The following is a 54,478-nucleotide window of genomic DNA, read 5'->3' on the forward strand; positions in this document are numbered from 1 at the left end:
ATTTCGCATTGAGGACACAGGCAGCTATACCCAGGGCGCCGAGATTGGCCTGGATATTTTTAGTGCCGGACAGAAGGTTGACGTTACTGGAACCAGTAAAGGTAAAGGCTTTGCAGGTGCCATCAAACGTCATAACTTCCGCAGTAACCGCGCCAGTCACGGTAACTCACGCGCTCACAATGCACCTGGATCCATTGGCTGTCGTCAGACTCCCGGCCGCGTTTTTAAAGGTAAGAAAATGGCTGGACATCTGGGTGATGAACAGGTGACCACCCTTAATCTGGAGTTGGTGCGCATTGATGAAGCCAGACAATTGCTGATGATCAAGGGTGCGGTGCCCGGTGCGCGTGATGCTGACGTCATTGTGCGTCCGGCAGTGCGCGGTTAGGAGAGATAAACATGCAAGTCCAAAGTCTTGAAATCAGCAGCGGCAAAAATACTGCCATTGAAGTGGCTGATGGTGTGTTTGACGTGCCTTACAACGAAGCACTGCTGCATCAGGTGGTCGTGGCTCAGCATGCGGGCATGCGGGCCGCTACCGCGCACCAGAAAAATCGATCCGCAGTGCGTGGCGGTGGTCGTAAGCCTTGGAAACAAAAAGGTACGGGTCGCGCTCGTGCTGGCACGATTCGCAGTCCGATATGGCGTGGCGGTGGTCGCGTGTTTCCTGCTGGTGGTGAAAACTACCAGCAAAAGATCAACAAAAAAATGTGGGCCGGTGCGATGCGCACTGTCTTGGCGGAGTTGATGCGCCAAGGACGTCTGCAGGTCATCCAGCAGGAGGATTTTGCAGAGGCCCGGAGCAAAAATGCCCGTGAATGGATTGAACGTGCCGGTGGTACGGACTTTCTCTTGGTGATGGGCGAAGTTCCGATCAATCTGTTTCTGAGCCTGCGCAATTTTCCCAGGGTCGGCATTGCAGGTTGGCAGGATATCGGTCCTGCAGATCTGCTCCAGTATGGTCGCGTCCTGATGGATCAGGATGCGGTCATGAAATTAGGTGAGGTGTACGGATGAATGCGGAACGTAAATATCTGGTCTTGTTGGCACCCGTCATCAGTGAAAAAAGCACCATGGTTCAGCAGAAGGCTAACCAGTTTGTGTTTAAAGTAGCGCGGGATTCCACCAAACTGGAAATCAAGGCTGCCGTAGAAAAACTTTTTGAAGTTCAGGTGTTGTCTGTTCAAACCTGTAACTACATGGGCAAGGAAAAGCGCATGGGTCGTCATGTCGGTCGTCGCTCTTCCTGGAAGAAGGCTTATGTACGTCTGGCTGAAGGCAATAGCATCGACTACGGCGTGGCCTGAGGAAAGGATCTGAAAAATGGCACTGATTAAAACTAAACCCACCTCTGCCGGCCGACGTTTTGTCGTCAAAAGCGTGGATTCCCGCCTGCACAAGGGCGATCCGTATCCGGGGCTGGTGGAGTCACAATCTCATAGTGGCGGTCGGAATAACCACGGACGCATTACCCGTCGGCATCAGGGCGGGGGGCACAAATCCCACTATCGGCTGATTGATTTCAAGCGTAATAAATTTGATGTTCCTGGTAAGGTGGAACGTCTGGAGTATGATCCCAATCGTTCCGCCCACATTGCTTTGATATGTTATGTGGATGGTGAACGCCGTTACATTCTTGCCACCAAAGGCATGAATGTTGGCGATCCCATTCTTTCTGCCGATCAGACACCCATCAAGCCAGGTAACTGCATGCCCTTGCGTGGCATTCCTGTGGGCTCGGTGGTGCACAATATTGAAATGCGCCCTGGCAAGGGTGGTCAGATAGCCCGCTCCGCCGGTGCTTCTGCACAGCTCATGGCTCGTGACGGTGAATATGCGCAATTGCGTTTACGCTCTGGTGAAGTTCGGCGAATTCATGTATCCTGCCGCGCTACCATTGGCGAGGTCGGTAACGAAGAACACGGCTCTCAACAATTGGGTAAGGCAGGTGCGACCCGTTGGCGTGGTGTGCGTCCTACCGTACGTGGTGTGGTCATGAATCCAGTAGACCATCCTCACGGTGGTGGTGAAGGCCGCACCTCTGGTGGTCGTCATCCGGTTTCGCCATGGGGGCAGCCGACCAAAGGGTATCGTACCCGTAAAAACAAGCGTACAAGCAATATGATTGTACGGCGTCGTTCGCGTTAGTGGTAAAGGGGATTTGACGTGCCACGTTCCATTAAAAAAGGTCCGTTCATTGATGAGCATCTGGACCGTAAAGTACAAAGTGCTCAGGCGAGTAGTAGTCGGCGTCCGATCAAAACCTGGTCGCGCCGCTCCACGATCACGCCTGACTTCATCGGTCTGACCATCAGTGTTCATAATGGTCGTCAGCATATTCCCGTAGTGGTCAACGAGAATATGGTAGGCCATAAGCTCGGTGAATTTGCCTTGACCCGGACCTTCAAAGGTCATGTGGCTGACAAAAAAGCCAAGCGCTAAAAGGGGATAAGGATGAAATCATCAGCGGTACTCAAAGGACTTCAGATGTCTCCGCAGAAGGCGCGCTTGGTTGCTGATCTGGTGCGTGGCAAGCCCGTCGACAAGGCTCTGGAGATTTTGCAGTTCACTAACAAGAAAGCGGCATTACCGATTCGCAAGTGCCTGGAATCTGCTATTGCCAATGCTGAAAACAATGAAGGTGCCGATGTGGACGCTCTTTACGTCGAACAGATCTTGATTGACGGTGGTGCGGTACTGAAGCGCTTTGCGGCTCGGGCAAAAGGTCGGGGCTCCCGGATCCTGAAAAGGACCAGCCATATTACGATTGTGGTCGCAGAGAGTTAACTGAGGAAGCTATGGGACAAAAAACCAATCCAGTCGGACTGCGTCTGGGAATCATTAAGAATTGGAACTCCCGCTGGTACGGGAAGGGCGATTTCCAGGAAAAACTGCTGGAAGACATTAAAATCCGTCAGTTTATTCGCAATCGTCTTTCTGGTGGTGCGGTTTCTGACATCATCATTGAGCGTCCTGCGCGCAGCGCACGGATCACTGTACATACTGCCCGCCCCGGCATTGTGATCGGTAAGAAAGGCGAGGATATCGAGAAGCTCCGCCATGATGTGCAGAAACGCATGGGTGTGCCGGTACACATCAATGTGGAAGAAATACGCAAGCCGGAACTTGATGCGCAATTGGTAGCCGAAAGTGTGGCGCAGCAATTAGAGCGCCGGATCATGTTCCGCAGGGCTATGAAGCGCGCGGTGACAAATGCCATGCGCTTTGGTGCCTTGGGTATGCGCATCAATTGCGCAGGCCGTCTGGGCGGTGCCGAGATTGCCCGTACCGAATGGTATCGTGAAGGCCGGGTGCCTTTGCACACTTTGCGGGCAGATATCGACTATGGATTTGCTGAGGCCAAGACAACCTACGGCATCATTGGCGTCAAGGTATGGATTTTTAAAGGCGAGATTCTGGAATGGAGCACGGTGCAAAATGCCGCTGCTCACCAGAAGTGATAGGAGCTTCTGATGCTGCAGCCTAAACGTACGAAGTTTCGGAAACAACATAAAGGACGCAATCGCGGAATGGCGACGCGTGGCAACAAGGTCAGCTTTGGTGAGTTTGGCCTTAAGGCAGTTGGCCGTGGCCGTATTACTGCCCGTCAGCTGGAAGCGGCGCGTCGTGCTATCAGTCGTCATGTGAAACGTGGTGGACGCATTTGGATTCGTATTTTCCCGGATAAACCGATCAGTAAAAAACCGGCTGAAGTCCGTATGGGTAAGGGAAAAGGTAATCCGGAATATTGGGTCGCGCTGATCCAGCCAGGAAAAATGCTGTATGAAATGGAAGGTGTCAGTGAGGAAGTTGCACGCGAAGCATTTGCTTTGGGAGCAGCCAAACTTCCGGTGCAGACCGTATTTGTGAGTCGGCGGGTGATGGGATGAAAGCACAAGAAATACATAAGATGGATCTGGCGGGTTGCCAGGCTGAGCTGATGCTGTTGTTGGAGGAGCAATTCAAGCTTCGGATGCAGCATGCCACTGGCCAATTAGCTAAGACCACGCGTTTGCGGACTGTGCGCAGAGATATTGCCCGGGTGCGGACAGTAATAAGTGCCAAGAAGGGAGTGCAATAATGAGTGAATCAAAAAATCCCCGCAGTCTTGTCGGCACGGTAGTCAGTGATCGAATGGATAAGACCATTGTGGTGTTGGTAGAGAGACGCATACAGCACCCTCTCTATAAAAAATATATTCGTCGCTCCAAAAAATTTCATGCTCATGACGCAGATAATAGCTGTCACATTGGCGACACGGTAAAAATTGAAGAATGTCGGCCTTTATCCAAGACCAAAAGCTGGCGTCTGGTCAATGTCCTCAGTCAGGGCATTCGTGAAGGAGATAACGCATGATACAGATGCAGACCCGGTTGAGCGTTGCAGATAATAGTGGTGCGCGCGAAGTCATGTGTATCAAGGTTCTGGGTGGTTCGCATCGGCGCTATGCGGATATTGGCGACGTTATTAAAGTCAGTATCAAGGATGCGGTCCCGAGGGGAAAAGTCAAAAAGGGTGATGTCTACAATGCGTTGGTGGTTCGTACGCGGAAAGGCGTCCGTCGTGAAGATGGTTCTCTTATTCGCTTCGATACCAATGCTGCGGTACTGCTGAATAATCAGCTGCAGCCTATAGGCACCCGTATCTTTGGCCCTGTGACCCGTGAATTGCGCGGGGCAAATTTCATGAAAATTATTTCATTAGCGCCTGAAGTGCTGTAGGGGATGACCATGGTGAAGTTACGTAAGGATGACGAGGTCGTGATTCTGGCGGGAAAAGACAAAGGCAAACGTGGTAAGGTGCTTAAAGTCCTTCGCAAAGAGTCCCGTGTTTTGGTTGAGAAGGTGAACATGATCAAACGTCACGTGCGTCCTGATCGTATGGGCAAGCCGGGTGGTATTGTTGAGAAAGAAGCACCTTTGCACATTTCCAATGTAGCTGTATTCAATGCCACTGCTGGCACTGCTGACAGGATAGGATATAAAGTCCTGGAAGGTGAACGCAAGGTTCGGGTGTTCAAAAGCAACGGCGAAGTTATCAGCGGCCGTTAAGGGTAAAATATAAAATGGAAGCACGTTTGCATACTTTGTACAAAAGCGCCATCGCACCCAAGCTGATGCAGGATTTCGGTTATCAAAGCGTGATGGAAGTTCCCAAAATCCAAAAAATCACCTTGAACATGGGTGTGGGTGAAGCAGTCGGGGACAAAAAGATTCTAGAGGCTGCGGTTGGTGATATGACCAAGATCGCGGGTCAAAAACCAGTAGTTACCCGCGCACGCAAATCAGTGGCCGCTTTCAAGATTCGTGACGGCTACCCCATCGGTTGCATGGTGACTCTGCGTGGTATGGTTATGTATGAATTTCTGGATCGCCTGGTGACCGTGGCTATTCCCCGGATTCGCGATTTTCGTGGTCTCTCACCCAAGTCCTTTGATGGTCGTGGTAATTACACCCTGGGTGTGAAAGAACAGATCATATTCCCGGAAATTGAATATGATAAAATTGATCGTTTGCGCGGGTTGGACGTGGTGTTCACTACCACCGCCAAGAATGATGAAGAGGGCCTTGGGCTGTTAAAAGCCTTCAAGATGCCCTTCCGGTCTTGAAGGGAGTTTGACGCGTGGCAAAAAAATCATTGATTGCAAAGTCCGAAAGGACCCCCAAGTTTAAGGTGCGTGCGTACCACCGTTGCAAATTGTGCGGACGTTCACGTGGTTACTATCGGAAGTTTGGTCTTTGCCGTTTGTGCTTGCGTAAGCATGCTTCGGCGGGTTCGATTCCCGGTATTGTTAAAGCGAGTTGGTGAGGAAACACGATGAGCGTAACGGACCCTATTGCTGATATGCTTACGCGCATTCGTAATGCGCAACAAGTCAACAAGGCAAAAGTATTAATTCCAGCTTCAAAACTGAAACGGGCTATTGCTCGGGTTCTGGTAGAAGAAGGGTATGTAAGCGATTTCCGCGAGGAAACACTGGATGGACATCCCGTGTTGAATTTGACACTCAAATATTATGCCGGTTCGGGCGTGATTGCCGAGATCCGGCGGGTAAGTCGACCGGGTGTACGGATTTATCGGGGCGCTGAAGAACTTCCCAGAGTTCGGGATGGCTTCGGAATTGCCATTATTTCCACATCACAGGGCATCATGACTGATCGTGCGGCGCGTAGCGCCGGGATTGGTGGTGAAGTACTCTGTGTGGTTTCTTAAGAGGGGATGAGGCATGTCTCGAGTAGGGAAACAACCAGTAATACTACCCAAGGGCGTGGATGTGCGCATTGACAACCAGCATTTGCATGTTAAAGGCCCCAAAGGGCAAATGACCACGCCTTTTCATCCCAGTGTCAGCCTCCAGGTAGAAGACGGGATTGCGACCTTGGAGTGGACCGAGGGTCATAATGCGTTTGGTGGGACCATGCGTGCATTGCTAAACAATATGGTACACGGCGTTTCAGTCGGTTTCGAGCAGAAGCTCGAAATTATTGGTGTGGGTTATCGGGCTCAGGCAAAAGGCAAGACCTTGAGTTTAAGTCTCGGTTTTTCGCATCCAGTGGATTATCCTGTTCCTGAAGATATTACGATTGAAACGCCTACACAAACGGAAATCGTGATCAAGGGCATCGATAAACAGAAAATTGGTCAAATTGCCGCTGACATCCGCGCCTACCGACCCCCGGAACCCTATAAGGGCAAAGGTGTGCGTTATGCTGGTGAAAATGTCCGTCGTAAAGAAGCCAAGAAAAAATAATGGTTGAGGCAGGTTAAATCATGAATAAAAATTTATCTAGACTCCGTCGTGCTCGGAAAACTCGTGCCCGGATCGCTTCGCAGGCCAAGCCCAGACTTTGCGTTTTCCGTTCGGGAAAACATATTTACGCGCAAGTTATAGACGATTCCAAAGGGATTGTCATTGCCCAGGCATCGAGCGTTGAAGGTGAAGTTCGGGCGACCATGCCGCGTGGGGCGGATGTGGCTGCTGCTGTGACTATTGGTCAACGTGTGGCTGCCAAAGCATTGGCTGCGGGTGTTAAAGAAGTTGCTTTTGACCGAAGCGGTTATCGTTATCATGGTCGGGTGCGAGCCCTGGCTGACGCCGCCCGTGAGGGCGGATTGTCGTTCTGACGGAGATCTGAAAAATGGCAAGGGAAAATCGGGATAATCAACCCAGCGATGGTATGCAGGAGAAGTTGATCCATATCAATCGTGTGTCCAAAGTGGTCAAAGGCGGTCGACAATTCGGTTTTGCGGCGTTGATGGTGGTGGGTGATGGTGATGGTAAGGTTGGCTTTGGTCGTGGTAAGGCCAAGGAAGTGCCAGCCGGTATCCAGAAGGCCACAGATCAAGCCCGTCGTTGGATGACACAAATCCCCTTGATGCGCGGCGGTACCATTCCGTATCCCGTCGAAGGTCGTCATGGCGCTGCTCGGGTAATGTTGCGTCCCGCTCCCGAAGGTAGTGGCGTCATAGCTGGGGGCGCCATGCGTGCCGTATGTGAAGCGGTTGGTTTGCGCAACGTCGTAGCCAAGTCCTTGGGCTCTAATAATCCCATCAACGTGGTGCGTGCGACCTTTGATGCATTTAATCAACTTTCCAGCCCTCAGGCCATTGCCATGAAACGTGGCAAGAGTCTCAAGGAAATTCTTGGTGATGGAGGTCACGATGAGTAAACAATTACGCATCACGCTGGTAAAAAGTTTAATTGGCGTGACTGAAAAACATCGTCGGGTGATCACTGGTCTTGGTTTGCGTCGGACCAATCATACGGTTGAACGTCCAGATACGCCTGAAATCCGTGGCATGGTGAACAAAGTGCCTTATCTTTTGCGCTGGGAAGAGTTGTCATGAAACTAAACACGATTGCGCCAGCAGAAGGTGCTAAAAAAGATCGTCGCCGTGTTGGTCGCGGTATTGGCAGTGGTCTTGGCAAAACTGCCGGACGGGGTCATAAGGGCCAGCATGCCCGTTCTGGTGGCTACCATAAGGTGGGTTTTGAGGGCGGACAAATGCCCTTGCAGCGCCGCATTCCGAAAAGAGGATTTCGGAATACCTTGGGGGCGAGAAGTTGTGAGGTTACCTTGACCCAATTGCAAAATGCCGCCATTGACGGCGTGGTCAATATGGAAGCACTGATCCTGCGCCGTATAGTGCGCGGTAGCCCCGATGTGGTGAAGGTCATTATGACTGGAGAACTCGACCAAGCCATTACAGTTCGTGGTTTACGGGTGACTGCGGGTGCCAAGGCCGTTATTGAAAGTGCTGGTGGAAAGGTCGAAGAATAATGGCCGGGTTACGTAATATCGCAGGCGCCGCACAAGGTGCTGGTAAGATCAATGAATTACGTAACCGCATTCTTTTTTTGCTGGGTGCCTTACTGGTGTTCCGGATTGGAGCCCATATTCCGGTTCCGGGTATTGATCCTGCGGCTATGGCCTCTTTTTTCAATGCACAAAGGGGCACCATCCTGGGCATGTTCAACATGTTCTCAGGTGGTGCTTTGTCGCGTCTTACGGTTTTTGCGCTGGGAATCATGCCCTATATCAGTGCTTCAATTATTTTTCAGTTGGCTGGTTCGGTTTTCCCCAAGCTCGAAGAACTGAAAAAAGAAGGGGAATCCGGTCGCCGTAAAATTACCGAATACACGCGTTATGCCACTGTGGGCCTGGCTCTGATGCAAGGCCTTGGTATTGCTGTGGCCATTGAAAAGATGCACGCCGGCCATGTGCCCGTGGTTATTGATCCGGGTCCTTTGTTTTTGTTTACCACCACGATTTCATTGGCTTGCGGAACCGTATTCCTGATGTGGATTGGAGAGCAGATTACCGAGCGTGGAATTGGTAACGGTATCTCTTTGATCATTTTTGCCGGGATTGTAGCGGGTTTGCCTGATGCCATTGGTACAACCTTCGAATTGATGCAAACAGGACAGTTTCAACCTCTTTTTGTAGTCGCTCTCTTTGTGCTGGCACTGCTGGTAACGGCCTTCGTGGTGTTTATGGAAAGCGCACAAAGGCGATTGCCAATTCAGTATGCCAAGCGGCAGGTTGGCCGCAAGATTTATGGTGGGCAAAGTACCCATATGCCTCTCAAGGTCAATATGAGTGGTGTTATTCCGCCCATATTCGCTACCAGTATTCTGTTGCTACCAGCCACCCTTTCCGGTTGGTTTGCGCATGTGCCAGGAATGGAATGGCTGGCGCGTTTCGGTCAGGCCTTGAGTCCCGGATCTGCACTGTATGTGGTGGTCTTTACGACAGCCATTGTGTTTTTTGCCTTCTTTTATACGGCGATGGTTTTCAATCCCCGGGATACGGCTGACAATCTCAAGAAATCGGGAGCTTTTGTACCGGGTATTCGTCCTGGTGAACATACGGCCCGGTACATGGACAAGATCTTGACTCGCCTGACCCTCTGGGGGGCTATTTATCTGACCTTGGTGTGCTTGTTACCCGAGTTTCTCATCGTGGAATATAATGTACCTTTTTATTTGGGCGGTACCAGCCTCTTGATTGTGGTAGTAGTCATGATGGATCTTATGGGTCAGATTCAGAGTCACCTCTTAACCCATCAATATGAAGGCTTGATTCGCAAAAACCCACTGGGCGGACGTTAAGCTTGGCCAAACATATTATTTTTCTGGGGGCTCCTGGAGCAGGTAAAGGGACGCAGGCTCAACGTCTGTCTCAATATTTACACTTGCCTCATGTCTCTACGGGTGATATGCTCCGCGCCTCTGTTCAGTCTGGCAGTGAAATTGGTCGACGTGCAGCTGCAGTGATGGATTCAGGCGCTTTGGTCAGCGATGATATCATCATGGATATTGTCGCCGAACGCTTGACTTTAGAAGATGCTCTGGCGGGTGTGATTTTTGACGGATTTCCGCGGACTGTTCATCAGGCGAATGCGCTGGATGCCTTGTTAGAGCGCGGTGGGAGTCAGATTTCTGCGGTGCTGCATATCGCTCTTGACGATGAAGAGATTGTAGAGCGACTTTCTGGAAGGCGTGTCTGTTCCGGGTGTGGGGCCATCTATCATGTGCTGTATCACCCTGCCCAGACCAGTGGTAAGTGTGATATTTGCGGTGCTGATGTGGTTCAACGGGAAGATGATCATCCAGATGTAATCAGAAAACGGTTGGCTGTTTATGAAGCTGAAACAGCCCCCTTGGTGGCTTATTATCACGATCGTCCTGCCTATCACCGTATTGATGGTCATGGTGAGACAGATGTGGTTTTTGCCAGAATCGTGGAAGCGGTGAGGGATAAGGATTAGATGTCGAAAGAAGATACTCTGGAAATGCAGGGTGAGGTCATTGAAAACTTGCCAAGTGCCACCTTCAAGGTGCGACTCGAAAATGGTTATGTGGTCAATGCCCATATATCTGGCAAAATGCGAATGCATTATATCCGCATTTTGCCAGGTGATAAGGTGACTGTAGAAATGACGCCCTATGATTTAACCAAGGGTCGCATTATATATCGTGCCAAATAGGGGAATGTGATGAAAGTCAGGGCGTCTGTAAAAAAATTATGTCGTAATTGTAAGATTGTTCGTCGAAACGGCGTTGTAAGGGTTATTTGTGTGGAGCCCCGTCACAAACAGCGTCAAGGTTAAGGCGGCTAAATTTATCAGTCTGTGGGCTTGTCCCACTTGGTCTTTTGGAGGAGTTGCGGATGGCCCGCATTGCTGGTGTAAATATTCCAAACAACAAGCAAATTGAAATTGCCTTGACCTATATTTACGGGATTGGCAGAAACCGTTCGCAACGTATTTTGACTGCGGCGGAGATTGCTTTTGACATGCGCGTCAAGGACATCAGCGAACCGGAGCTGGAACGCATTCGTGCCGAGGTGGCCAAGTTTCTGGTTGAAGGTGATCTTCGTCGTGAGGTCACCATGAACATCAAACGCTTGATGGATCTCGGTTGCTATCGGGGCATACGGCATCGCCGTGGGCTCCCGGTTCATGGGCAACGCACCAAGACGAACGCACGGACTCGTAAAGGTCCTGCCAAATCGATCACACGTTAACTAGGAAGATTCCGGTAATGGCGAAAACACAGACAAACTCCCGCGTGCGGAAGAAAGTAAAGAAGAACGTGCTCGACGGGGTCGCGCATATTTATGCATCCTTTAATAATACCATCATTACCATCAGCGATCGTCAGGGTAATGTTTTGACTTGGGCGAGTTCTGGTGGTTCGGGTTTCCGCGGATCGCGTAAAAGTACTCCCTTTGCCGCTCAGGTGGCAGCGGAAAACGCTGGGAAAAAAGCGCAGGAATATGGTGTCAAGAATCTGGATGTAGAAGTGCGTGGCCCCGGACCAGGTCGGGAAAGTACGGTTCGGGCATTGCATTCTATCGGCTTTCGCATTGCGAGTATTCGCGACGTCACGCCGATTCCTCATAACGGCTGCCGTCCGCCTAAAAAGCGGCGTGTATAAATTTTAGGTGGAGGTTGTTAGTGGCTAAATATACGGGTCCCAGTTGTCGTTTATGTCGCCGTGAAGGTGGCAAGCTTTTTTTGAAAGGCGAAAAGTGCTTTTCGGATAAGTGTCCGGTAAGTATTCGCGCCTATGCGCCGGGTCAACATGGTCAGCGCCGGGGAAGAGTCAGTGAGTACGGCGGTCAGCTGCGTGAAAAGCAGAAAATTCGCCGGATTTATGGTGTTCTGGAAGGGCAGTTCCGCCGCTATTTTGAGCAGGCGAGTCAAAAGCGTGGCGTTACCGGTGAAATCCTCTTGCGTTTGCTGGAGCTTCGTCTGGACAATGTGGCCTATCGTCTCGGTTTTGGTGCTTCTCGTGCTGAAGCACGGCAGGTGGTTCGTCATGGTCATGTGCTCGTAAATGGTCGTCGTGTCGATATTCCTTCTTACCAGGTGCGGGCCGGAGATGTGGTGAGTGTAGCCGAGTCAGCCCGTCAGCATGTGCGCATTGTCTCTGCGGTTGAAGCGGCAGGCGGTCGGGGTTTTCCGGAATGGGTGAGTATGGATGCCGCATCGCTGAGTGCCACCATCAAAGCCATGCCAGCGCGTGAAGATATCGCACCGGATTTGAACGAACAGGTCGTCGTGGAGTTGTACTCTAAGTAAGACCGGGGGTTGAGGAAAGCTTATGACTGATGTTGGTGATCTGTTGCGCCCCCAGGGCGTAGATATTGAAGAAATTTCTGCACGTCGTGCGCGTCTGTCTTTGGGCCCTCTGGAACGTGGTTTCGGTCACACCTTGGGCAGTGCCTTACGTCGCATTCTGCTTTCCTCTCTCAAGGGGGCTGCGGTGACCGAGGTAGAGATTGAAGGCGTTCTGCATGAATATTCAAGTATTGAAGGGGTGCAGGAAGATGTTGTAGATATTCTGCTTAACCTGAAAATGCTTGCGGTTCGTTCCCAAGGACGCAGTGATGTTCAGGTGAAGCTGCAGAAACGGGGACCGGGAATGATGACCGGTGCGGATATTGTTTCCGAGCACGGTATTGAAGTGGCCAATCCTGATCAAGTCATTGCTACCCTGACCCGGGACGTGGAGCTGGTTCTGCATCTACGCATTGATGAAGGTCGGGGATATGATGCCGCCGCCAGTCGTCGCCATAATCACGAAAAGCGCATCGGGGTGATGGCCCTGGATGCCAGCTTCAGCCCGGTTTTGAAGGTCAGCTATCAGGTTGAAAGTGCCCGTGTGGAACAGCGGACGGATCTGGATCGTTTAGTACTGGATGTGGAGACCAATGGAGTGGTTGATCCGGTGTGGGCGGTTCAGGAGGCTGCACGTATTCTTCGTAGTCAATTGGGTGTGCTCGCCGGCGCTGAAAATCAGCAAGCTCCCGAAGCCTCGCAGGCCCAGAGTGGGCAGGATCAGATGCCACTGCTGGTGCGTCCGGTAGATGATCTGGAACTGACCGTGCGCTCTGCCAATTGTCTCAAGGCAGAGGATATATTTTACATTGGTGATCTGGTCCAAAAATCCGAGCAGGAGCTATTGAAAGCCCCCAATCTCGGCAAAAAGTCACTCACCGAAATCAAGGAAGTGCTGGTGGCCCATGGTCTCAGTCTGGGTATGCGTATCGAGAACTGGCCTCCGGAAAACCTGCCTCCGGTCGCCGGGCGCAGCGCAGACGTTGATGCCAACGGCTAATGTTCAGAATTTGGTAGAAGGAATGGGTTATGCGTCATCGCAAAAGTGGTAAGCAATTAAATAGAAATAGCAGCCATCGGCAAGCCATGTTTGCCAATATGATGGTGTCCTTGTTTCACCATGAGCGTATTGTGACCACGCTCCCTAAAGCAAAGGAACTGCGGCGTTTTGCGGAGCCCATGATCACCTTGGCCAAGGAAGCTACGGTTGCTCGGCGGCGTCTCGCTTTCTCCCGTTTGCGTGATCGTCAGGCGGTGGTCAAGCTTTTTGATGATCTGGGCCCCCATTATGCAGCGCGTCCCGGTGGCTATCTACGGATCGTCAAATATGGTTTCCGGGCAGGTGACAATGCCCCTCTGGCCATTGTTGAGCTGGTGGATCGTCAGGCAGCAGCTGAAGCTTCCTGATCTCCTAGCTGTGCGACAAGCTCCTGGAACCGGCCAGTGACCTCAGTCCTGGCCGGTTTTGTTTGGTTCCTGGTCTTTTTCTGCTACACATTCAACATCACTTTGTACTATATTGGTGAGGTATCGCTTTTCTGGCGATATGCAACCAAAAGGAGTGATGTATGCAGAAGTTCACCCGTCGTGAATGGTTCAAATCCAGTGGGAAGGTGGTCATTGCCGCAGCCGTGGCGCCTGCGGTGCTGGCTAACGTGGCCGAAGCTGCAACCAGCAAGGCTACACAGGCATCGGTACAATATGTGACGCACCCCAATGGCAAGGAAATGTGCAGCAATTGCAAGTTCTTCATTCCCGGGGCCAAGCCCAATGAAGATGGAGCCTGCAAAGTGGTCGCCGGTAAAATCAGTCCGCGCGGTTACTGCGCTGTTTATATGCCCAAAAAATAATCTGAGCGCTTACTGCTGTCCGGTACTGCCGAAACCGGCACTACCTCTTTCGGTGGCAGCAAAGGTTTCAACCACCAGAATTTTCGGCCGGATGACGGGGACCAGTACCATCTGCGCGACCCGTTCTCCGGGTTCGATGATGATGGCTTCCTGCCCGCGATTCCACAGGGACATTTTGACCGGCCCCTGATAATCCGCATCAATGACCCCGGTAAGATTACCTAACACCAGTCCGCGATGACCGAGTCCCGAACGTGGGAGTAATAATGCGGTGACTCCGGGATCCGCGATATGCATGGCAAAACCTGCGGATATGAGTTCCACGGTGTTCGGTAACAGATGTAAAGGGGCTTCCAGGCAGGCCCGTAAATCCATGCCGGCAGCGTCTTCACTAGCATAATGTGGAAGTGGCCATAACTTGCCGATGCGCGGATCAAGAATGCGAATTTGTAACTGTTCCATGGTGCTCGGTAACCTTTAAAGCGAAGTGATTTTCTGCGATATGGCGGATCAGGTGCCTGGCCAGGTCGATTTTGCTGCAGGTCGGGATTTCGGTCAGATCTGATCCCTCAATAATGCTACAGGCATTGCTCTCAGCACCCATTCCCGTCTCGTTGTGGCTGATGTCATTGACTACTATGATATCTGCGCCTTTCTGCGCGGCTTTGTTGCGTGCTGATGCGAGATGATCCCGGGTTTCCGCCGCGAACGCGACGATGACACGCGGGCGCAGGGCGTGCTGATTGACGGTGGACACAATATCTGGATTGACGATTAAGGTCAGCGATTCAGACAGGGCTGTTTTGGGTAGTTTCTGCGTGCTTTGCAGTGCCGGGCGATGGTCGGCTACAGCGGCGTTGGCAATAAATAAATCTGTGGGAGTTGCCAATGCCCGCAGGGTGGCTTCGAGCATTTCCTGGGCAGAAGTGACATTTACCCGTAATACGCCCGGAGGGGTTGCTTCTTGGCTGGGGCCGCTGATGAGCTGCACCTGGGCACCCGCTTCGGCGCAGGCCTGGGCCAGGGCGAAGCCTTGCTTGCCACTGGCGCGATTGCTGAGGCCCCGGGCTGGATCCAGGCTTTCCCAGGTTGGTCCTGCAGTGATGAGTATCTGTTTACCGGCGAGCATTTTCGGCGCCAAGGCCAGATGTAGTTGCGCGACAATCTGTTCCGGTTCCAGCATGCGTCCCGCACCCTCTTCACCGCAGGCCAGAGCGCCAGCCTCCGGCCCGAGAAGCTGCACCCCATATTCGCAGAGTTGCCGCGCATGCGCCTGGGTAGCAGGATGTGCCCACATGCTGGCATTCATGGCTGGAGCCAGAAAAACCGGCGCCCGGGTTACCAGCAACAGGGTGCTGAGCAGATCATCGCCGAGGCCCAATGCAAAGCGGGCCAGGCTGTGAGCGGATGCCGGGGCGACGACAACGGCGTCCGGCCAGCGCGCCAGACGAATATGATCCATGGCCGCTTCTTCTTCGGCGGCAAACAAATCCTGACGCACCGGATAGCCACTCAGCGCCTGTAATGTGATGGGGGTGACAAACTGGCCCGCACTGCGGGTCATCACCACCCTTACTTCGGCGCCCAGCCGGGTCAGCGCACGGACGAGTTCCGGGCTTTTATAGGCGGCGATGCTGCCACAAATTCCCAGTAGAATTCGTTTGCCAGCCAAGGGTTCCGTCGTGTTGAATAGAGTACTCATGATAATCCCAGTGTAAGGGAAGGAGGGAGCAAATGGCTATTACTGATTGGCCGGTGGACGAGCGTCCCCGGGAGAGGTTGCTACAGCAAGGCGCCCAGAGCTTGTCGGATGCCGAATTACTGGCGATTTTCTTGCGGGTTGGCGTGGTTGGGAAGAGCGCGGTGGATGTATCCCGGGAATTGTTGCAGGGCTTTGGCGGGCTGCGCGCCTTGTTGACGGCAAGCCGTGACCAGTTTTGTGCTTATCATGGCATGGGCGATGCGAAATATGCTTTACTGCAGGCGGTATTGGAGATGGGGCGCCGACATCTGGCAGAAGAATGGCAAAGGGGTGGCTGTCTGGATTCACCACAACGAGTGCGCCAGTATTTGTCGGCCAGTTTGCGTGATCGCTGCCGGGAAATATTCGCTGTGATTTTTCTGGATAACCGACATCGGGTTATAAAGTGGGAAGAAATGTTTTCGGGGACCATTGATGGAGCAACGGTACATATTCGGGAAATCCTCAAGCGAGCCTTGGAATTGAATGCGGCCGCTTTGATCGTCGCCCATAACCACCCCTCCGGGGTGGCAGAGCCCAGCTCTGCGGACCTGGCGTTGACCCGAAGGCTGGAAAGTGCCATGCAATTGTTGGATCTGCGCTTGCTGGACCATTTTATTGTGGGTGATGGGGAGCCCTTGTCCCTGCGTGAGCAGGGTGGCTGGTGAATAAAAACCAGCCCATCTGGCGACGTGCCCGTTACGGCCTCCACGGACTGGGTATAGCCGCCCGGGAAGAAGCCAGTTTCCGTGCGGAATTATGGGCATTATCCGGCACTGTGGTGGTTTTGATATGGGTACATGCTTCGCTGATGTGGTGGGGAATGGCGCTGCTGCTCATGGCCATGTTGATGGCAGCAGAATTATTGAATACGGCTTTGGAGTCCCTGGCTGATCTGGTTAGCCCTGAATTTCATCCCCTGGTAGCTCGCGCCAAGGATTGCGGAGCTGCAGCAGTGTTCGTGTTGAGCAGTGCCGGCGTTATCTTGTTACTATTGTTGTTGTGGCAGCATTTCCACAGCAGCAGCGGATAAGAGGGGAAGTATTTTACCCGGCGGGCCGTTACTGCCTATAATGGTTCTATATGGTGGCCGGGCTGATATTTATGGTTGTCGACAGCTTGTCACGCGTTTTCAAGTGCTGGGAGGAAGTATGGGTATTGACGCAGGTATTACCGTTATTGCCGTCGTCATGATCATTATTTTGCTGATCATTGCGGTGACTGCGGGCGTGTTTATCCGCACCTTCCTGCGCCTGGAAAGATTGCTGGCTCGCGCCGAACAGGATGTCGGCCCGCTCCTTTTCGAGCTTAAGTCGGCATTGGCAGACATCAAGAAAATGACCCAGGTCGGTCGGGCACAAATGAGCAGGGTGGATTCCACGATGAAATATCTCAGTCGGGAAATTATGGAAACTACCGAAACCCTGGTTCAGCCAGTGCAGGAGCTCGGTATGTGGTACCGGGCGTTGCGCACCGGCTGGCGCTATTTTTCACGAAAACGGTAAAGCCGGAAACGGCGAGGAGAAAGGCCATGAGAAACGCGGAAGGTTTTGTAGTGGGTATTCTGGTTGGAGCAGTGGGCGCTTTGCTGTTGGCCCCTGCCAGTGGTGCAGAAACCCGCCAGGAATTACGCAGAGCCATGGATAAGGGTAAAGAGCGCTTTTACAACCTCGAATCATTGGCTGAAGAACGTATTGCTGTGCTGATTGACGAAATTCAGGAAAAAACCGCCAGGCTGATGGATGCCGGTGGTGATCTGATGGAGTCCAAGCGCGAGGATCTACTGGAGGCTATTCAGGTCGCCAAGCGGGCACTGGCTGAAGAAAGAGATATTCTCACCCGCAGTACCCGTACCCGTCGTGAAATTTTGCTGGAAGAGGAAGAAGACGTCTAAGCGCAGCGCCTGGAATGCGTGACTTTTTATGGTGTAATCAATCATTTCATGGTGCGGTGGCGGATTGGGACGGCTATGATGTGCAGGCCGAATTTTTAAGGAGATACAGATGGCTGATAAATTGTTGATGGTTATGGTAAACACCGATCCTTCCAATCCCCAGGAGCTGGGTGCACCTTTCTTCCAGGCGACTGTAGCTGCTGCCATGGATTTTGATGTGGAAGTGGTGCTGACCGCTCGCGCTGGTGAATTGGCCAAAAAGGGTGTGGCCGAAAAAATGTTCGTAATGCCCGGCAGCCCCAAGAGTGTCTATGATTTTATCAAGGATGCCCATGAAGCGGGCGTGAAGTTCTTTGTTTGTACTCCCACCCTCGAACTGTGGGATTGCACCAAGGAAGACCTGATTCCTGAAGTATCTGACGTAGTCGGTGGCGCTTATGTAATCGAGCAGGCCATGGACGACGACGTGGTCACCTTTACCTATTGATGCCAAGATGACACCGACCCATTTGGGACCCGCTGAGCACCTGTTCAGTGCGGAAGAGGTGGAAGCGGCCATCCAGAGGATGGCCGTTGCCATTAATAAAGACCTTGAACATCTGACGCCCCATCGCCCGATTGTCCTGCTCTGTGTATTGACCGGTGCGATTGTGGTGGTAGGGCAACTCATGCCCCATTTGCATTTTCCCATGACCCTGGATTGTGTGCAGGTCAGTCGTTATGGCTCGGAAACCAGTGGTGGTGAATTACAGTGGCGCACCCGTCCCAAGGAATCTCTCGCGGGCGCTATCGTGTTACTGGTGGATGATATTCTTGATGAGGGTATCACCCTCAAATCCATTCAGGATTTTTGCATGGACGAAGGGGCCGTCGCCGTTCATACAGCGGTGATGGTAAGCAAGATACGGCCGCGTTCTGTCGATCTGCAGGTAGATTATGTGGGCCTGGAAGTCCCCGATCGCTTCGTATTTGGTTATGGCCTGGATGCCCGAGGGCTGGGACGTAATGCCCCCGGCATTTTTGTGCTCCCGGAGGATCACTGATGGGTGTGGTCGGCATTATTGGCGGCAGTGGTTTAACCCGGCTTAACAATCTGCAGATTCGCAATCGCCGGGTGGTGCGGACGCCTTTCGGCGAAGCTTCCGGCCCCCTGACTTTTGGGGATCTGGGTGGACAGGAAGTGGTTTTTCTGGCTCGGCATGGATATGGGCACACCATTCCCCCGCATCGGGTGAATTATCGGGCCAATATCTGGGCCTTGCACCATGTGGGCGTGACGCACGTCATTGCGGTGGCGGCGGTGGGTGGCATCAGTGAAGCGATGCAATCCGGTGTCATTTGCGTGCCGGATCAGTTGATTGATTATACTAGTGGACGCCCCGGCACCTTTTTTGAAGGGGGCGAAAGCATGGTGGTACATATTGATTTTTCCGAGCCCTATTGTCGAAGTATTCGCGAGCGCCTGCTGCAGGGAGCAAAAGTGTCGGATGTCGCAGCGCTGGATGGGGCCACCTATGCAGCAACTCAGGGTCCTCGCCTGGAAACCATCGCCGAAATACGGCGCATTGAAAGAGATGGCGGGGACATTGTCGGGATGACCGGCGCCCCGGAAGCAGTTTTGGCGCGGGAAATCGGCTTGTGTTATGCGCCCTTGTCTCTGGTCGTCAATCCGGCGGCAGGTAAGTCCAGTGAGCCCATTACCATGGAAGCCATTGATGCGGTAATGCATGAGGGTATGGAAAGAGTGCGGTCGATACTGGCCAGTACGGTTCCCCTTCTGGCCGATTGCCCCCAGTGTGATTGCGGCCTTTCTGTGGGGCCGGAAGCCCTCAAACACCTGCACAGCCGGCGCAAGTAACAGACTGCTTATACTTATACAGTCATGTTGCCTGCGCGGCCCGCTCGGGTGAGCGATCAGCGCAAAGTGACCAGTTCTTCGGAGCTGGTAGGATGGATGGCAATGGTGTCATCAAAATCCCGCTTGCAGGCCCCCATGCGCAGAGCTACGGCAAATCCCTGCAACATTTCATCGACGCCATCACCAATGGCATGCAGGCCGACAATTTTTTCCTCCCGGCCGACCGTTACCAGTTTCATGGCGGTTTTTTCCGGCTCTTCGGAAAATGCGCGCAGCATGGGGGTGAAGCGGGTCTGGTAAACCTTGACGGACTCGTCCCCGTATTGTTCCCGGGCGGCGGTCTCACTCATTCCTACAGTAGCAATGGGCGGGTGACTGAAAATCACCGTCGGCACCAGTGAACTATCCAGATGACGGTCGGCTTGCTGGTTAAACAAACGATCTGCCAGTCGGCGCCCGGCAGCAATGGCTACGGGGGTCAGAGCGGGGGCTCTGGTCACATCACCCAGGGCATAAATGCCGGAGCTGGTGGTGTTCTGAAAGGTGTCAACAGGAATAAATCCCTGGGCGTCCTGCTGGATATCGACACTCTCAAGCCCCAGATCGCTGCTGTTGGGTTGTCTGCCAATAGCCCAAATGACCGTATCCAGACCGCCCAGGCAGTCGCCATCCTGAAAATGCAGGCATAAACCATCTTCCCGTTGCTCCAGTGCGCGGACCTGACGCTGGGCAAGCAGGTTGATTCCCTGATGGAGCATGGCGTCCATGAGATGTTCGCGGAGCATGGGCTCAAAGTCGTTGAGAAAATGATGGCGGCGCATGACCAGGGAAACATCACTGCCCAGGGCATGGAGAACACCGGCTAGCTCCACAGCAATATAACCTGCCCCGACAATAGCGACGCAGCGTGGCTTTTGTTTCAGCGCAAAAAAACCATCCGAAGTGATGCCCAGTTCGGCGCCGGGAATATCCGGCCACATTGGTTGACCACCGGTAGCAATGAGAATATGCGCTGCCTGCAGAATCTGGCCATCGACTTCTACCTGATGCGCCCCATGCAGACGAGCGTGACCCCGCAGCAAGGTGACGTCATTGCCATTCAAGCCCTGGGCATAGCGGCCATTCAGGCGATGAATATAGGCATCTCTTCGGGCCTTGAGCTGTTCCCAATGAAAATCCGGCGCGACTGGAGTAAAGCCGTATTCTTCGGCCATACGCATCTGTTCTGCCAGATGCGCGGCATTCCAGAATATTTTTTTGGGGACACAACCGACATTGACGCAGGTGCCTCCCAGCGGGCCTTCGGCGATCAGGGCGGTTCTGGCCCCATACTGGGCAGCGCGGTTGGCAGTGGCGATACCGCCACTACCGCCGCCAATCACAATCAAATCATAGGGTGGTTGGTGGTCCATCAACTGTCATCCTTTTGTGCTGGCAAGTATTGTCTTGCCGGGCGGATTATATACGCGTGTGAAGCGTCGTATCCGGAGAATACGACGCTGGTTAGCTCTGAGTTATTTGCGGAGGTATTTTTCCAGATCATCCGCCCCGCCGATATGGCGTCCTCCTATAAATACCTGGGGAACTGTCGAACGGCCACTGACTGCACGAATGCTGCGAGAACTGATTCCAGTCCCCATCCCCGTATGGATTTCTTCAAAAACCAGATTCCGCTCTTTCAGCAACGCCTTGGCCCGGGCGCAGTGAGGGCAACCCTCGCGAGTAAAGACCGTGATGAACTCCGGATCCCGAGCCTCAGGATTGATGTAACGGAGCATGGTGTCGGCGTCGGAGACTTCAAAAGGATCACCGGGCTTGTCGGGTTCGATGAACATTTTTTCAATGATCCCATCTTTAACCAGCATGGAATAACGCCATGAACGCTTGCCAAAACCCAGATCACTTTTGTCGACCAGCATGCCCATGCCCTGGGTAAATTCACCGTTACCATCCGGCACCAGGTGTATGTTTTCCACACCCAGTTCTTTGGCCCAGGCATCCATCACAAAGGCATCATTGACCGAAAAACAGAGGATATCATCCACGCCGTTTTCGTGGAAAGTCGGAGCCAGCTCGTTATAACGGGGCAGGTGGCTGGAAGAGCAGGTGGGCGTGTAAGCACCCGGTAACGAAAACACGATGACGGTTTTCCCCTTGAAAATCTGGTCACTGGTGACATCGCGCCACTGGTTGTCTACGCGGGTACGAAAAGTTGCTTGAGGAACATGTTTGCCTTCCATACTGGTTAGTTTCATCACTGAATCTCCTTGCGGTGGTGGAATAGAGGAAGATATATCACAGTTCTGTAATATACACTGAATAATAATAGAACATATCTAAATCAAATGCAAGGGCTTGGAGTTCCATTTTCTTCCCATGAACCCGCACCGTGCGGCAGGGTTCTCTGCACCCCGAGGAAGTACTGTGGTAGGCCCCATTGACTAGGACAGTCTGTTGGGGGCCTATCGACTACTCGGAAGCCGTGAGGTCGCATCATGCATGGAGGCGCGAAAAACATGCTGAGCATGGCGACTCTTCCAGCGTGGATGAAAGCGGCAATGCGGCGGAGTATATCGGGAAAATATCCAGCCACATGCTTGGCAACAATGCATGAATACCGGTAGATTGCTCTGATGCTCTCTCTACTCGACTCAGCCGCCACATATCCAGAGAAACCATGACGCAAAACCTGCATTCTCTTTCACGGCATGTGACCTTTCGTCAGATGCAGATATTTGCGGCCATCATCCGTACCGGGAGTTTTACGGAAGCCGCCGACGAGCTTTTCCTGGCGCAGCCCACCATCTCGCTGCAAATGAAGAAATTGGGGGAGGCCATTGGTCTGCCTTTGTTCGAAAAAATGGGGAAGACCATCCGGCCGACGGGGGCTGGAGAGGACTTGTATGCGGCTTGTCGGGATTTATTCCGCACTTTTGAAGACCTCGAGGCGCAAATCGCCGATCGCAAGGGTATCCGCCGGGGAAAATTACGTCTGGGGGTGGTGACAACGGCCAAATATATTGCTCCCGAGTTGCTGGCGGCTTTTGGTGGGCAGTTTCCGGGCATTGAATTCAGTATGAAAGTCAGTAATCGTGATGAGATTATCCAACGCATCCAAAACGGCGAGGATGATCTGTATGTGATGGGGCAGGTACCCGATGACGAAGTCGATGTGGAGTCAGTTCCTTTTGCCTTGAATCCGCTCACGGTCATGGTCCCGCGTGGACACCCATTGACCCGCCTGGAAAAACCTGTATCGCTGGCGGCCATCTCCAAGGCGCCTTTTCTGATTCGCGAGTCGGGCTCGGGGACGCGCCATGCCTACCTGAGATTGTTCGCGGAAAAAAACCTGCGGCCCCATATTGTCATGGAACTGAGCAGTAACGAGGCGATCAAGCATGCGGTGGCCAGTGGCCTCGGGGTATCCATTCTTTCCATCCACTCCCTGGCGCTGGAGGGGACTGGTGGTCCCATCGAGGTGCTGGAGGCAGAGGACTTTCCTATCTTGCGCCAATGGTTTCTGGTGTATCCCAAGGGTAAACATTTGTCGTCTACGGCACAGAAGTTCCTGGACTTTTCCGTTTCCCAGGAGCAATTCATTACCGACCGACTGCTGCATCTGTGGCCCGAGTTGCGTCATCATCTCTGAATTTACATGAAGGTGGTGAACGGCTTTCTGGCAGAAGAGGGTCTGTGCGTCGTAGTCAGAGCGGTATGAAACTGGACGATCGCAAAAAAACTTCGGAGTCTGACACATGGTGACTACGGACATGGCTGCGTATATTTTCTGATTTCCAGGGTCATCGAAGGAATCTCAGCATGCGTGTATTTGTGACCGGTGCGACCGGTTTTATTGGCAGGGCGGTTGTGCGGGAGTTGCAGGAAAATGGCCACCATGTGACTGGACTGGCCCGCTCCAGGCAGGCGGCTACGTTGCTGCGAAAGCAGGGAGTAGAGCCGCAGCAGGGCCATCTGGCTGACCTTGAGAGTCTGCGTACCGCAGCGGCACGCAGCGATGGCGTGATCCACCTGGCTTTTATACATGGCTTATCCCATGCTTCCTGGCGTAACCGCCTGTATATATTGGCGGGTGGCGTGCCGGGTGGCATTGTGGGACGCTTTCTGAAAGTGGTGACTGACGCCGATCGTCGTGCCATAGATGCGCTGAGCGCTGCCTTGCAAGGTTCAGAACGTCCGTTGGTGGCTACGTTTGGGACTTTGGGTATGGCCGCTACTGGTGTCATGCGAGGCTTGCCTGCACTGGAGGCAGATAAGCCCGATCCAGCTTCACCGGGTTATGGTCGCGCAATCACCGAGTCGGTTCTTGAAGCTTGGGCGATGCGAGGCGTGCGCACATCCATGGTGCGGCTGTCCCCCTCTGTGCACGGTATGGGCGATAACGGTCTGGTGCGGCAGATAATTCTGACGGCGCGTAAAAAAAAGGAAATGGCGTTTGTGGGCGATGGCTGTAATCGCTGGCCGGCTATACACCATGACGACGCGGCAAAATTGTTTCGGCTGGCGCTGGAAAAAGGCAGCGCTGGAGCCCGATATCACGGTGTCGCCGAGGAGGGTATTATGATGCGTGATATTGCTGGCGTGATTGGGCAGCGACTGGATTTGCCGGTCCGCTCCATGACCCCCGAAGAAGCACTGAAACACTATGGTTGGCTGGGCGCGTTTATTGCGCTGGACAACCCCAGCTCTAGCCTCTGGACGCGCGAGCAGATGGACTGGCAACCGCGTGGGCCGTCCCTGCTTGATGACCTTGAGAACTGTGATTATTTCCGCGACTGATCTGGCATGGCTTACAAGGGGATGCGCTGCAAACTTTAACTTTATCAACCGGGCTCAATACCTCAAGGCAATCCATGGACCCTCTTTCGGATATGTTGTCTCTGCTCCGGCCGCGAAGCTACGCCTCTCGTGGTCTTAATGTTGCCGGCCGATGGGCATTGGATTTTCCTCCTGGTCCGGGCATCAAGTGCTATGCCCTGACTACCGGGCGTTGTTGGTTATGGGTGGAGGGAGTAGATCCACCTCTGGCGCTGACGGCTGGCGACTGTGTGCTGTTGCCACGCGATTGTGCATTCCGCTTCGGCAGTGATGCAGAGGCACCTGCACAGGACGTCATGGATCTGATTTCCGGCATCCAGATGGGAGCTGTGGTCACGCTCAATGGTGGTGGAGACTGCAGCGGGGTCGGGGGATATTTCGAATTTGTGGATCCACAGGCAAAAATTTTGCTCGGCCTCTTGCCGCCCGTTATTCAGGTGCGCGAAGAATCAGACCGGGTCGCTCTGCAGCAATCTATAGAACGACTGATGCAGGAGCTGCGTGAACCGCAGCCCGGTAGTGATCTGCTGGCTAACCATCTCGCGCAGGTGCTGTTGATTCAGGCTTTGCGGTTGTTCTTGGCGCATCATTCCGGGCAGGAGACCGGTTGGTTATTCGCCATGGCCGACCGTCATATCGGTGCGGCACTGGTTGCCCTGCATGCGGATCCGGGGCGCCACTGGAACCTGTTGACCTTAGCAAAACATGTAGGCATGTCCCGTTCCAACTTTGCAGCCCGCTTCAAAAATATCGTTGGTGATACACCGATGGAATATCTGACGCGCTGGCGCATGTTGCTTGCTGCGGATCGACTTGCACGCGGTCATGAGTCTGTTTCCGTTATCGCCTGCGCACTGGGTTACGAATCCGAAAGCGCCTTCAACGTGGCCTTTAAGCGGGTCATGGGTTGTCCGCCGGGACGGTATGCGCGGGAGCGATCTACGGATTTGTCGTTGGTAACCCGGTTTCATCCGTAGCACAAAAGCGGCGAAGTGTGGCGCCTGAATTTGAAATTTTCCTTCCATGCAAGCATTACCTGCTTTATTCCACCGCATTTTCCCGGTTGCTGAGGAGTGAACCTGAGCTAATTATTTATTTATATAAATCACAAAAATTTATAAAATAAATTAGAATAAATATTTATATCCCGTTATTGTCTCTCCCGATCCCCTGATCCTTGGAGGCAACAAAAATGCAGATACTCCCTACCCCCTGGTTGGCCGGCGCATTGCTGGCACTCATGCCTGTCGGGCTGATTGTAATGGCGCTTCCGGGTGTGCGGGCCACCCGGCAATCGGCCCTTACTACCCGTAACCGGGTCCGTTGGACGGCTGTTTTTACCCTGATGCTGGCTTTGGCCGCTGACTTGTTTTTTGCCCTGGGCGCGCGCAATAGCCTGCTTCTGATAAATATACCGCTGTCCGTTTTGCACTTCGATTTTCCACTCTCCATAATGGTTGATCCCTTGACCTTGATCCTGGCAAGCCTGGTGTCCTTTGTGTTGGTGATGATTGCCCAATACAGTGTGGCCTATCTGGACGGTGATCCGCAGCAGGCCCGGTTTTTCCGGCTTCTGTCTTTTACGGGCGGGTTTTTTCTCCTGACGGTCATCTCCGGGAACATCGGATTATTTACCCTGGCCATCATTGCCGTAGGCTTCAGTGTCAATCGTCTGCTCAGATTTTATGGGGATCGTCCCAAGGCCATCATGGCTGCCCACAAAAAGTCCTTGTTCACAAGGACGGCGGATCTTTGTCTGGTGGCCGCTACTCTGTTGATCGGACACAGCGTGGGAAGCCTCCAGTTTGTGGCCATCCGCAGTTTCGTCGAACAGGCAGGAAGTATACCCATGTCCTTGCAGGTGGCTGCCTGGCTGATCGTTGCGGCGGTGTTTTTGAAGAGCGCGCATTTCCCGGCCCATGGCTGGTTGATCCAGGTCATGGAGGCCCCCACCCCGGTGTCTGCCTTGATGCATGCGGGTATTGTGTATAGCGGGGCCATTGTCGCGCTGCGCACGAGTGCACTGTTGATCCGGGTACCTGATGCCCTGCTTTTATTGGGATTAGCGGGTTTGACCACGGTCATGATCGCTTCTCTGGTGATGACCACCCAGACTTCCATCAAATCCATGCTGGCCTGGTCTACCACGGCCCAACTGGGTTTCATGTCTCTGGAACTGGGTTTGGGGCTTTTCCCGTTGGCGCTGCTGCACTTGGTGGGACACTCCTTGTATAAGGCACACGCTTTTCTTTCGTCGGGCAGTATTACCGATCAGTTGCGGCAAGTGCCTGCAGGTGCCAAGAAGAAAGCGAGTTTTCCGGTCTGGATTATGGCTACGGTCCTGGGACTGCTGATCTCAGCAGGGGGTGCCTGGCTCTTTGGAGAAAATCCCTTGGTGGAACCCGCGTGGATTGCCCTGGTGCTGATCATTGCTGCCGCTATATCGCAAATTTTGATCAAAGGCTTTCTGTTTAATTCGGCTGTGGATCGCATCGTGTCCGTACTGGTGGCGGTAGCCATGGGATTGATTTATCTGGTGCTGCACACCTTGTTCGTGTGGGGCTTTAGTGCCGACCTGACCAGTGCCATGCCCGTCGTATCGGGCGCATATATGGTGTTGGTGGGATTGACGGCAGTGGGTTTCCTGTTCCTGAGTTTCATGCAGGGCCCCGGACACATGGTTCTGCCGAAAAAAGTCCAGTGGGCTTTGTTTACTTATCTCTACAACGGCTTGTATACCGATTACTGGGTAGAGCAGTTTTCCCACCGTTTCTGGTCGGAGCGGGTCAGCGTCAAGCTGCCGCGCAAGAATCTCGCCGTGGAGTCTTTGCAATCGGTGGCACGTAATCAGGAATCCATGACTATGAAGGAGGTGACCAGTGAGTAACAATGTTCTGGAAAATACGGAAGTGCTCTGTGAGCGGGTGATTCGGCGGATTGCACCGCTCTGGCCTCTGGATAGTTATGTAGCGGTCAATCCCTACTGGGGTTTCGCGGATACCCCCTTCTGTCAGGTGACGGCCGATCTGGAGGGCAGTGTGGGTGAGCGTCTGGTCATGGATCGGCGCTGGTATGCGGATTTATTGCAAACCGGCAAGCTGGATATAGTGGACATCCAGCGCGCTGCCGACGATCTGGGCTTGTCTGCCGATGAGGAAGAATGGCGGAATTATCTCCAGGAAACCCCGGAAACGCCCATGCGTCTGCCGCGCTTGCCGGAACTGATGGATCGTCAGGGACATGCTTCCATCTCTCAGTATGTGGTGGAGCAAATCAGCCACTTTCTGGCCGCTTATTATGACCGTGGGCAGTCCTTCTGGTCCTTTCCCAAGGATCCTGAGCTGGGGCTGTTCGGCAGCTGGCGGCAGTACACCTTGCTCGATCATAGTCTCAGTCCCATGGGCCTGAAGAAGATTCGTGCACCTTTGCTGGCTTTGTCTGCGGAACCTGAGCAGGCCCGGGTCTGGGCCATGCAGACCTTGAACATACCCCAAGGGGAGGAGGAGGCTTACCTGCTGGTTTTGCTCAAGTCCATTGGCGGCTGGGCGAGCTGGTGCCGATATTTGCTGTGGCAGGCAGAGCTGCAGGGAGGAGCAGATCAGGATCTGCTCGATCTGCTGACCATCCGGATGACCTGGGAGGCGATGCTGCGCCAGAGTGCCAGTCCGAAAGTAGTGGAGCGCTGGCAGCGGCAACTCCGCGCCTGGTCGCAAGATGACAAAAAGGTGGACCGCGACAATGCCCAGCGTGGTGAGGTGCTGCTGCGTGCTACGGAAATCGCTTACCGCCGTCAGGTGGCGGCGCGTATTCGCCAGCGCCCATCACGAAAGGCCAGCGCCCCACAAACTCAGGTGCAGGCAGCATTTTGCATTGACGTGCGCTCGGAGGTATTCCGCCGCCATCTGGAAGGGGTGATGCCTAGCCTGGAAACCATCGGTTTCGCCGGGTTTTTCGGGGTGTTGCTGGATTATCAGCGGCAGGGGGATCTGGTACCCAGGACCCAGTCCCCGGTATTGCTCAACCCCGCAGTGCATGTCCACGAGGCGGCTCCGGAAGCGGTCACTACCCGGCGTTTTCGGCGCCTGCGCCGGGGGGCGACTTGGAAGCAGTTCAAGCTTTCGGCGGCATCCTGTTTCTCTTTTGTGGAGACGGCCGGAATCTCCTATGTGGCTCGTCTGCTGGCCGATACCCTGGCCTGGCACCGGCCATCGCTGCCACCCGACGATGCGGGGCTTTCCACGAACGAAAGGGTGGCGTTGCTCTGCGCATTGCCGGCCTCTCTGAGTCTGGATGAGCGTGTCAAGATGGCCGAGTTCATTCTGACGGGCCTGGGCCTGACTCAAGAGGTGGCTCCCATTGTACTGTTGGTGGGGCATGGTAGTTCTACGACCAACAATCCCCACCGTGCGGGTCTGGATTGTGGTGCCTGTGCCGGGCAAACGGGCGAGGTCAATGCCAAGGCAGCGGCCCAGCTGCTCAACGACCGGCAGATTCGTACGGCGCTGGTGGAAAAGGGCTGGACGCTAAACCCAGAGACCTGTTTTGTACCGGCACTGCACGATACCACTACGGATCGGGTAGAGATTTTGGGGACAGTGAGCGACTACCAGGTGGATGCTTCACTTTTCAGAGAGGTACAGGATGCCTTGGACAAAGCTGCTAATCTTACCCGGCTGGAAAGAATGCTGCGCCTGGAGCCGGATTTGCAGGACCCTGATACGGTTAGTCGGAATATGACTTTCCGTGGGCGCGACTGGTCGCAGGTGCGTCCCGAATGGGCGTTGGCAGGTAACGCTGCCTTCATTGCCGCGCCCCGCTGGCGGACGCGGAAGATGAATCTGGCAGGGAGAGCTTTCCTCCATGATTACGATGCCAGCAAGGATGCGGATTTCAGTCTCCTGAATCTGATCATGACGGCCCCCCTGGTGGTCGCCAACTGGATCAATCTGCAATATTACGGCTCTATTGTGGATAACCAGCGGCAGGGTTGCGGTAACAAGGTCCTGCACAATGTGGTGGGTGGCACCATCGGGGTGCTGGAGGGCAATGGTGGCGACCTGCGCGTGGGGCTATCGGAGCAGTCCCTGCGCGACAGCAGCAGTATTTTGCAGCATGAGCCTTTGCGCTTGTCGGCTTTCATCGAGGCGCCGACGGAAGCGATGGACGCCATCATTGCAAAAAATGCGGTACTCGACCAACTGGTCAATAACCGCTGGCTGACCATTATCCAGATCGCTCCTGAGGGTCAGCTTTTGGAGCGCCGTGGCGAAGGTGTCTGGAAGAGTATCTAGTTGTACCGGGCTTGGGGGCTTCCCCTAGCCCAAGCTAGCCCTCAGTGGGAGTCAACTGTATTTTGGATATGAAGAGGACACAGCATGAATCAAATTACAGAAAAGGCAATCTCCGGTTTCCGGAAGAAAAGTTCGAAAATCGTGGTTTTCGAACTTGCACAGGCCCTTGATGCCAGAGTTTCAGGGAAGGAGATGCTCGACAATGGCTTTAAAGGTGCCTACGCTCGTGCGGCCGGATGTTATGTCTGCGTGCGTTATCACCACACCCAAGAACCCTCTTATCTTAGTATTGATGAGGCGCGCCGTTACCTCGAATGGATCCACGCCGGTCATATCGGACCACATTGGTATCTAAGAGATGGCATATCTGAGTAACAATGCCACAGATTGATAGATTGTTGGTGCGGCAAAGTCCGCACCGTTCTGGCTGTCTCATTCTGATGAGGACCAACCGATATAACAAGGTTGGAACACAGAAAAATCATGATTTCAGAAAATAGCATATACAGGAACTCACATGTGGCCCTGCTTACAAAACACAGAAAAGAGAAAATTATCGCTCCTCTATTAGCGAGCACTATCGGTTGCCAAGTTAAGCTGATGACCAACTTTGATACCGACCAGCTGGGCACCTTTACCCGCGAAATTCCCCGCCCCGACACACAAATTGAGGCGGCCAGAAAAAAAGCGCGCCTGGGTATGAGGCTAGCCGGTCTGTCCTTAGGACTCGGTAGTGAAGGTAGTTTCGGACCAGATCCATTTACCGGGATGTTTTCCATGAATATAGAGATGCTAGCCTGGATCGACGATACGCTGGGTATCGAAGTGTTCGGCATTGCCTCTGGCAAGACCAACTTTTCCCATCTGCTCACTGCAAGCTGGGAGCAGACAGAAACCTTCGCCCGAACAATAGACTTCCCTGCACATGGTCTGGTAGTACGCCCTCAACATGAAGATGACCCCCGAATCCGCAAGGACATTAACGACTGGAAAACACTTCGTGCGGTCTTCAGCTGGGCCTGCGACGAGGCCGACAATGGCTTTGCCTTCCTAGAAACAGACGTGCGAGCTCATATGAACCCCATGCGCATGGAGATCATAGCCCTGGCTACAAAAGATCTCGCACGCAAACTTCGGACTTTATGTCCGGTCTGCAATTCGCCCGGCTTTCAGGTTGTGGAGTACATTCCAGGTCTGCCATGTGCAGATTGCGGTGCCCCGACCCGGGAAATCAAGGCGGACATCTACCGTTGCGCCAAATGCAGTCATCAAGTGATCGCGGAGCATCCAGAAAAGATCGCCCCAGCAGGCCGCTGCGACTGGTGTAACCCATAAACCGAGGCTGACCGGTTTTTCCAACAGTCCATTGATGGTTTCCGCCAGAGCATTATCGTAACTGTCTGCGGTGCTGCCGACAGAAGCGGCCATACCGGCATCCGCTAGAGCTCTGTATAGCGTATGCTGTGTATTGTGAGCCACGGTCAGAGTGGTGGATGATCGCCTTGGGCGGTTGGCGGGCATGCAAGGAGTCTGGAGGCACCTCACTTAATACCAGCCGAGAAAATCGGCAGCGGTATCCAGCCCGCCATAACGAATCTGAAAGTCCGCCTGGGCCCGGACCACGGCCTTGGCGTGATAGGCAATGCCGACGCCTGCCTTGCGCAGCATCGGCAGATCATTGGCTCCGTCCCCTATGGCAATACAGTGACTGGCGTCAGTGCCGGCACTGATGGCCAACAACTCCAGGATGTCGGCCTTGGCATCGGCATCAACGATGTCGCCCAGCACCTGACCGGTGATTTTGCCGTCGACGATTTCCAGGGTATTGGCAAAGGCATAGTCCAGATCCAGCATTTCCTGCAAGTGCCGGGTAAACTGGGTGAAACCACCGGAAACCACGCCGGTTTCGAGTCCTTGCGCCTTGGCGGTCTGGATCAGCTCCCGGGCCCCGGGGCTGAGCTGCAGACGTTCGCGGATGATGGCATCGATGGTACTTGCCGGTGTCCCCTGTAACAGGCACACCCGTTCCCGCAGGGAGGTCTGAAAATCCAGCTCCCCCGCCATGGAGCGTTCGGTAATGGCCGCTACCTGCCGTTTGAAACCCAGGTGGTCGGCCAATTCATCAATACATTCAATGCTGATCAGTGTAGAATCCATGTCGGTCAGCAACAGCCGGAAATGGCCGGGTTCCCAGACCGGGGTTATAGCCAGATCGACATGAATGCCTTCCAGAGCATCCGTCAGCGCACGATTGAAGGCCGGGACAGGGCCCTGGGGACCATGCATGGCGATGGCCAGGCTGTCGGCATGGGCATGAAGAATCCGGCCGGGCATACAGTTTTGCAGGTGCAGAGTGGTCAATGCACGGCGCAGGGCTTCGGCGTGCAGCGGACCCCGCAGTACCAGTCGCGAGGCATGGCTCTCGCTGGGCATGGAGGACCAGAAAACCTCGCGATCCTGATGCAGGGCCTGGCGGGACAGCTCATCCAGAAAAGGCATGATTTCACTGACGGCCACCGGCAGATGCCAGCTTTGCAGCCAGGAGCCCCAGATTTGCTGATGACTTTCGGTACGTTGGACGAATTGTCCCATGCTGGCAGGTAAGGTCATGGGACCGCGTTCAACAGGACTCAACAGGGCAAGGCGGGTGCTACTCATGCGGGTGTCCTCAAGGCTTCGACAAGGGGAATGATGGCCTGGCAGCGTGCTTCGCCGTCGGGAAAGTCCTGACGAAGGCGCAGGCGCTGGGCACCATCCAGTTGATAAATACTGTGCGGACGCTGCACCAGTTGAATGATTTTTTCCGGAGACACCTGGTTTTCCGGGGCAAATTGCAGGCGCGCTCCGGATGGTCCGACGTCGATCTGTTCAATACCCATCTGGCTGGCGAGGAGGCGGAGCTGGGTCTGGCACAGCAGGGTTCTGGCCGGGGCAGGCAGCGGACCGAAGCGATCCACCATTTCCACCATGATTTCACCAATAGCTGCATCACTGCGCACATCGCTGAGACGTTTGTAGAATTGCAGGCGTAAATGTACGTCAGGCAAGTAATCTTCAGGGATCAGAGCTGCTATGTTCAGATGAATTTCCGGCCCGCTGGCGCGTTGCTCGGCCAGGCTGCGCGGGTCCTTGCCAGCGCGGATGGCGGCCACGGCATCATTGAGCCATTCCATGAACAGGGTGAAACCGACTTCATCCATGTGTCCGCTTTGCTCTTCACCCAGCAGTTCACCGGCGCCCCGGATTTCCAGATCATGACTGGCCAGGGCAAAACCTACCCCCAGGTCTTCCAAAGACTGGATGGCATCCAGACGGCGGCGGGCATCCTCACTCATGGCGCGCGGGTCGGGGGTGAAGAGGTAGGCGTAGGCGCGTTGATGGGAACGTCCCACCCTTCCACGAAGCTGGTGTAGCTGGGCCAGACCAAATTTATCGGCTCGATTGATGAGAATGGTGTTGGCGTGGGGATTGTCGATGCCCGATTCGATAATGGTGGTACTGAGCAGGATATCAAAACGCTGATGATAAAAATCGAGCATGACGGCTTCGAGCTCGCCCTCCGGCATTTGTCCGTGGGCGACGCGCAACCGGGCCTCAGGAAGCAGTCGGCGGAGATTGCTGGCCATGCGCTCAATATCCCGCACTTCATTGTGCAGGAAGTAAATCTGACCACCCCGATGCAGTTCGCGCTGACAGGCCTCGACCACCACCGCATCTTCCCAGACCTGCACAAAAGTGCGCACCGGTTGGCGACGTTGCGGCGGGGTGGCAATGATGGATAAATCCCGCAACCCGGCCAGGGAAAGATTCAGGGTGCGGGGAATAGGAGTGGCGGTGAGGGTCAGAATATCCACTTCTGCGCGCAGCGCCTTGATCTGTTCTTTTTGACGGACCCCGAAGCGGTGTTCCTCGTCCAGAATCAACAGTCCGAGATCCTTGAAATGCACATCTTTCTGGAGCAGGCGATGGGTGCCGATCAGTATCTGGACTTCCCCCGCCTGGGTGGCCGCCAGAATCTCCTTGTGGGTCTTGCCCTTCTGGAAGCGGGAAAGTACCTCTACCCGCAGCGGCATGCCCGCAAAGCGATTCTGAAAATTTTCATAATGCTGTTGCGCCAGCAGGGTGGTAGGCACCAGAACGACTACCTGTGCCCCGCCATGGGCCGCCAGAAAAGCCGCGCGTAGCGCCACCTCGGTTTTGCCGAAGCCCACATCGCCACAGACCAGACGATCCATGGGATGGGGGCTAGTCATGTCGGCCATCACGGCATCAATGGCCTGTTGCTGATCGGGGGTTTCTTCAAAGGGAAAACGGGAAACAAAATCCCAATAGGCTTCATCCGGTGGCGCAAAGGCGCGTCCCTGGCGGGCCGCCCGCCGGGCATAAATGTCCAGCAGTTCGCTGGCGGCATCAATGGCCTTTTCCCGCGCCTTGGTTTTGGCTTTGTCCCACTGCGGACTACCCAGCCGCGACAGTACCGGTTCCGCAGCCCCGTTGCCCACATAGCGGGCAATGCGATCCAGATGATCGGCGGGTACATACACCAGATCTCCCTGGGCATATTCCAGCACCACATATTCATTGACATCGCCCTGGGCCGCAAAAGGCGTGCGCATCCCCTGAAAAAGCCCGATCCCGTACTCCTCGTGGGTCACCGCATCGCCGGGCTGCAGTTCGCCCAGATCACGGATCAATCCTTCCACGTTGCGTTGCCGGACCTGAGCGCTGCGTCTTTGCGCAAATACCCGATCCCCGAAAATTTGCGCTTCCGAGACGAGCGCACGCTGGACCAGCCCCTTGTCCTTGATCAGCAGGCCGCGCTCCAGAGGGGCTACGGTGATGGCAATTTTTTCTGCGGAAGCCAGAAACTCCGGCCAGTTGTTCAGACGGGTTGCCGCCAGTCCGGCCTTGCTGAGCCGTTCAGAAAGGGCTTCCTGACGGCCCGGAGATTCGGCAGCAATCAGGGCGCGTCCCTGGGGCGGGAGTTCCCGTAAAAAGGTTTCCAGCGCTGCCAGTGGCGTTTCCGGGCTGCCCTGCAGGGCAGGTAAAGGGGCCGTCGGCAAGGCTTCGCCGGTCCCGTTTTGTTCCCCGTGGACCAGGGCGCGACTTTGCAGAGCGCTTTCCCACTCGTCTGGGGTCAAAATCAGTGCTTCAGGAGGAAGAATGGGGTAATGGAAGTCGTGGGAACAAGTGGAGACATCTGGGAGGCCGGTTTTTTCCCTGCCGTATCCTACGATGATGTTTCAAAAGCATGGGAAAGCGCCCTGGCGCTCGCCCGCGAAATCATCAACCCCGCCACTGGCAATTTTGGCACCCGTCATTGAGGAGGTGAATTATGAACGCGATTGTTTTTATGCACGAATTCAAGTCCATCTCCGGATCCCGCGCCTTGCCGCGTGATCTGATCGAATCTCGTGACGGTCGGGATCTGGACAAGGTGCTGGCCAGCTCCGGAACCATCCAGATTTTGCCGAAAGATGCGGTCAAGGCCTTTGGGACCGCTCGCAAGGCCATCGAAACGACCTTGCTGGCCAAGGGCACCCGCTTCTTCGGCGGATTCCTGGTTTCCCAGGAAAACGCCACTGAAGTCCAGCAATCTCTGGAGAAAATCCGGGATTTGGTAGTCGCTGCCAAGAATCGTCTGGCAGAGGATCTGGAAAAGATCATTGATGACCGTGTTAAGGAAGCACCTGAATGGGAAGACGTAATCCGTCAAAGTGCGCCAAGCCGGGAGGATATTGAGTCCAGTATCCACTTTGGATGGGTGAAAACTCCAGTCAACCTGGCCGATCCTGAGATTGTGCAGGAGCTGAAAGGCAACCCTCTCCACATCAAGATCGCTAAGGAAATCGCCCAGATTGCGACTACCTGGTTGGGGCGTCCTCAAGGCACAGGTAAACGTGGTATCCCCGGCCTGGCTCCGCTGCAGCAGATACAGACAAAAGCACGCGCTTTGTCTTTCCTGGATGGCCGGTTCGCCAACCTGGATGAAGCTCTGAAGGCGGTGATTGAATCTGCCAAGACCAGGAAGGATAGCGCCACAGGGATCACCCTGACGGGGGTGCTCAAGGTCTTGACGGACCCCAAAGCGGTACTGACGTTCGAGGAGACCGATGTGGTCGAATCTCTGGACACAGCAGTATCAGCAGAGGAAGCAGAATGCCTGGATGATGACGACTTTGGGGATGCTGTTCCAGCACCCTCTGTTCCGGCTCAACCGAAAACCAGTCGCGTTTTAGACTGGGCATTCTAATCCACCCTCACCCCATAGCTTCGGCTCTGGGGTTTTTCTTCGTCTGATGTTCCACACTTTCTGTCCGGCTTCTGATTTATGGAAAGAATTTGCCAATCGCGCTCTTCGTGGCGCTCTTGCCAGTCATGACGGATTTGCTGGCTGGCGTTTGCCAGACCGGGAGGCATGAAAATAATTCCGTCCGCAGGGAAATGGGTGAGTAACTGGCTGGTTTCATTGAAAAACAGGGGTAGATAATGTTCCGCCCCCTGAGGAACCTGTCCGCGACTGGCGGCTCGATATACTTCCGAGCGCTGGGGATCACCACTGAACCGGGCGCGAAACTGGCTGCGGAACTCATGGAGGGCGTCCGTATCCACGGGGATTTCCCGCGCCGGGAGCAGAGACACCTTGCTGACTTTTTCCAGGGTTCGCTGGGTTTCCGGATCAAAAGCCCGGATGCTTTCCACCTCGGTATCAAACAGCTCAATCCGGTAGGGTAAGGGGCTACCACTGGGAAACAGATCAATGATGCCACCACGCCAGGCCAGTTCACCAGGCTCCGACACTTCGCTGACATTGCGGTAGCCAGCATCAATCAGGCGTTGCCGGAAACGTTCGGGAGGCAGCGCGTCGCCAACGGCCAGGACAAAGGCGTGTTGATCGAGAAAGCTTCTGGGTGGCAGGCGTTGCAGGGCAGCGGCCATGGGTGCCAGACAGAGACCGCGCCAGTTGGGTAATGCAGCCAATGTGGCCAGACGGGTTGCTGTCGCATCTGCGGGGGGTGCCAGGCGATCATAGGGTAGAGTTTCCCGGTCCGGGAAAATCAGGGGAGTATCCAGATCGGGCGCAAAAAAAGCCCATTCGCGCTGCCATTCTTCCAGATCGCGGGGATTGGGCAACAGTACCAGCAGAGGTTTCTGCCATTGACGGAGCATTTCGGCGGCCAGCCAGCAGTCGGCGGCTCCGAAAAGATGCTGGAAGATGCGGGTACTACCGGCGCGAGGGACAGGGCCCAAAGGAAGAGAATGGTCCAAAATTTCCGGGGTCATATCAGCAAATACAGGGAGCCTAGTGTAAGGTGCCCGTGCGCAAACTGCAAAAGCACAAACCCTTGCGCCTCCTGGACAGACTGCGGATACTGCGCCTGAATCCCATATATTTGAGGGCAAGTGATGAACCGGATCTGGGTGGTTATTCCTGCCGGAGGGAAGGGGCAGCGTTTTGGCGGGTCTCAAGCCAAACAATATGTGCAGCTCCGGGGCCAGCCAGTATTGGCTCATACCCTGAATATTTTTCTGCAGGAACCCCGCATAGCCGGGGTCCAGCTGGTCCTGCCCGAGGAAGACCTGCGCAGCGGCTTCTGGCGGGAGTTATTGGGCGAGCAGATGGTTTTGCCGCTGGCACCCGTTAGCGGTGGCAAACAGCGTGCTGATTCCGTGCGTTTGGGTCTGGAGGCCTTGCAAGCAGCCGGTGCTGCGGATACGGATTGGGTGCTGGTCCACGATGCGGCTCGGCCCTGCCTGCGCAGTGCAGATCTGCACAGCTTGTTGGACAGTCTGCCAGACTCTCCTCAGGGCGCTTTGCTGGGCATACCGGTTGCCGATACCCTCAAACGCGAAAACAACGCGGTGTCTTTGGGCACCGTTGACCGGGAGGGCTTGTGGCGGGCCTTGACCCCCCAGGCTTTCCCTCTGTCCGCCCTGTTGGCCGCCCTGCGGGTAGCGCAAGCAGCGGATTCGCCCATTACCGACGAAGCTTCGGCCATGGAGCTGCAGGGTTGGCGCCCACGCCTGATTCAGGGGCACGGGGATAATATCAAGATCACTCTGGGGGATGATCTGGCTCTGGCTGCCGCTATTCTGGCCGCCCGTGATGAGGAGAACTAAGCATGCGTATTGGTCACGGTTTTGATGTACATGCCCTCGTACCTGAGCGTCTGCTGATTCTGGGCGGGGTTCAGATCCCTTATACCCTGGGTCTGGCGGGGCATTCCGATGCAGATGTGTTACTGCACGCCGTTTGTGATGCCTTGCTCGGTGCTGCCGCACTGGGTGATATCGGTCGCCATTTTCCCGATACGGATGCCCGCTTCGCCGGAGCGGATTCCCGGGTGTTGCTCCGCCATTGTCATGGACTGATTCAAGAAAAAAACTTTGCGGTGGGCAATGTGGACGCCACCATCGTCTGCCAGCGCCCCAAACTGGCGCCTTACATTCCGCAGATGCGTGCGCACATTGCCCAGGATCTGCAGGTTCCTGAAGACAAGATCAACGTCAAGGCGACCACAACCGAGCAGTTGGGCTATACCGGCCGGGGTGAGGGGATTGCCACCCACGCCGTCGTGTTGATTCAGCATGTCTGAAGCGGTCCTCCGCATTTATGCGCAAGGGAAAGGACAGCTCGATGCGGAACTCAAATCCACGGAAGCGGATTTTCAGGTCACGGAAATCCTGCCTTTTGCTGTTTCGGGAACGGGAGCCCATCACTGGCTATGGATCGAAAAACGCGGGCTGAATACCCAGGAAGTGGCGCAACGCCTGGCACGCCTCGCCGGAGTGCCGGTGCGAGACGTGGGTTATGCAGGAATGAAAGATCGCCACGCGATTACCCGCCAGTATTTTTCCGTGCCGATACAGCCTGGAAGCAATCCCGATTGGCAGAGCCTGGATAACGAATATCTTCAGATTCTGGACATCACCCGTCATGAGCGCAAGCTGCGCAGAGGCGTATTGAAGGGCAATTCCTTTCGTCTGGTTTTACGGCACTGTCAGGGCGAAACCCGGCACTGGGAGGAGAATCTGGAGATTCTCAAGCACCGGGGTTTTCCCAATTATTTCGGTGCGCAACGCTTTGGGCGCCATAATTTGCAGGAAGCCAGCCGGCTGTTGTCGGGGAGCGCACGCAAAATGGATCGGCACCGGCGCGGACTGTTGCTTTCAGCGGCCCGCTCGGCGCTTTTCAATCGAGTACTGGCGGAAAGAGTGCGGCAAAATAACTGGGATACCCTCTTGCCCGGAGAAATCGTCCAGTTGGATGGGTCGCATAGTATTTTTGTCGCCAGTGCCGATGCTCAGGAACTTGAGCAATTGCAGCAGCGTGCCCGCGACTGGGATCTGCATCCCACCGGTCCCTTACCCGGCCGTGGCGGGTTGCAGCCCCAAGACATGGCTGGTCTGCTCGAAAAACAGGTGCTGGAAGCCCTGCCCGAGACCACGGAAATAGAGGGAAATCTTCGCCTCTGGCCCCAACAGTTGGCCGCCCAGGAGGTGGACGCCGCCCGCCGTGCCCTGCGTGCCCGCCCTGATGCACTGGAATACTACTGGGAGGATGCGCAGACTCTGGTATTGGCATTTTCTCTCCCTGCCGGGGTGTATGCCACCGGTTGCGTCGAGGCTTTACTGGGCCGCGAGCAGGAGCGAATGCGCAGACTTGACCTTTGTGTTGACTAGATGCTTTAGAATGAGGACACTATCCACTCGGAGCGTAAAACGTGAGTCAATATAAGGAGGGAGTCAAGATGGATACACCTGTGACCATTGGGCGTCTGGCCCGTGAGGCTGGATTGGCAGCAGAAACCCTGCGCTACTATGAGCGTATCGGGCTGATTCAACCGGTGCAACGTACCCAATCCAACTATCGGCTTTATGATAGCCACGCCGAGTCGCGCCTGCGCTTTATCCGCCGCGCCCAGAATCTGGGTTTTTCCCTCTCGGAAGTGAAGGAACTGCTGGATATCAGTAGCAGTGCTGAAAACGATATGGGTGACGTCAAAGCGCTGACCGAGCAGAAAATTGCTGAAATTGACTTCAAGATTGCTGATCTGCAGAGAATGCGCAATGCCCTGGCAGTTCAGGCCGAGCGCTGTCCCGGTCATGGGTCAGTGGAAGACTGCCCTATTCTGGCTTCCCTGGCGGATGCCGAAGGTGACATGGCCGTGCGGCGGCGTTGGGATGTGAGCCGCGATCCTTCTGCACAGCGCAGCGTTGCCCAACGCTAAGGAGCATCCATGACGCATGCAGAATTATCCATACAGGGAATGACCTGCCAACACTGTGTGGCGGCGGTGGAGAAGGCACTGCGGAAAATTCCCGAAGTGCAGTCGGTGATCGTGCAGCTGGATACCCAAAGCGCCACGGTAGAGGGTACATCCCTGAATCCCGAAACGTTGATTCAGGCCATCGAAGAGGAAGGTTATACGGCTCAGGCCCGTTAATTCTGCTGGCGCTGGCGCCGCCAGCCCAGCAGCACCCGCAAGGCACCACTACCCCCTTCGCCGGGGCGGGCTTGGGCAAAAGCCAACACCTCCTGGTGGCGCATCAACCAGGCACCCACCAGTCTTTTTAGCACCGGGATGCGGCCAGGAGAACCCAGCCCCTTGCCGTGCACAATACACACACAGTTCCAGCGCCATTGTCGGGCATCGTGCAAAAACGCCGCCAACTCCAGGCGGGCCTCCTCGACGTTGCAGCCATGTAAATCCAGCCGCGACTGAATGCGGATTCGGCCTCTGCGCAGGTCACGGAGCAGGGCCGGAGACTGACCTGACTGCAAATACAGCCATTCATCCCCGGCTTCCAGTATTTCGTCACTACTCAATGGGCGACTGAGGGCCGCGCGGACTTCTAATGCCTCTTTTTGCCTTTGTGCAGCCACCGGTGCCGGAGGCGCGGGGCGAGCCGGAACCGGTGGCGGAGAAAAGCGTTTCACGTCCGCCATAGCGGCTTCGAAGTAGGCTTTTTCTTCAGGAAGGACGGCGGGCTTTACCGGGAGTTGCTGTGTAGGTCGCCGCCGTCTCATGTTTTCAGTCCTCTTGTTGCTCCAGCCAGCGCTCCGCATCAAGAGCCGCCATGCAGCCACTTCCAGCACTGGTGACGGCCTGCCGATATACATAATCCTGGACGTCGCCCGCAGCAAAAACGCCTTCGACGCTGGTGGCTGTGGCCATGCCATCCCGTCCACCCCGGGTGATCAAATAGCCTCCGGCATCCATTTCCAGTTGTCCCTTGAAAATGTCCGTGTTGGGTTTGTGACCGATGGCAATAAATACGCCCATCAGCGCTAAATCCTGAGTGTCCCCATTTTCCACATGCTTGATGCGCAGGCCGGTCACTCCCGAGGCATCACCCAGCACTTCGTCCACGGCATGATCCCAGATAATGGTCACGTTCTCCTTGGCCATGAGTTTGTCCTGGAGGATTTTCTCGGCACGGAACTTGTTGCGGCGATGCACCACGGTGACGTGTTTGGCGATATTGCTCAGGTAGAGCGCCTCTTCCACCGCCGTGTTCCCGCCGCCGACCACAGCAACATCCTGGTTGCGATAGAAGAAGCCGTCACAGGTGGCGCAGGCGGAGATCCCTTTGCCGCGAAATTTGTCCTCACTGGGTAAACCCAGGTATTTGGCAGAGGCTCCTGTCGCCAGAATCAGGGCGTCGCAGGTGTAAGTATGTTGGTCACCACAAAGCCGAAACGGACGCTGGCTCAGATCAGCCTGATGGATATGGTCAAAGACGATTTCCGTATCAAAGCGCTTGGCCTGCTTTTCCAGCTCCTGCATCAATTCTGGACCCATGATGCCATCGGCTGCACCCGGCCAGTTGTCCACATCAGTAGTAGTCATTAACTGCCCGCCCGGTTCCATACCCTGGACCAGTACGGGTTGAAGGTTGGCGCGCGCCGCGTAAATGGCTGCCGTATAGCCTCCGGGCCCGGAGCCCAGAATCAATAAACGGCCATGTTTTTCATCGATGACACTTTTGGAGTCGCTCATGGGGTTCCTCAATCAGTCAGGTTATGTACTCAGTCTAACATCAACCGGGAAGCGCTGTAATGATGGTGAAGTTGACAGTAAACTTTGCCACGAACAATAATGCAACATTGTTGCATTTAAGGAATATGAGTGATGACCCAGGCGGATGCTGCTCCCGAAACTCTGAAAGGTGATGTCGTCAGTCTCTGGGGATTGATCAGTCAAAGTATTTCCGGTACGGCACCGACTTGCGATGTGGTAGCTTTCATGACTGCCGGGGCTGCTTTTGCGCTGGTGGCTTTGCCCCTTTCCTATCTCTGGGCATTTGCGCTCATGTTCATCGAAATGAACACCATCTATCACCTGAGCAAGCACCGGGCTTCGGCGGGTGGTTATTATGCCTATGTGGCGGCAGGTCTGGGGGCTCGCCCGGCCTTGCTGACCGGGTTTATGGTGGTGTTTTATCAGTTGCTGAGTGTGGCGGCCATCCCGGTATATGTCGGTGGTGTATTTCTGCCGGGACTGGCCAAAAGCATGGGTTATCCCTTACCCGCCTGGTTCTGGTTGGTGAGTATCCTGTTTTTTATTGGCGTACCCTGGATATTGAGTATTTCAGGCATTCGTCCCAGCATCCGCGTGGTGGCGGTAACCAGTTTTGTGGAGGTAGCCTTTCTGGTGGTCGCCTCCCTGATCATCATTGCTAAATCAGCGCCGCTGCATCCCTGGGCGCCTTTTTCTATTCCGACAGATGGCTTCAAGGGCGTGGCCATGGGGATGATATTTGCCATCACCAGTTTTATTGGCATCGGCAGCCACACACCGCTCGGCGAAGAAGTGCGCGGCCCCCGCACCCAACGGGGTCGGCTGATTGGTAAGGCCGCATTGCTTTCTCTGACCCTGGTCGGTGCGGCGCTGGTGCTTTCCGCCTATGCCTTGACGGTCGGCTGGGGACCTGCTGATATGGCCAGTTTCGCCCAAGCCGATGCGCCCGGCGTGACGGTCTTTCTGCGTTATCTCGGCCCCGTGGGGGGGGTCGCCCTGGTCATCCTCGCCATCAATAGTGCCATGGCTGACAGCCTTGCCTTGCTGAACAGTTCCTCCCGGGTACTGTATGCCATTGGTCGGGACGCCCTGATTTCCGAACGCTTTGCGCAGGTGAGTCATACCCAGGCCCCGCAACGCAGTATTTCGGTGATCACTGGACTGACTATCCTGGTCGCGGTGCTGGCGGTAGTAATATTTGGAGCCAGCAATGGTTTTAATGTGTTGACTACGGCAGTTTTGTTCGGCCTGGTCACTGCCCATACCTTGATGAATGTGTCCCTGATGCGTCTGGCCCGGGCCGATCATGAAGGAACCAGCACCCGCCTGCTTTATCATTATCTCCTGCCGGTCATTGCCACTGCCTTGTTCTGGTGGGTGTTATATGAGTCCATTGTGCCGCTGACTTATCCGCTGGACTGGTCATTGGCTGCCTGGCTGGGCTTCGCCTTGCTGGTGCTGCTGTACGTGCTACGGGTACATGGTCGTATTCATCCCGATCATCGCCATCACCTGGGCACTGTTCGTCATCCTCAATAAGTTGCCTGAATGCTTTATCATGAAGCGCTAACAGCCCCATTTGTAAGTGTTTCTTGTGGTCTGGAAGCTTGACACCCGGGCACGCCTCGTTTATCTTGCCAGCATGAGTTCTGCCACCCGTAATGCGCCGCGCACGGTTCGCCCATCCCCGGCCGGACCAGCAAAAACCTCGCCCCGAAAACCCTGGCGCCGCGAGACGTTATTGTTGCTTATGCTCGCCATAGCGACCTTCATGGCCATGGCTCTGCTGAGCTTCCATCCCGCTGATCCCAGTTGGTTTAACAGTGGCAAAGGGCTGGCTGTACAAAATTGGGGAGGAGAAGCCGGGTCTTATCTGGCGGATTTTCTGGTGCAGTTCATGGGCATGGCCGCTTGGTTGCTGCCGGTGGCGCTCTATGCATGGGTAGTGCAGATCTGGAATCACTGGTTTCGACAGCGGCAGGGGCGGCGCTTGGCCCCCGTCGGCGGTCTGGCCATATTGCTGGGTATGATGGCGTTTCTGGCCCTGGTCTGGCCAGCGGCCTGGTGGCCGGTAACCGGCAGCTTTGCCGGTGGCATCATTGGTCAGGAAATCTCCAGTCTCCTGCAGCCGTTGGTGGGCTCAGGCGGAAGTGCCCTGCTGTTTCTGGCGGTTTTCGTGCTCGGTGTCTTTCTGCTGACAGGACTGAGTCCCCGGGAGATGTGGACGAAACTGGGGGGCTTCTCCCAGCGTTGGCGTGAGCGGAAAATCATCATGTTCCCACGTATTCATATCCCCCGATTCCGACGCAGGGAGCAATCTCAGCCGGAGAGTGCTGTGGTCACATCCAGTCCTTCTCCGGTCATTGAGGAAAGCAAGGATCCCGCAGCTACCCCGAGTTTTTTTGCGGCCAAAAAACCACGTTCTGTCGCTGCCGCCCCGGCGCCCAAAAATATCCGGCAGATGCCGCTGCCCGCACCGGTGGGCCCGCCCCGGGCCGATGGTCTTCCAGACTTGGCCCTGCTCGACCCTGCTGATCCCCTGGATCCCACCGGACAACTGGACCCTGAAACCCTGGCCCAGCAGTCGCGCATGTTGGAAGAAAAAATGGCGGATTTCGGGGTGCAGGCCACCGTGGTGGCCGCTCATCCCGGGCCCGTCATTACTCGCTTCGAGATCGAGCCGGCGCCCGGGGTCAAGGTGAGTCAGGTGGCCGGGCTCAGTAAGGATTTATCCCGTGTGCTGGCGGCTCGGGTGCGGGTGGTGGAGGCGATTCCCGGCAAGGCTACTATGGGCATCGAAGTACCCAATCCCCGGCGGCGAACGGTCCGGCTTTCAGAAATTCTGTCCAGCTCCGGCTTCAGTCACAGTAAAAGTCTGTTGACCCTGGCCCTGGGACAGGACATTGCCGGACAACCGGTATCGGCGGATCTGGCGAAAATGCCCCATCTCCTCGTCGCAGGAACCACGGGTGCCGGTAAATCCGTGGGTGTCAATGCCATGATATTGAGCATTCTCTTCAAGGCTACGGCTGCCGAGGTGCGCCTGATCATGGTGGACCCCAAAATGCTGGAGTTATCCATTTATGAGGGCATTCCGCATCTGCTGGCACCGGTAGTCACCGATATGAAAGAAGCGGCCAACGCCCTGCGCTGGTGTGTGGCGGAGATGGAAAGACGCTATAAACTGATGGCGTTTGTGGGTGTTCGCAATCTGGCGGGTTATAACCAGAAGGTCCAGGAAGCCATTGCCGCCGGGCATCCGCTGCCGGGTCCTGACAAGGATCTGGACGGGGAGCCCATTACCCTCAATACATTGCCAGCCATTGTCGTGATCATCGATGAGTTTGCGGATTTGATGATGGTAGTCGGCAAGCAGGTGGAAACCCTCATCACCCGCCTGGCCCAGAAAGCCCGGGCCGCCGGACTGCATTTGATCATGGCGACCCAGCGTCCTTCCGTGGATGTCATCACCGGCCTGATCAAGGCCAATGTTCCCACCCGCATTGCCTTTCAGGTGTCTTCGCGCATTGATTCACGTACCATCCTCGACCAGATGGGCGCTGAAACCCTGCTCGGCCAGGGCGATATGCTCTATCTGCCACCGGGTTCCGGTTATCCGCAACGGGTGCATGGCGCCTTTGTCAGTGACGACGAAGTACATCGTGTCGTAGAGTCTTTACGGCAGTTGGGCGCACCCCAGTATGATGAGCGTATTTTGCAGGGCGGTGAAAATACCGATGGAGAGGATCTGGATGGATCTGGTGGTGAAGATGCGGATCCGCTTTATGATCAGGCGGTGGCTATTGTCACCAGCAGTCGTAAGGCCAGCATTTCCTACGTGCAGAGGCAACTGAAGGTGGGCTATAATCGCGCCGCGCGCATGATTGAAGAAATGGAAAGAGTGGGTGTTGTCGGCCCTTTGCAAAGTAACGGGAGCAGGGAAATTTATGCAGCAGCGCCACCGGGTCGTGAATAAATCAAAACGCCTTGGTTTTTTCGGGCGGTTACTGGGCCTTGTTATTTTGTTCGGATGGGCTTCTGTGGCAAATGCCGCTTCGGGTATAGAGATGTTGCACCATTTTTTTCAGAGCACCCATACCATTACCGCCCGCTTCAGTCAGGAAGTGGCCAACCATGATGGCCAGATTGTCAAAAAGGCCAGTGGCAATTTATGGATTTCCCGCCCCGGTCAGTTTCGCTGGGACTACAGCGGTGCCAATGGGCAGACCATCGTTTCCAACGGGAGCAAAGTCTGGCTATATGAGCCCGCTCTGCAACAGGTCACCGTGCAACCCCTGGGGAAGGCTCTGGGTTCCACCCCGGCGGCCTTGATTGCCGGTAATGATGACCTGAGCCAGCGTTTTGATATCAGTGATCTGGGCAGTAAAAATCAGTTGCACTGGTTATTGCTGCGTCCCAAAAACGGTCAGGATCAGGGTTTCACCTCCCTGCGGCTCGGCTTCAATCGGGCCGGTATTCTGCAGGAAATGCGGATGGAAGATGCTTTCCAGCAGGAAACGGTTCTCCATTTTACCCATATAGAAATCAATCATGCCATTCCGGCCAAGGAGTTTCAGTTTAGCGCTCCTGCCGGAGTCGATGTTCTTTCGCAATAAATTTTTCTGGAGTGCTGCATGCGTAATGTCAAAACCGGTTTGACCCTTCTGGCCCTGGGCCTTTTCGTCAGTGTGCAGGCCCAGGCATCGGGGTTTGCGGTGCCCACATCGGTCGTAGGGCTTTCCGAAGCGGGGGCTACCGTAGCTGATGCCAGTCCCGTCAGCAGTTTTGCCATTAATCCGGCAGATATGGTGTTTTTTCCCGGAACCCGCGCCGGTCTGGATGTGGTGGCCGCAGAACCCAGCTATAAAAGAGATGGGGTGGGTGCCAGCAATAATCTGCTGATCATGCCCAATTTGTTCGTGACTCATCGCTTTGATAATTTGCCGCTGGCAGTGGGGCTGGGCATTACCTCTCCCTATGGAATCAATGCCACCTGGCCAGCAGGAAGCTTGAGTGCGGGGCAGACTCAGCCCTACAAAAATGATCTGCGCCTCATCGACATCAATCCGGGCGTGGCATACCTGATTCTGCCCAATCTGAGTATTGGTGCCGGACTGGATTATTACCAGAGCCTCAGCGCAACTTTTGGACCGCATTCCGGCAACGGCGGCGGCGTCGGCGGTAATGTCGGCCTGTTCTACACTACCGAAACCTTCAATGCAGGCCTGAGTTACCGCTCAACCGCCAAGGTGGGTAATGATATTCGCCTGCCCAGCCAGGTTCAGGCCGGTATCCGCTACCGTTTCACCCCCGCATTTGCGACCGAGCTGGATGTGGACTGGAATGACTGGAGCAATACCCGTTTACCGGGTTATGGCAATCTCGACTGGAAATCAGCCCTCGCCTATCGTCTGGGATTGAGCTATCACTTCAGTCAACTCCTGGCTTTGCGTGGCGGCCTCGCCCATGAAGACAGTCCTACGAGTGGCGCCAGTATCCAGGCTGCTGCCCCTGCACCCAGCAGCAATCTGGTATCCTTTGGTCTGGGTATCGGGCTTGGGCACTGGCAGTATGACATCGGAGCTTCCTATGCCCTTTCCGGTAATGCCAATTCCTATTCCCCGACCTTTCCCGGAACCTATAAAGCCAGTACCTTCAACTTCGGTGCGGCGATTTCCCGGCATTTTTGACCCCGCTTCTCTGCGGAGATCTCTTGCAGAATCCAGCGCGTGATCTCCGCCCTCTGGCGGCGCGTCTGCGTCCTCAGCGTCTGGAGGATTACGTCGGCCAGGCGCACCTGCTCGGCGAACAGGGGCCTTTGCGTGCCATGCTCCGCTCCGGTCACCTCCATTCCATGATTTTATGGGGCCCACCAGGCACCGGAAAAACCACCCTTGCCCAGTTGCTGGCGCAGTCTGCGGGTTGTCATTTTCAAGTACTTTCAGCAGTCAATAGTGGCGTCAAGGAAATCCGCGCCGCCATTAGCAGTGCCGAAGCGGGTCGGGTTGAGGGACAGGAAACCGCCCTCTTTATTGATGAAATCCATCGTTTCAACAAAACCCAGCAGGACGCCCTGCTGCCCTACGTGGAAGAAGGCGTCATTACCCTGATCGGCGCCACGACAGAAAACCCCAGCTTTGCCCTGGTCAATGCCCTGCTTTCCCGGGCGCGGGTGTATGTGCTCAAGACCCTGGAGGAAGCCGATCTGGCCATCATTCTTGCGCGGGCCTTGCAGGATTCCACCCGGGGGTTGGGCGCACGTTCTATTGATTTTCCAGCTGAATTGCGTCAAGGCCTGTTGCGTGCGGCGGATGGAGATGCCCGCCGCCTCCTCAATCTGCTGGATCTGGCGGTGCAGTTGGCAGGGCAGCAGGAAGACACGGTGCGGATTACCCCCGAGGCCCTGATGGCCGCGACCGGGCAAAGCTGGCGGCGTTTCGACAAGGGCGGCGAGGCTTTTTATGATGAAATTTCCGCATTCCACAAATCCCTGCGCGGTTCCGACCCCGATGCCGCCCTGTATTGGCTGGCAAGAATGCTCGATGGCGGTGCCGATCCCCTCTACCTGGCCCGGCGTCTGGTACGGATGGCCTCGGAAGATGTAGGCCTTGCAGATCCACGCGCATTGGAAATGGCTCTGGCGGCCAAAGATGCCTACCAGTTTCTGGGCAGTCCCGAGGGTGAGCTGGCCCTGGCGCAAGTGACGGTGTACCTGGCGAGCTGTCCCAAAAGCAATCGTGTGTATGCAGCCTGGAACCAGGCACAATCTCTGGTCAAAGCCGGAAGCAGTCAGGAAGTCCCCCTGCATTTGCGTAACGCGCCCACCAAATTGCTCAAAACGCTGGATTACGGCAAGGAATATCAATACGATCACGACTATCCCGATGCCGTTGCTCCCGGACAGGAATATTTTCCGCCGGCATTGGTGGGAACCCGTTTTTATGAACCCAGCGAACGCGGGCTGGAACTGCGCATTCAGGAGCGTCTGCGCTGGATTCGCTCCCGTCGCGCCACTGCTGAAGAGAAAAAGCCCCATGCTTGACCCCAACTTGTTGCGCAATGAACCCGAAAAGGTCGCTACCGGACTCGCCCGTCGGCATTTTATGCTGGACGTCGATGCCTTGAAGGCGCTGGATCAGCAGCGCAAAATCCTGCAAATCCAGATGGAAGAGCAACGCAATGCCCGTAATGAAGCCTCCCGGGAAATTGCCCAGGCGCGTCGGCAGGGACTGGATACCAGCGCCATGCAAGCGGCGGCCGGACAGTATGGAGAAAGCATCAAGGCGCTGGAGCAATCTCTTGAAACAGTCCTGCAGCAATGGGAGACACTGGTCAGCAGTCTGCCCAATCTCCCCCAGGACAGCGTCCCGGAAGGTCAAGATGAAACGGACAATGTCGTGTTGCGGCAGTGGGGAACTCCCCGTGAATTTTCTTTCACGGCCAAAGATCATGTGGATCTCGGCGAGGCCTTGGGGATTCTGGATTTTGCCGCTGGCGCCCGATTGGCTGGAGCACGATTTGTCGTATTACGGGGCCTGGGTGCCCGTCTGGAAAGGGCGCTGGCCCAGTTCATGCTGGATTTGCATGTGCAGACCCATGCTTATACCGAAATCGCTCCGCCATTTCTGGCCAATGCGGACTCCTTATTTGGCACCGGTCAATTACCTAAATTTGAAGACGACCTGTTTGCCCTGCGCGATGATCCTTATTATCTGATTCCGACAGCAGAGGTGCCGCTCACCAATTTGTTGCGCGGCGAAATCGTCACGACGCTTCCCCAGAAGTTCTGCGCCTACACCCCCTGTTTCCGCCGTGAAGCAGGCGCTTATGGGCGTGATACCCGGGGCATGATTCGACAACATCAGTTTGACAAGGTCGAGCTGGTGCAGGTGGTACGTCCCGAAGATTCCGCTGCCGCCCTTGAGGCGCTGACCGGACATGCCGAAAAAGTCCTGCAATTACTCGAACTTCCCTATCGGGTCATGGCGCTCTGTACCGGCGATATGGGTTTCAGTGCGGCGCGCACCTATGACCTTGAAGTCTGGTTACCAGGCCAGAACCAGTATCGTGAAATCAGTTCCTGCAGCAATTTTGAAAGTTTCCAGGCGCGCCGATTGCAACTGCGCTATCGCGGCGAGGACGGAAAGCCCCAGTTGGCGCATACCCTGAATGGCTCAGGGCTGGCCATTGGCCGCACCCTGGTGGCTTTGCTGGAAAATCACCAGCAAGCCGACGGTACTGTGCTCATTCCCGAAGCGCTAAGACCCTATATGGGTGGTATGGACGCTATCCGGGCATAAGTGTCAGATCCCTATCTGCCTGTCAGTTGTGCCTTGCACAGTGCTCTGGAACTGGCAGCCCTGCAGCGACGGCCAGTGATACTTCAGCTGCATGATGGCCGCCATCTCCAGGGACAGATTCTGGATGTCTGGACGGCAGCGGGGCGCGAGTGGCTCAAGCTGCAGGATCAGCATCAAGAACTTGTCCTCGACCTCACTTTCATTGATCAACTCCAGGAATCATCTCTTCATGAAACTTAAGCATATTCATTGGTTACTGCTGGGTGGGCTGGTGCTCAATGTGCCGACTGCAATGGCGGCAGAGTTTCCCCTGCCGCCAGCAGGCAGCAACATGGTCGGACAACTCCGGGTCGTGCTGGCTCGTCAGCAGGATACTCTGCTGGATATTGCCCGCCATTATGACGTGGGCTACAACGAAATCCGCGCAGCCAATCCGGGTGTGGATCCCTGGTTACCCGGAGCCGGCACCCGGGTGCTCGTGCCTACCGAATACATTCTTCCGCCCAAGCCCTGGCAGGGCATCATCATCAATATTCCTGCCCGCCGTCTGTATTATTTTCCGGCAGGGCAGAAGGTGGTCTATACTTTTCCGGTAGGTATTTTCCGCCCGAACTGGCCCGATCCGGTGGGTAGTACAAAAATCATTGCCAAGGTTAAAAATCCAACCTGGACAGTCCCCAAAAACATTCAGGAAGAACATGCTAAGGCTGGCGAACCCATCCCGGCATTTTTCCCGGCGGGGCCCGACAACCCCATGGGTGAACTGGCGCTGGAAACGGGATGGTCGCAAATCTTTATCCACGGCACTAACAAGCCTTGGGGTGTAGGGATGCGGGTCAGTCATGGCTGTTTCCATGTCTATCCGGAAAACGAAGTCCAGTTATTCAAAATGGTCAAGGTGGGTACGTCCGTACGCAGTATCGACCAGCCTTATATGGTGGGCAGCAGTGAAAACGGGAATTTGTACCTGCAGGCCTTTACTCCAGTAGAGGCTTATCATAAGGGAACCAATCATCAGCAGCGGGCAGTGGATGCCATCACGACCTACAGCACCGAGATGCACAAGGACTGGACCGTCAACTGGCAACGAGTCATCAATCTGGTCGAAAAACCCAATACGGTGCCGGTGGCCATCAATATCAATACCCCGGACCAGCAGATGGTGGTCCGTCAATTGAAGGTGCAACCCTATGATTTCGCCCCCTATGGGGCTGATGCCAATACGGCTACACCACCACCCGCGCCGGTGGCATTGGCAAACTCGACCAAGTAAACAGCTAAGAGAGGAGAATGAAAAAAGAGCTTGCACACCCCCAGACCCCCATGTATAGTGCGCTCTCTCGACGGGGCAACGGTCCTGAAAGAGACGGCAAAGCAGAAAGGTATTGACAGTAAAATAGATTGCCTTGTATGATTGTCGACCCTGTTGCGGGGTGGAGCAGCTTGGCAGCTCGTCGGGCTCATAACCCGAAGGTCGTAGGTTCAAATCCTACCCCCGCTACCAAGATTTCGCAGTAAGCAGTTTCGTTCTTTCACAGCCGAGTGGAGATGTGTGGGGTTTAGGCCCTAGAGGTATTGTCAGTGGGTTTAAGGACGCGCTGATGGTACTGGAAGTTGAAGAAATTGTATGGATTGAACTTAAGAGTTTGATCCTGGCTCAGATTGAACGCTGGCGGCATGCCTAACACATGCAAGTCGAACGGTAACAGGTCTTCGGATGCTGACGAGTGGCGGACGGGTGAGTAAAGCGTAGGAATCTGTCTTTGAGTGGGGGACAACCCAGGGAAACTTGGGCTAATACCGCATAAGCCCTGAGGGGGAAAGCGGGGGATCTTCGGACCTCGCGCTGGAAGAGGAGCCTACGTCTGATTAGCTAGTTGGTAGGGTAAAGGCCTACCAAGGCGACGATCGGTAGCTGGTCTGAGAGGACGACCAGCCACACTGGGACTGAGACACGGCCCAGACTCCTACGGGAGGCAGCAGTGGGGAATTTTTCGCAATGGGGGCAACCCTGACGAAGCAATGCCGCGTGAATGAAGAAGGCCTTCGGGTTGTAAAGTTCTTTCGTGGAGGACGAAAAGGTGAGTGCTAATATCACTTGCTGTTGACGTGAATCCAAGAAGAAGCACCGGCTAACTCCGTGCCAGCAGCCGCGGTAATACGGGGGGTGCAAGCGTTAATCGGAATCACTGGGCGTAAAGGGTGCGTAGGCGGTGCATTAGGTCTGTCGTGAAATCCCCGGGCTCAACCTGGGAATGGCGGTGGAAACCGGTGTACTAGAGTATGGGAGAGGGTGGTGGAATTCCAGGTGTAGCGGTGAAATGCGTAGAGATCTGGAGGAACATCAGTGGCGAAGGCGGCCACCTGGCCCAATACTGACGCTGAGGCACGAAAGCGTGGGGAGCAAACAGGATTAGATACCCTGGTAGTCCACGCCCTAAACGATGAATACTAGATGTTTGGTGCCACGCGTACTGAGTGTCGTAGCTAACGCGATAAGTATTCCGCCTGGGAAGTACGGCCGCAAGGTTAAAACTCAAAGGAATTGACGGGGGCCCGCACAAGCGGTGGAGCATGTGGTTTAATTCGATGCAACGCGAAGAACCTTACCTGGGCTTGACATGTCTGGAATCCTGCAGAGATGCGGGAGTGCCCTTCGGGGAATCAGAACACAGGTGCTGCATGGCTGTCGTCAGCTCGTGTCGTGAGATGTTGGGTTAAGTCCCGCAACGAGCGCAACCCTTGTCCTTAGTTGCCAGCGGTTCGGCCGGGCACTCTAGGGAGACTGCCGGTGACAAACCGGAGGAAGGTGGGGATGACGTCAAGTCCTCATGGCCTTTATGTCCAGGGCTACACACGTGCTACAATGGCGCGTACAGAGGGAAGCCAAGCCGCGAGGTGGAGCAGACCCCAGAAAGCGCGTCGTAGTTCGGATTGCAGTCTGCAACTCGACTGCATGAAGTCGGAATCGCTAGTAATCGCGGATCAGCATGCCGCGGTGAATACGTTCCCGGGCCTTGTACACACCGCCCGTCACACCATGGGAGTGGATTGTACCAGAAGCCGTTAGCCTAACCTTCGGGAGGGCGATGACCACGGTATGGTTCATGACTGGGGTGAAGTCGTAACAAGGTAGCCGTAGGGGAACCTGCGGCTGGATCACCTCCTTTAAAGAAACGGGTTCTAGACCCCACACACGCCACTCGGTAAAGAATCGGGCCTATAGCTCAGCTGGCTAGAGCACACGACTGATAATCGTGAGGTCAGTGGTTCGAGTCCACTTGGGCCCACCAAATGGGGCTGTAGCTCAGCTGGGAGAGCATCGGCTTTGCAAGCCGAGGGTCACCGGTTCGATCCCGGTCAGCTCCACCAAAGGGAAGAAGCCCGCAGCGCGCGGGTCGGCAGCTCGGGTGGAGGCGGTAGCGGTGTAAAAGCCGTCAAGAAGTAGGCGTAAAGCGTAGTAGTAAGGACGTAGTAAAAAGAGTCTGTAGTAGTGAGTTTCTGATCAGAAGCTGAGTACTACCGATTCAGGGTCACGAAGCGGTATTGTTCTTTGACAGTTGAGGAAGGGAAGGCCATGTATGTCATCTTGCCGATGGCATGCCTCCAAGTGGATGCTTGGGGATATATGGTCAAGTGAATAAGGGCATACGGTGGATGCCTTGGCAGAGACAGGCGATGAAGGACGTGGATACCTGCGAAAAGCCTCGGGGAGCTGGTAAACAAGCTTTGATCCGGGGATATCCGAATGGGGCAACCCAGCCAGAGTGATCTGGTTATTGCACACTGAATACATAGGTGTGTAAAGCGAACGCGGTGAACTGAAACATCTCAGTAGCTGCAGGAAAAGAAATCAACCGAGATTCCCGTAGTAGCGGCGAGCGAACCGGGAGCAGCCTTCATGATTTAGCGAAAGACTTAGGAGAACGACCTGGGAAGGTTGGCCGTAGTGGGTGATAGCCCCGTATCCGAAAAGACTTTCGTGGAACTAGGCATGAGCAAAGTAGGGCGGGACACGTGGAATCCTGTTTGAAGATGGGGGGACCATCCTCCAAGGCTAAATACTCGTCTCTGACCGATAGTGAACCAGTACCGTGAGGGAAAGGCGAAAAGAACCGCGGAGAGCGGAGTGAAATAGATCCTGAAACCGTATGCCTACAAGCAGTGGGAGCCCGTTTTACGGGTGACTGCGTACCTTTTGTATCATGGGTCAGCGACTTACTTTCTGTGGCGAGCTTAACCGAAGAGGGGAGGCGTAGGGAAACCGAGTCTGAATAGGGCGACAGTCGCAGGGAGTAGACCCGAAACCGGACGATCTATCCATGGTCAGGATGAAGGTGGGGTAAAACCCACTGGAGGTCCGAACCCACGCCCGTTGAAAAGGTCGGGGATGAACTGTGGATAGGAGTGAAAGGCTAAACAAGTCCGGAGATAGCTGGTTCTCCCCGAAAGCTATTGAGGTAGCGCGTCGCGTATTACTGCCGGGGGTAGAGCACTGTTACGGCTAGGGGGCTGTCACGGCTTACCAACCCGTTGCAAACTCCGAATACCGG

67 protein-coding genes, 3 tRNA genes, 2 rRNA genes and 2 pseudogenes (2 of these 74 cut by a window edge) are annotated in these 54,478 nt (G+C 55.0%); 64 read left to right on the plus strand and 10 right to left on the minus strand.

Annotation, left to right across the window (positions count from 1 at the left end; genetic code table 11):
• The 30 genes from rplC to B1757_RS01580 form a co-directional block, all read left to right on the plus strand.
• Positions 1-388 carry the 3' portion of a 50S ribosomal protein L3 gene (rplC, locus tag B1757_RS01435; RefSeq protein WP_101536624.1) on the plus strand. Its footprint begins 245 nt before the window's first position, so 388 of the gene's 633 nt are visible here — the last part of the coding sequence; the start codon falls outside the window, past its left edge; the stop codon is at positions 386-388.
• A gap of 11 nt (positions 389-399) precedes the next feature.
• The gene (rplD, locus tag B1757_RS01440) at positions 400-1,017 is read left to right on the plus strand and encodes a 50S ribosomal protein L4 (protein ID WP_101536625.1); all 618 of its coding nucleotides are present in this window, start codon (positions 400-402) and stop codon (positions 1,015-1,017) included.
• On the plus strand, positions 1,014-1,307 hold the full coding sequence (rplW, locus tag B1757_RS01445; protein WP_101536626.1) for a 50S ribosomal protein L23: 294 nt from the start codon (positions 1,014-1,016) through the stop codon (positions 1,305-1,307). The genes rplD and rplW overlap by 4 nt, the downstream gene beginning before the upstream one ends.
• 16 nt (positions 1,308-1,323) lie before the next feature.
• Positions 1,324-2,148 carry a 50S ribosomal protein L2 gene (rplB, locus tag B1757_RS01450; protein WP_101536627.1) on the plus strand — a complete coding sequence of 275 codons (825 nt, stop codon included), beginning with the start codon at positions 1,324-1,326 and terminating at the stop codon, positions 2,146-2,148.
• Between the two features lie 18 nt (positions 2,149-2,166).
• Positions 2,167-2,442, plus strand: a complete 276-nt coding sequence (rpsS, locus tag B1757_RS01455) for a 30S ribosomal protein S19 (protein WP_010639699.1) — start codon at positions 2,167-2,169, stop codon at positions 2,440-2,442.
• 12 nt (positions 2,443-2,454) lie between these two features.
• The gene (gene rplV, locus B1757_RS01460; protein WP_101536628.1) at positions 2,455-2,787 is read left to right on the plus strand and encodes a 50S ribosomal protein L22; all 333 of its coding nucleotides are present in this window, start codon (positions 2,455-2,457) and stop codon (positions 2,785-2,787) included.
• Between the two features lie 11 nt (positions 2,788-2,798).
• Positions 2,799-3,461: a 30S ribosomal protein S3 gene (gene rpsC, locus B1757_RS01465; RefSeq protein WP_101536629.1), complete on the plus strand. Its 663-nt coding sequence runs from the start codon at positions 2,799-2,801 to the stop codon at positions 3,459-3,461.
• A 12-nt stretch (positions 3,462-3,473) separates the two neighbouring features.
• Positions 3,474-3,890, plus strand: coding sequence for a 50S ribosomal protein L16 (rplP, locus tag B1757_RS01470; RefSeq protein ID WP_101536630.1), 417 nt, complete (start codon positions 3,474-3,476; stop codon positions 3,888-3,890).
• Positions 3,887-4,081, plus strand: a complete 195-nt coding sequence (rpmC, locus tag B1757_RS01475; protein ID WP_101536631.1) for a 50S ribosomal protein L29 — start codon at positions 3,887-3,889, stop codon at positions 4,079-4,081. Before rplP ends, rpmC begins: the two co-directional genes overlap by 4 nt.
• The gene (gene rpsQ / locus B1757_RS01480; RefSeq protein WP_101536632.1) at positions 4,081-4,356 is read left to right on the plus strand and encodes a 30S ribosomal protein S17; all 276 of its coding nucleotides are present in this window, start codon (positions 4,081-4,083) and stop codon (positions 4,354-4,356) included. Before rpmC ends, rpsQ begins: the two co-directional genes overlap by 1 nt.
• Positions 4,353-4,721 carry a 50S ribosomal protein L14 gene (gene rplN, locus B1757_RS01485; RefSeq protein WP_010639690.1) on the plus strand — a complete coding sequence of 123 codons (369 nt, stop codon included), beginning with the start codon at positions 4,353-4,355 and terminating at the stop codon, positions 4,719-4,721. The genes rpsQ and rplN overlap by 4 nt, the downstream gene beginning before the upstream one ends.
• Before the next feature lie 9 nt (positions 4,722-4,730).
• Positions 4,731-5,051, plus strand: coding sequence for a 50S ribosomal protein L24 (gene rplX, locus B1757_RS01490; protein WP_101536747.1), 321 nt, complete (start codon positions 4,731-4,733; stop codon positions 5,049-5,051).
• A gap of 14 nt (positions 5,052-5,065) precedes the next feature.
• Positions 5,066-5,608 (plus strand): 50S ribosomal protein L5, encoded by a 543-nt coding sequence (gene rplE / locus B1757_RS01495; protein WP_101536633.1) that lies wholly within the window; start codon positions 5,066-5,068, stop codon positions 5,606-5,608.
• Positions 5,609-5,622: 14 nt separating this feature from the next.
• Positions 5,623-5,808 (plus strand): type Z 30S ribosomal protein S14, encoded by a 186-nt coding sequence (locus B1757_RS01500; RefSeq protein WP_010639684.1) that lies wholly within the window; start codon positions 5,623-5,625, stop codon positions 5,806-5,808.
• Positions 5,809-5,817: 9 nt separating this feature from the next.
• The gene (rpsH, locus tag B1757_RS01505) at positions 5,818-6,213 is read left to right on the plus strand and encodes a 30S ribosomal protein S8 (protein ID WP_101536634.1); all 396 of its coding nucleotides are present in this window, start codon (positions 5,818-5,820) and stop codon (positions 6,211-6,213) included.
• 13 nt (positions 6,214-6,226) lie between these two features.
• Entirely contained in the window at positions 6,227-6,751 is a 525-nt protein-coding gene (rplF, locus tag B1757_RS01510; protein ID WP_101536635.1) for a 50S ribosomal protein L6, read from the plus strand.
• Between the two features lie 20 nt (positions 6,752-6,771).
• Positions 6,772-7,125, plus strand: a complete 354-nt coding sequence (gene rplR / locus B1757_RS01515) for a 50S ribosomal protein L18 (RefSeq protein WP_101536636.1) — start codon at positions 6,772-6,774, stop codon at positions 7,123-7,125.
• A gap of 14 nt (positions 7,126-7,139) precedes the next feature.
• A complete protein-coding gene (gene rpsE / locus B1757_RS01520; RefSeq protein ID WP_101536637.1) occupies positions 7,140-7,670 on the plus strand; it encodes a 30S ribosomal protein S5 in 531 nt (176 codons plus the stop codon).
• Entirely contained in the window at positions 7,663-7,848 is a 186-nt protein-coding gene (rpmD, locus tag B1757_RS01525) for a 50S ribosomal protein L30 (protein WP_101536638.1), read from the plus strand. Before rpsE ends, rpmD begins: the two co-directional genes overlap by 8 nt.
• Positions 7,845-8,282 (plus strand): 50S ribosomal protein L15, encoded by a 438-nt coding sequence (rplO, locus tag B1757_RS01530; protein WP_101536639.1) that lies wholly within the window; start codon positions 7,845-7,847, stop codon positions 8,280-8,282. Before rpmD ends, rplO begins: the two co-directional genes overlap by 4 nt.
• The gene (gene secY, locus B1757_RS01535) at positions 8,282-9,613 is read left to right on the plus strand and encodes a preprotein translocase subunit SecY (RefSeq protein WP_101536640.1); all 1,332 of its coding nucleotides are present in this window, start codon (positions 8,282-8,284) and stop codon (positions 9,611-9,613) included. Before rplO ends, secY begins: the two co-directional genes overlap by 1 nt.
• A 2-nt stretch (positions 9,614-9,615) precedes the next feature.
• A complete protein-coding gene (locus tag B1757_RS01540; RefSeq protein ID WP_101536641.1) occupies positions 9,616-10,272 on the plus strand; it encodes an adenylate kinase in 657 nt (218 codons plus the stop codon).
• Positions 10,273-10,491: a translation initiation factor IF-1 gene (infA, locus tag B1757_RS01545; RefSeq protein ID WP_010639668.1), complete on the plus strand. Its 219-nt coding sequence runs from the start codon at positions 10,273-10,275 to the stop codon at positions 10,489-10,491. It abuts the gene before it with no gap.
• A 9-nt stretch (positions 10,492-10,500) separates the two neighbouring features.
• Positions 10,501-10,614 (plus strand): 50S ribosomal protein L36, encoded by a 114-nt coding sequence (rpmJ, locus tag B1757_RS01550; protein ID WP_009568281.1) that lies wholly within the window; start codon positions 10,501-10,503, stop codon positions 10,612-10,614.
• A 59-nt stretch (positions 10,615-10,673) separates the two neighbouring features.
• Positions 10,674-11,030, plus strand: a complete 357-nt coding sequence (gene rpsM / locus B1757_RS01555) for a 30S ribosomal protein S13 (RefSeq protein WP_101536642.1) — start codon at positions 10,674-10,676, stop codon at positions 11,028-11,030.
• Between the two features lie 17 nt (positions 11,031-11,047).
• A complete protein-coding gene (rpsK, locus tag B1757_RS01560; protein WP_010639656.1) occupies positions 11,048-11,443 on the plus strand; it encodes a 30S ribosomal protein S11 in 396 nt (131 codons plus the stop codon).
• Positions 11,444-11,463: 20 nt separating this feature from the next.
• A complete protein-coding gene (rpsD, locus tag B1757_RS01565) occupies positions 11,464-12,090 on the plus strand; it encodes a 30S ribosomal protein S4 (protein WP_101536643.1) in 627 nt (208 codons plus the stop codon).
• Between the two features lie 22 nt (positions 12,091-12,112).
• Entirely contained in the window at positions 12,113-13,129 is a 1,017-nt protein-coding gene (locus B1757_RS01570; protein ID WP_101536644.1) for a DNA-directed RNA polymerase subunit alpha, read from the plus strand.
• Between the two features lie 29 nt (positions 13,130-13,158).
• The gene (gene rplQ / locus B1757_RS01575; RefSeq protein ID WP_101536645.1) at positions 13,159-13,536 is read left to right on the plus strand and encodes a 50S ribosomal protein L17; all 378 of its coding nucleotides are present in this window, start codon (positions 13,159-13,161) and stop codon (positions 13,534-13,536) included.
• A 161-nt stretch (positions 13,537-13,697) separates the two neighbouring features.
• On the plus strand, positions 13,698-13,979 hold the full coding sequence (locus B1757_RS01580; RefSeq protein ID WP_101536646.1) for a high-potential iron-sulfur protein: 282 nt from the start codon (positions 13,698-13,700) through the stop codon (positions 13,977-13,979).
• 9 nt (positions 13,980-13,988) lie between these two features.
• Here the strand turns inward: B1757_RS01580 and dut are convergent, their stop codons facing one another.
• Both dut and coaBC read right to left on the minus strand, forming a co-directional pair.
• Entirely contained in the window at positions 13,989-14,441 is a 453-nt protein-coding gene (dut, locus tag B1757_RS01585; RefSeq protein WP_101536647.1) for a dUTP diphosphatase, read from the minus strand.
• Positions 14,413-15,681: a bifunctional phosphopantothenoylcysteine decarboxylase/phosphopantothenate--cysteine ligase CoaBC gene (coaBC, locus tag B1757_RS01590; RefSeq protein WP_172437556.1), complete on the minus strand. Its 1,269-nt coding sequence runs from the start codon at positions 15,679-15,681 to the stop codon at positions 14,413-14,415. Before coaBC ends, dut begins: the two co-directional genes overlap by 29 nt.
• A gap of 32 nt (positions 15,682-15,713) precedes the next feature.
• Between coaBC and radC the strand changes: the two genes are divergently transcribed.
• The 7 genes from radC (at position 15,714) to B1757_RS01625 (ending at position 19,472) form a co-directional block, all read left to right on the plus strand.
• Positions 15,714-16,388, plus strand: a complete 675-nt coding sequence (gene radC, locus B1757_RS01595; RefSeq protein WP_101536649.1) for a RadC family protein — start codon at positions 15,714-15,716, stop codon at positions 16,386-16,388.
• The gene (locus B1757_RS01600) at positions 16,385-16,753 is read left to right on the plus strand and encodes a diacylglycerol kinase (protein WP_101536650.1); all 369 of its coding nucleotides are present in this window, start codon (positions 16,385-16,387) and stop codon (positions 16,751-16,753) included. Before radC ends, B1757_RS01600 begins: the two co-directional genes overlap by 4 nt.
• 118 nt (positions 16,754-16,871) lie before the next feature.
• Positions 16,872-17,225, plus strand: a complete 354-nt coding sequence (locus B1757_RS01605) for a hypothetical protein (protein WP_101536748.1) — start codon at positions 16,872-16,874, stop codon at positions 17,223-17,225.
• A gap of 26 nt (positions 17,226-17,251) precedes the next feature.
• A complete protein-coding gene (locus tag B1757_RS01610) occupies positions 17,252-17,614 on the plus strand; it encodes a YtxH domain-containing protein (RefSeq protein ID WP_101536651.1) in 363 nt (120 codons plus the stop codon).
• A gap of 109 nt (positions 17,615-17,723) precedes the next feature.
• Positions 17,724-18,101, plus strand: a complete 378-nt coding sequence (locus tag B1757_RS01615) for a DsrE family protein (RefSeq protein ID WP_010641460.1) — start codon at positions 17,724-17,726, stop codon at positions 18,099-18,101.
• A 7-nt stretch (positions 18,102-18,108) separates the two neighbouring features.
• Positions 18,109-18,657, plus strand: coding sequence for a hypoxanthine-guanine phosphoribosyltransferase (locus B1757_RS01620; RefSeq protein WP_101536652.1), 549 nt, complete (start codon positions 18,109-18,111; stop codon positions 18,655-18,657).
• Positions 18,657-19,472 carry an S-methyl-5'-thioinosine phosphorylase gene (locus tag B1757_RS01625; RefSeq protein WP_101536653.1) on the plus strand — a complete coding sequence of 272 codons (816 nt, stop codon included), beginning with the start codon at positions 18,657-18,659 and terminating at the stop codon, positions 19,470-19,472. Before B1757_RS01620 ends, B1757_RS01625 begins: the two co-directional genes overlap by 1 nt.
• A 56-nt stretch (positions 19,473-19,528) precedes the next feature.
• Here the strand turns inward: B1757_RS01625 and gorA are convergent, their stop codons facing one another.
• Both gorA and B1757_RS01635 read right to left on the minus strand, forming a co-directional pair.
• On the minus strand, positions 19,529-20,884 hold the full coding sequence (gene gorA, locus B1757_RS01630; RefSeq protein ID WP_101536654.1) for a glutathione-disulfide reductase: 1,356 nt from the start codon (positions 20,882-20,884) through the stop codon (positions 19,529-19,531).
• 102 nt (positions 20,885-20,986) lie between these two features.
• Positions 20,987-21,727, minus strand: a complete 741-nt coding sequence (locus B1757_RS01635) for a glutathione peroxidase (protein ID WP_101536655.1) — start codon at positions 21,725-21,727, stop codon at positions 20,987-20,989.
• Positions 21,728-22,149: 422 nt separating this feature from the next.
• Between B1757_RS01635 and B1757_RS01640 the strand changes: the two genes are divergently transcribed.
• From B1757_RS01640 to B1757_RS01670, 7 genes are all read left to right on the plus strand, one after another.
• Positions 22,150-23,121 carry a LysR family transcriptional regulator gene (locus B1757_RS01640; protein WP_101536656.1) on the plus strand — a complete coding sequence of 324 codons (972 nt, stop codon included), beginning with the start codon at positions 22,150-22,152 and terminating at the stop codon, positions 23,119-23,121.
• A 170-nt stretch (positions 23,122-23,291) separates the two neighbouring features.
• Positions 23,292-24,269 (plus strand): SDR family oxidoreductase, encoded by a 978-nt coding sequence (locus B1757_RS01645; RefSeq protein ID WP_101536657.1) that lies wholly within the window; start codon positions 23,292-23,294, stop codon positions 24,267-24,269.
• 74 nt (positions 24,270-24,343) lie between these two features.
• Entirely contained in the window at positions 24,344-25,285 is a 942-nt protein-coding gene (locus B1757_RS01650; protein ID WP_101536658.1) for an AraC family transcriptional regulator, read from the plus strand.
• Positions 25,286-25,500: 215 nt separating this feature from the next.
• Entirely contained in the window at positions 25,501-27,195 is a 1,695-nt protein-coding gene (locus B1757_RS01655) for a proton-conducting transporter transmembrane domain-containing protein (protein WP_101536659.1), read from the plus strand.
• Complete coding sequence (locus B1757_RS01660; RefSeq protein WP_101536660.1) at positions 27,188-29,599, plus strand: YbcC family protein; 2,412 nt, start codon at positions 27,188-27,190, stop codon at positions 29,597-29,599. The genes B1757_RS01655 and B1757_RS01660 overlap by 8 nt, the downstream gene beginning before the upstream one ends.
• Positions 29,600-29,683: 84 nt before the next feature.
• Complete coding sequence (locus B1757_RS01665) at positions 29,684-29,974, plus strand: hypothetical protein (protein ID WP_101536661.1); 291 nt, start codon at positions 29,684-29,686, stop codon at positions 29,972-29,974.
• A 144-nt stretch (positions 29,975-30,118) separates the two neighbouring features.
• Positions 30,119-30,934 carry a DUF6671 family protein gene (locus B1757_RS01670; RefSeq protein WP_253253651.1) on the plus strand — a complete coding sequence of 272 codons (816 nt, stop codon included), beginning with the start codon at positions 30,119-30,121 and terminating at the stop codon, positions 30,932-30,934.
• A gap of 24 nt (positions 30,935-30,958) precedes the next feature.
• Here B1757_RS01670 and B1757_RS01675 read toward each other — a convergent pair.
• The 3 genes and pseudogenes from B1757_RS01675 to mfd all read right to left on the minus strand — a co-directional run.
• Positions 30,959-31,124: pseudogene (locus tag B1757_RS01675) on the minus strand (IS3 family transposase); the annotation flags it as partial.
• Positions 31,125-31,144: 20 nt separating this feature from the next.
• Positions 31,145-32,257, minus strand: coding sequence for a phosphoserine phosphatase SerB (serB, locus tag B1757_RS01680; RefSeq protein ID WP_101536663.1), 1,113 nt, complete (start codon positions 32,255-32,257; stop codon positions 31,145-31,147).
• Positions 32,254-34,785, minus strand: a pseudogene (gene mfd, locus B1757_RS01685) (transcription-repair coupling factor); the annotation flags it as partial. The gene serB and the pseudogene mfd, both read right to left, overlap by 4 nt.
• On the opposite strand from mfd, the gene B1757_RS01690 reads away from it, so the two are divergent.
• The gene (locus B1757_RS01690) at positions 34,771-34,923 is read left to right on the plus strand and encodes a hypothetical protein (protein WP_253253652.1); all 153 of its coding nucleotides are present in this window, start codon (positions 34,771-34,773) and stop codon (positions 34,921-34,923) included. The pseudogene mfd and the gene B1757_RS01690 sit on opposite strands and share 15 nt — an antisense overlap.
• Before the next feature lie 11 nt (positions 34,924-34,934).
• A complete protein-coding gene (locus B1757_RS01695; RefSeq protein ID WP_101536664.1) occupies positions 34,935-35,852 on the plus strand; it encodes a DUF3150 domain-containing protein in 918 nt (305 codons plus the stop codon).
• Here B1757_RS01695 and B1757_RS01700 read toward each other — a convergent pair.
• Positions 35,849-36,883, minus strand: coding sequence for a transcription-repair coupling factor family protein (locus B1757_RS01700; protein WP_253253653.1), 1,035 nt, complete (start codon positions 36,881-36,883; stop codon positions 35,849-35,851). The genes B1757_RS01695 and B1757_RS01700 overlap by 4 nt on opposite strands.
• A 123-nt stretch (positions 36,884-37,006) precedes the next feature.
• Here B1757_RS01700 and ispD point away from each other — a divergent pair, with 123 nt between their 5' ends.
• The 5 genes from ispD (at position 37,007) to B1757_RS01725 (ending at position 40,047) form a co-directional block, all read left to right on the plus strand.
• Complete coding sequence (gene ispD, locus B1757_RS01705) at positions 37,007-37,720, plus strand: 2-C-methyl-D-erythritol 4-phosphate cytidylyltransferase (RefSeq protein WP_101536665.1); 714 nt, start codon at positions 37,007-37,009, stop codon at positions 37,718-37,720.
• 2 nt (positions 37,721-37,722) lie between these two features.
• Positions 37,723-38,196: a 2-C-methyl-D-erythritol 2,4-cyclodiphosphate synthase gene (ispF, locus tag B1757_RS01710; protein WP_101536666.1), complete on the plus strand. Its 474-nt coding sequence runs from the start codon at positions 37,723-37,725 to the stop codon at positions 38,194-38,196.
• Positions 38,189-39,283: a tRNA pseudouridine(13) synthase TruD gene (gene truD / locus B1757_RS01715; protein ID WP_101536667.1), complete on the plus strand. Its 1,095-nt coding sequence runs from the start codon at positions 38,189-38,191 to the stop codon at positions 39,281-39,283. The genes ispF and truD overlap by 8 nt, the downstream gene beginning before the upstream one ends.
• 68 nt (positions 39,284-39,351) lie before the next feature.
• A complete protein-coding gene (locus tag B1757_RS01720; RefSeq protein ID WP_101536668.1) occupies positions 39,352-39,831 on the plus strand; it encodes a heavy metal-responsive transcriptional regulator in 480 nt (159 codons plus the stop codon).
• Positions 39,832-39,840: 9 nt separating this feature from the next.
• Positions 39,841-40,047 carry a CopZ family metallochaperone gene (locus B1757_RS01725; protein WP_101536669.1) on the plus strand — a complete coding sequence of 69 codons (207 nt, stop codon included), beginning with the start codon at positions 39,841-39,843 and terminating at the stop codon, positions 40,045-40,047.
• Here B1757_RS01725 and B1757_RS01730 read toward each other — a convergent pair.
• Positions 40,044-40,631: a Smr/MutS family protein gene (locus tag B1757_RS01730; protein WP_172437557.1), complete on the minus strand. Its 588-nt coding sequence runs from the start codon at positions 40,629-40,631 to the stop codon at positions 40,044-40,046. The genes B1757_RS01725 and B1757_RS01730 overlap by 4 nt on opposite strands.
• Positions 40,632-40,635: 4 nt before the next feature.
• Complete coding sequence (trxB, locus tag B1757_RS01735; RefSeq protein WP_101536670.1) at positions 40,636-41,604, minus strand: thioredoxin-disulfide reductase; 969 nt, start codon at positions 41,602-41,604, stop codon at positions 40,636-40,638.
• 132 nt (positions 41,605-41,736) lie between these two features.
• Between trxB and B1757_RS01740 the strand changes: the two genes are divergently transcribed.
• The 13 genes from B1757_RS01740 to B1757_RS01800 form a co-directional block, all read left to right on the plus strand.
• Positions 41,737-43,164, plus strand: a complete 1,428-nt coding sequence (locus B1757_RS01740; protein WP_101536671.1) for an APC family permease — start codon at positions 41,737-41,739, stop codon at positions 43,162-43,164.
• 211 nt (positions 43,165-43,375) lie between these two features.
• Complete coding sequence (locus B1757_RS01745) at positions 43,376-45,601, plus strand: DNA translocase FtsK (RefSeq protein ID WP_253253658.1); 2,226 nt, start codon at positions 43,376-43,378, stop codon at positions 45,599-45,601.
• Entirely contained in the window at positions 45,573-46,241 is a 669-nt protein-coding gene (gene lolA / locus B1757_RS01750) for an outer membrane lipoprotein periplasmic chaperone LolA (RefSeq protein ID WP_101536672.1), read from the plus strand. The genes B1757_RS01745 and lolA overlap by 29 nt, the downstream gene beginning before the upstream one ends.
• 18 nt (positions 46,242-46,259) lie before the next feature.
• The gene (locus B1757_RS01755) at positions 46,260-47,315 is read left to right on the plus strand and encodes an OmpP1/FadL family transporter (RefSeq protein ID WP_101536673.1); all 1,056 of its coding nucleotides are present in this window, start codon (positions 46,260-46,262) and stop codon (positions 47,313-47,315) included.
• A gap of 23 nt (positions 47,316-47,338) precedes the next feature.
• Entirely contained in the window at positions 47,339-48,667 is a 1,329-nt protein-coding gene (locus B1757_RS01760; RefSeq protein WP_101536674.1) for a replication-associated recombination protein A, read from the plus strand.
• A complete protein-coding gene (serS, locus tag B1757_RS01765; protein ID WP_101536675.1) occupies positions 48,660-49,925 on the plus strand; it encodes a serine--tRNA ligase in 1,266 nt (421 codons plus the stop codon). Before B1757_RS01760 ends, serS begins: the two co-directional genes overlap by 8 nt.
• Complete coding sequence (locus tag B1757_RS01770) at positions 49,926-50,165, plus strand: Rho-binding antiterminator (protein WP_101536676.1); 240 nt, start codon at positions 49,926-49,928, stop codon at positions 50,163-50,165. It begins immediately after the preceding gene.
• Entirely contained in the window at positions 50,155-51,198 is a 1,044-nt protein-coding gene (locus B1757_RS01775; protein WP_101536677.1) for a L,D-transpeptidase family protein, read from the plus strand. The genes B1757_RS01770 and B1757_RS01775 overlap by 11 nt, the downstream gene beginning before the upstream one ends.
• 154 nt (positions 51,199-51,352) lie before the next feature.
• Positions 51,353-51,429, plus strand: a tRNA-Met gene (locus B1757_RS01780).
• A gap of 130 nt (positions 51,430-51,559) precedes the next feature.
• Positions 51,560-53,095 (plus strand): 16S ribosomal RNA (locus tag B1757_RS01785).
• Between the two features lie 46 nt (positions 53,096-53,141).
• Positions 53,142-53,218, plus strand: a tRNA-Ile gene (locus B1757_RS01790).
• A gap of 3 nt (positions 53,219-53,221) precedes the next feature.
• A tRNA-Ala gene (locus tag B1757_RS01795) sits at positions 53,222-53,297 on the plus strand.
• 258 nt (positions 53,298-53,555) lie between these two features.
• Positions 53,556-54,478: ribosomal RNA gene (locus B1757_RS01800) — 23S ribosomal RNA — on the plus strand; it runs 1,966 nt beyond the window's last position.
• Together the 16S and 23S rRNA genes with 3 tRNA genes alongside form the textbook arrangement of a ribosomal RNA operon.

The sequence above is a fragment of the Acidithiobacillus marinus genome (genome assembly GCF_002847505.1).
Taxonomy (GTDB): Bacteria; Pseudomonadota; Gammaproteobacteria; order Acidithiobacillales; family Acidithiobacillaceae; genus Acidithiobacillus; species Acidithiobacillus marinus.

Bases quoted from the DNA above. Each gene is read 5' to 3' on its own strand.
- B1757_RS01570 (WP_101536644.1), top strand. From the start codon at position 12,113: ATGACTGATGTTGGTGATCTGTTGCGCCCCCAGGGCGTAGATATTGAA.
- B1757_RS01615 (WP_010641460.1), top strand. From the start codon at position 17,724: ATGGCTGATAAATTGTTGATGGTTATGGTAAACACCGATCCTTCCAAT.
- rpmD (WP_101536638.1), top strand. From the start codon at position 7,663: ATGAGTAAACAATTACGCATCACGCTGGTAAAAAGTTTAATTGGCGTG.
- serB (WP_101536663.1), bottom strand. From the start codon at position 32,257: ATGAGTAGCACCCGCCTTGCCCTGTTGAGTCCTGTTGAACGCGGTCCC.
- B1757_RS01755 (WP_101536673.1), top strand. From the start codon at position 46,260: ATGCGTAATGTCAAAACCGGTTTGACCCTTCTGGCCCTGGGCCTTTTC.
- ispF (WP_101536666.1), top strand. From the start codon at position 37,723: ATGCGTATTGGTCACGGTTTTGATGTACATGCCCTCGTACCTGAGCGT.
- rplO (WP_101536639.1), top strand. From the start codon at position 7,845: ATGAAACTAAACACGATTGCGCCAGCAGAAGGTGCTAAAAAAGATCGT.
- B1757_RS01625 (WP_101536653.1), top strand. From the start codon at position 18,657: ATGGGTGTGGTCGGCATTATTGGCGGCAGTGGTTTAACCCGGCTTAAC.
- rpsM (WP_101536642.1), top strand. From the start codon at position 10,674: ATGGCCCGCATTGCTGGTGTAAATATTCCAAACAACAAGCAAATTGAA.
- B1757_RS01605 (WP_101536748.1), top strand. From the start codon at position 16,872: ATGGGTATTGACGCAGGTATTACCGTTATTGCCGTCGTCATGATCATT.
- B1757_RS01665 (WP_101536661.1), top strand. From the start codon at position 29,684: ATGAATCAAATTACAGAAAAGGCAATCTCCGGTTTCCGGAAGAAAAGT.
- B1757_RS01620 (WP_101536652.1), top strand. From the start codon at position 18,109: ATGACACCGACCCATTTGGGACCCGCTGAGCACCTGTTCAGTGCGGAA.
- B1757_RS01695 (WP_101536664.1), top strand. From the start codon at position 34,935: ATGAACGCGATTGTTTTTATGCACGAATTCAAGTCCATCTCCGGATCC.
- B1757_RS01725 (WP_101536669.1), top strand. From the start codon at position 39,841: ATGACGCATGCAGAATTATCCATACAGGGAATGACCTGCCAACACTGT.
- B1757_RS01740 (WP_101536671.1), top strand. From the start codon at position 41,737: ATGACCCAGGCGGATGCTGCTCCCGAAACTCTGAAAGGTGATGTCGTC.
- B1757_RS01775 (WP_101536677.1), top strand. From the start codon at position 50,155: ATGAAACTTAAGCATATTCATTGGTTACTGCTGGGTGGGCTGGTGCTC.
- coaBC (WP_172437556.1), bottom strand. From the start codon at position 15,681: ATGAGTACTCTATTCAACACGACGGAACCCTTGGCTGGCAAACGAATT.
- rpsQ (WP_101536632.1), top strand. From the start codon at position 4,081: ATGAGTGAATCAAAAAATCCCCGCAGTCTTGTCGGCACGGTAGTCAGT.
- B1757_RS01730 (WP_172437557.1), bottom strand. From the start codon at position 40,631: ATGAGACGGCGGCGACCTACACAGCAACTCCCGGTAAAGCCCGCCGTC.
- rplN (WP_010639690.1), top strand. From the start codon at position 4,353: ATGATACAGATGCAGACCCGGTTGAGCGTTGCAGATAATAGTGGTGCG.
- B1757_RS01720 (WP_101536668.1), top strand. From the start codon at position 39,352: ATGGATACACCTGTGACCATTGGGCGTCTGGCCCGTGAGGCTGGATTG.
- B1757_RS01635 (WP_101536655.1), bottom strand. From the start codon at position 21,727: ATGAAACTAACCAGTATGGAAGGCAAACATGTTCCTCAAGCAACTTTT.
- rpsK (WP_010639656.1), top strand. From the start codon at position 11,048: ATGGCGAAAACACAGACAAACTCCCGCGTGCGGAAGAAAGTAAAGAAG.
- rplP (WP_101536630.1), top strand. From the start codon at position 3,474: ATGCTGCAGCCTAAACGTACGAAGTTTCGGAAACAACATAAAGGACGC.
- lolA (WP_101536672.1), top strand. From the start codon at position 45,573: ATGCAGCAGCGCCACCGGGTCGTGAATAAATCAAAACGCCTTGGTTTT.
- trxB (WP_101536670.1), bottom strand. From the start codon at position 41,604: ATGAGCGACTCCAAAAGTGTCATCGATGAAAAACATGGCCGTTTATTG.
- truD (WP_101536667.1), top strand. From the start codon at position 38,189: ATGTCTGAAGCGGTCCTCCGCATTTATGCGCAAGGGAAAGGACAGCTC.
- serS (WP_101536675.1), top strand. From the start codon at position 48,660: ATGCTTGACCCCAACTTGTTGCGCAATGAACCCGAAAAGGTCGCTACC.
- rplV (WP_101536628.1), top strand. From the start codon at position 2,455: ATGAAATCATCAGCGGTACTCAAAGGACTTCAGATGTCTCCGCAGAAG.
- rplX (WP_101536747.1), top strand. From the start codon at position 4,731: ATGGTGAAGTTACGTAAGGATGACGAGGTCGTGATTCTGGCGGGAAAA.
- ispD (WP_101536665.1), top strand. From the start codon at position 37,007: ATGAACCGGATCTGGGTGGTTATTCCTGCCGGAGGGAAGGGGCAGCGT.
- gorA (WP_101536654.1), bottom strand. From the start codon at position 20,884: ATGGACCACCAACCACCCTATGATTTGATTGTGATTGGCGGCGGTAGT.
- infA (WP_010639668.1), top strand. From the start codon at position 10,273: ATGTCGAAAGAAGATACTCTGGAAATGCAGGGTGAGGTCATTGAAAAC.
- B1757_RS01645 (WP_101536657.1), top strand. From the start codon at position 23,292: ATGCGTGTATTTGTGACCGGTGCGACCGGTTTTATTGGCAGGGCGGTT.
- B1757_RS01700 (WP_253253653.1), bottom strand. From the start codon at position 36,883: ATGACCCCGGAAATTTTGGACCATTCTCTTCCTTTGGGCCCTGTCCCT.
- rplE (WP_101536633.1), top strand. From the start codon at position 5,066: ATGGAAGCACGTTTGCATACTTTGTACAAAAGCGCCATCGCACCCAAG.
- B1757_RS01745 (WP_253253658.1), top strand. From the start codon at position 43,376: ATGCTCGCCATAGCGACCTTCATGGCCATGGCTCTGCTGAGCTTCCAT.
- B1757_RS01610 (WP_101536651.1), top strand. From the start codon at position 17,252: ATGAGAAACGCGGAAGGTTTTGTAGTGGGTATTCTGGTTGGAGCAGTG.
- B1757_RS01580 (WP_101536646.1), top strand. From the start codon at position 13,698: ATGCAGAAGTTCACCCGTCGTGAATGGTTCAAATCCAGTGGGAAGGTG.
- dut (WP_101536647.1), bottom strand. From the start codon at position 14,441: ATGGAACAGTTACAAATTCGCATTCTTGATCCGCGCATCGGCAAGTTA.
- secY (WP_101536640.1), top strand. From the start codon at position 8,282: ATGGCCGGGTTACGTAATATCGCAGGCGCCGCACAAGGTGCTGGTAAG.
- rpmC (WP_101536631.1), top strand. From the start codon at position 3,887: ATGAAAGCACAAGAAATACATAAGATGGATCTGGCGGGTTGCCAGGCT.
- rplW (WP_101536626.1), top strand. From the start codon at position 1,014: ATGAATGCGGAACGTAAATATCTGGTCTTGTTGGCACCCGTCATCAGT.
- rpsE (WP_101536637.1), top strand. From the start codon at position 7,140: ATGGCAAGGGAAAATCGGGATAATCAACCCAGCGATGGTATGCAGGAG.
- B1757_RS01655 (WP_101536659.1), top strand. From the start codon at position 25,501: ATGCAGATACTCCCTACCCCCTGGTTGGCCGGCGCATTGCTGGCACTC.
- radC (WP_101536649.1), top strand. From the start codon at position 15,714: ATGGCTATTACTGATTGGCCGGTGGACGAGCGTCCCCGGGAGAGGTTG.
- rpmJ (WP_009568281.1), top strand. From the start codon at position 10,501: ATGAAAGTCAGGGCGTCTGTAAAAAAATTATGTCGTAATTGTAAGATT.
- rpsH (WP_101536634.1), top strand. From the start codon at position 5,818: ATGAGCGTAACGGACCCTATTGCTGATATGCTTACGCGCATTCGTAAT.
- rplR (WP_101536636.1), top strand. From the start codon at position 6,772: ATGAATAAAAATTTATCTAGACTCCGTCGTGCTCGGAAAACTCGTGCC.
- rplQ (WP_101536645.1), top strand. From the start codon at position 13,159: ATGCGTCATCGCAAAAGTGGTAAGCAATTAAATAGAAATAGCAGCCAT.
- rplB (WP_101536627.1), top strand. From the start codon at position 1,324: ATGGCACTGATTAAAACTAAACCCACCTCTGCCGGCCGACGTTTTGTC.
- rpsC (WP_101536629.1), top strand. From the start codon at position 2,799: ATGGGACAAAAAACCAATCCAGTCGGACTGCGTCTGGGAATCATTAAG.
- rplF (WP_101536635.1), top strand. From the start codon at position 6,227: ATGTCTCGAGTAGGGAAACAACCAGTAATACTACCCAAGGGCGTGGAT.
- B1757_RS01690 (WP_253253652.1), top strand. From the start codon at position 34,771: ATGGAAGTCGTGGGAACAAGTGGAGACATCTGGGAGGCCGGTTTTTTC.
- B1757_RS01640 (WP_101536656.1), top strand. From the start codon at position 22,150: ATGACGCAAAACCTGCATTCTCTTTCACGGCATGTGACCTTTCGTCAG.
- B1757_RS01650 (WP_101536658.1), top strand. From the start codon at position 24,344: ATGGACCCTCTTTCGGATATGTTGTCTCTGCTCCGGCCGCGAAGCTAC.
- rplD (WP_101536625.1), top strand. From the start codon at position 400: ATGCAAGTCCAAAGTCTTGAAATCAGCAGCGGCAAAAATACTGCCATT.